Here is a 57,671-nt window from a genome sequence, read left to right as displayed (position 1 = left end):
TCGGCACCCCGCAGCGGCGCGGCGAGTACGCGGCAGACCTGACCTACGTGGAGGCGGCGACGGCGTCGCTGCTCGACGTGCTCGGTCCCGGTGAGCTGGTGGTCGGCAAGTCCACCGTCCCGGTCGGGACGGCGGCCAGGCTGGCCGAGCTGGTCGCCGAGCGGGTGCCGGAGGCGGCGCTGGCCTGGAACCCGGAGTTCCTGCGCGAGGGCTTCGCGGTGCAGGACACACTGCACCCGGACCGGCTGGTCTACGGCGTCGCCGACAGTGCCGCAGGAGGAGCTGCCGGAGCCGGTGCTCCGCCGGTCGACGCGGAGGCCCTGCTGGACCGGGTGTACGCGCCGATCGTCGCCGACCGGACCCCGAAGGTCGTCACCGACTACGCGACCGCCGAGATGGTGAAGACCGCCGCCAACTCCTTCCTGGCGACCAAGATCTCGTTCATCAACGCGATGGCCGAGCTGTGCGAGGCCACCGGCGCCGACGTCAAGCAGCTCGCCGACGCGATCGGGCACGACGACCGGATCGGCCGCAAGTTCCTCAACGCCGGGCTCGGGTTCGGCGGCGGCTGCCTGCCCAAGGACATCCGCGCCTTCATGGCCCGGGCCGGTGAGCTGGGCGCCGACCAGGCCCTCACCTTCCTGCGCGAGGTCGACAACATCAACATGCGGCGCCGGATCCGGATGGTGGAGCTGGCCCGCCAGGTGTGCGACGACTCGCTGCTCGGCAAGCGGATCGCCGTACTGGGGGCGGCGTTCAAGCCGGACTCCGACGACATCCGGGACTCCCCGGCACTCAACGTCGCCGCCCAGCTCCAGCTGCAGGGGGCGAACGTGCGGGTCACCGATCCGCAGGCGCTGCCGAACGTGCGCAGGCAGTGGGCGCAGCTCGACTGCGTCGACACCCCGGAGGAGGCCGCCGAGGGTGCCGACGCGGTGCTGCTGCTGACCGAGTGGCGGCAGTACAAGGAGCTGGACCCGGCCGCCTTCGGCTCGGTGGTGAAGACCCGGCGGGTGCTCGACGGCCGCAACGCGCTCGACCGGGAGGCGTGGGAGGCCGCCGGCTGGACCTACCGCGCGCTGGGCAGGCGCAACGTCTGACGCTGTGCCGCCGCCCAGTCGGCGAACCGGGTGGTGGGCAGGCCCAGGTCCCGAGCCGTGCGCGGCACGGCCGGTGCCGGGTGGCGGACCGTGAACTGCTGCGCCAGCACGAACATCTCGGGCAGTCCCGCGGTGCGTGCGATCTCCGGATCGTCGGTGACCGTGATCGCGAGGTCCCACGCCTCGGACAGCGCGGCCGCGGCGGCCCGGAAGCTCAGCAGGTCCCCGGCCAGCTCCAGCACGACGCCGTCGAACCGGTCCGGGTCGGCGAGCGCCGCGGCCCCCGCGGCGCCGATGTCGGCCAGCGCGATCCACGCCTGCTCGGCGTCGGCGTCGGCGGCCAGCACCATCCGCTCCGGATCACCCCCGGCGTTGTACATCGAGGGCTGCAGGAAGTTCTCCATGAACCCCGAGGGGCGCAGCACGGTGACCCGGCTCGCGCCGCTGCCGGTGAGGAGCCGCTCGGCGGCGAGCTTGGTCGACCAGTAGTGCGCCATCTGCTCGCCCCAGGTCCGCGGATCGACCGCGCCGGCGAGCCCGTGCACGCCGGCACCGCTCACCGAGGTGTGCACGACCTGCTCGACCCCGGCCGCACGCACCGCGTCGGCGATCGTGCGGGCGTGCCGCAGCTCGCGGTCGCCGAGCGGATCCGTCAGATCCGGCATCTGCACCGAGAACACCGCCCGCACCCCGCGGGCCGCTGCGGCCACCGACGACGGGTCGTCGAGGTCGCCGGTCACCAGGTCGATCCCGGCGTCGGCGAGCGCCCGGGCCTGCTCCGTGCCGGGATCGCGGACCAGAGCGCGCACCGGGAGCCCGGCCGCCTGCGCGGCCCGGGCCACCGCTCCGCCCTGCTTGCCGGTCGCGCCCGTCACGAGTACTGCCTGATCCATCGTCATCTCCTTGATCACTATCTCCTCGGTCACTGAAACGGAGAGCTTCTCCGGTTTGCAGACGCTACGATATGGAGAACCCCACCGTTTGTCGAGCAGCAGGAGCATCCGATGTCACCGGACACTGGTCGTGCCGACCGCAGGCGGAACCGGGAGCGGCTGGTCACGGCTGCGATCGAGGTGTTCGCACGGGACGGGGCGGCGGCGCCGCTGGAGGAGATCGCCCGGTCCGCCGGCGTCGGCTCGGCGACCCTGCACCGGCACTTCGGCTCCCGCCGGGAGCTGCTCGAAGCGGTGTGCACCGACGGGGTGGAGCAGCTTTGCCTGCGCGCGGACGAGCTGGTCGCGGGGGAGGGCGACCCGGGAGCCGCCCTGTGGGTCTGGCTCGACGAGCTCGTCCGCTACGCCGCGGCGACCCGCGGTGTGGTCGGCGTGCTGCTCACCGAGCCCGAGGTACCGGCCTGCCACAGCAACCGGCTGCGCGACGCGCTCGAACCGCTGCGGGCCGGGGCGATCGGGGCGGCGGCTGTGCACCCCGAGGCCGGCGTGGACGACCTGCTCGCGCTCGTCACCGGGATCTCCCGGGTCACCGACGACGACCCGGAAGCCGCGAGCCGGCTGCTGGAGCTCGTCCGGGCCGGTGTCGGATCACATTCGGTCGAAACGGCCACGAAAGGGTGACGCGCATGGGCGGAGCGTGATCGACTGATCGCGCAGCGGCACGAGGAGTGGGATCGACGGCCGCACCCGAACGAGAGGCCGACGCGTGAGCACCGAACTCCGTGCCGTGATCGACGATGCCCCGATGCGCCCGTTCCAGTGGCGGGCGATCGCGATCTGCGTACTCCTGAACGTGCTGGACGGCTTCGACGTGCTGGTCATGGCGTTCACCGGCCGGACGGTGGCCCAGGAGTGGGGTCTCGGTGGTGCCGAGCTGGGACTGCTGCTCTCCGCCGGTCTGGTCGGGATGGCGGCCGGCTCGCTCGCGCTCGCCCCGGTCGCCGACCGGATCGGCCGCCGTCCGGTGATCCTGATCGGGCTGCTGGTCGCCGGCAGCGGGATGCTGCTCTCCTCGCTCGCCCCGTCGGCGGTCGTGCTGGGTGGGCTGCGAGTGCTCACCGGGTTCGGCGTCGGCGGGGTGCTGGCCTGCAGCACCACGATCGCCACCGAGTACGCCGCGCGCCGCTGGCGTCCGCTCGCGGTGGGCCTGGTCGGGATCGGGTACGCGGGCGGGGCGACACTCGGGGGGCTGCTCGCCGTGTCCATGATCGACACGCTCGGCTGGCGCGCGGTCTTCCTCACCGGCGGTACCGCCACCCTGGTCGCGATACCGATCGTGCTGTTCGCGTTGCCCGAGTCGCTGCAGTTCCTGCTCACCCGCCGCCCGGCCGGGGCCCTGGAGCGGGTCAACGGGCTGCTGGGCAGGCTGCGAGTGCCCGCGCTGTCCGAGCTGCCCCCGCCGGTCGCCGGTGCGGCCGCCGCCCGCGGCTTCCGCGCACTGCTGGCGCCCGGCGTGCGACCCACCACGCTGCGCCTGTGGGCGCTGTTCTTCCTGGTCATGGCCGGCTTCTACGTCGTCACCAGCTGGACTCCGACGCTGCTGGTCGAGGCCGGGCTCTCCGAGTCGCAGGGGCTCACCGGCGGCACCCTGCTCAACCTCGGCGGGATCTTCGGCACCCTGCTGCTGGGCCTGCTGGCCGCCCGCTGGACGCTGCGCAGCGTCCTCATCGGCTACATGCTGGCGACCGGTGTGCTGCTCGCGGTGTTCCTGCCGGCCCTGGGCTGGCTGGCGGTGGCGTTCTCGATCGGGATCGTGATCGGGGTCGTGGTGAACGGCTGTGTCGGCGGCATGTACGCGCTGACCGCGACCGGCTATGACGACGGCATCCGGGCGACCGGGGTCGGTGCGGCGATCGGGATCGGCCGGATCGGGGCGGTCGTGGCGCCGACCGCGGCCGGTGCGCTGCTCGACGCCGGATGGACCCCGAACGCGCTCTACCTCGCCTGCGCGGTCCTGTTCGTACTCGGCGCCGCGGTGCTGCTCAGCTTCCGGCCGGCGGTGGCCACTGCGCCGACGGCCGGTGTGCAGTAGGAACGCAGGGTGACCTCACATCCCGTGCTGGCCGGCTCCGACCGGGAGTCCTACGGCTCCCTGCACCGACGGTCCACGCCGCGCGCGGAGCGCTACCGGCTCGGCCGGAGCCTGCGGAAGACCGCGCCGCGCTCCACGCTGGCGTCCTGGGCGTCCGCGCTGCGCCGGGTCGATCCGGTCGACCTGGTGGAGGCGACGAACACCGGCCGGGTGCCCGAGCTCGTCCCGCTGCGGATCCAGCGGATGAGCGCCTCCCCGCACGCCTTCCTGCGGGGATCCGCCGCGCTGCACGCCGCCGACTTCGCGGTGCTGCCCGCCACCGGGATCCACCCGGTCATCTGCGGTGACGCGCACCTGGGCAACTTCGGCTTCTACGCCTCCCCGGAGCGTGAGCTGGTCTTCGACCTCAACGACTTCGACGAGGCCCATCCCGGGGCCTGGGAGTGGGACCTGCGCCGGCTGGTCGCCTCCACCTGGACAGCGGGCCGCGACTCCGGGGCGTCCGAGAAGCAGTGCGAGGAGGCCGTCCAGCGCTGCGTGCGCGGCTACGCCGAGCACCTGCGGCTGCTGGCGGAACAGCCGTTGCTGAAGCGCTCGTTCGACATCATGGACGTCGACACGTTGCGCTCCGACACCGGGAACGCGAAGGCCCGGCGCGCCATCGACAAGGCCGCCGAACGCGCCCGCACCCGGACCAGCGACCGGGCGCTGCCCCGCTTCGTCACCGACGAGGGCGGCGAGCGGCGGATCGTCACCGAGCCGCCGCTGATCGCCCATCCCGACGAGGAGCACACCGAGCTGATCCTGGCCGCGCTCGACGACTACCTGGCGACCCTGCCCCCGCACTGGGCCCGGATCCTGGGCGGATATCACGCCGTCGACGTGGCCCACAAGGTCGTGGGCGTCGGCTCGGTCGGCCTGCGCGCCTATCTGGTGCTGTGCGAGGGATCCAGCCCGGACGACGTGCTGTTCCTGCAGCTCAAGCAGGCCCGGCGGTCGGTGGTCGCGCCGTACGTGCACGGCACCGAGGCGTGGCACGACCACCAGGGGCAGCGGGTCGTGGAGTACCAGCAGGCGCTGCAGACGGTGTCCGATCCGCTGCTCGGCTGGACGAGCATCAGCAGCCGGCGGCACGGCGTCCGGCAGTTCTACGTCCGCCAGTTCCGGGACATGAAGGGAGCCATCGTCCCGGACCGGCTGGACGGGCCGGCACTCGCCGACTATGCGGCCGTCTGCGGTCAGCTGCTGGCGAAGGGACACGCCCGCACCTCCGGCGCGTCCATGATCGCCGGCTACCTCGGCGGCGGCGGGCGGGTCGCCGACGCGTTGTGCGCCTTCGCCCGATCCTATGCCGACCAGACCGAAGCCGATCACGAGTCCTTGCTGCGCGCAATCCGCTCCGGTCGGCTGTCGGATCGGACACCTGGGCAGGTGCCGGGCGGCGCGATCGGCTAGGTTCTGGCCCCGTGACCGTCGTCGAGACACTCCTGGTCTACGTGGTCGTGCCGGTGGTTCTGTACTTCGCGGTCTGGGGATGGATCGCAGTACGCAGCCGGAGCGGCCGCTCCCGCAACACGTCGGGGGATGCGTGGCCCTACGAGCCCCTGTTCTGGATCGCCAACCCGGCCGGTGCCGCGCACGACGCTGCGCACGCACCGGCGGACGGCAGCGACGCGCGAGGAGGTACCGGTGGGAAGTGGTAGCGGCGTCGCCGTCTTCCAGGGCAATGAGGACGAGCTGCCCGAGGGCTCGGTCGTCACGAACTCCGGCCGCCTGTCGGTGGCTCGTGCGTTCCACGAGCCGGACCCGTCCGAGCAGCCGTTCACCCCGGTCCAGCTCTCCCGCCTGGACGACGCGCTGACCCTGACCAGCCGGGAGACCGGCCTGCGGTTCGCGCTCTACCTGGGCGATCTCGGCGACGACGCGCGCCGCACCGCGGTCGACCTGCACGGTCGCATCGACGGTTACGACGATGCGGTCCTGGTCGCGGTCAGCCCGAAGCAGCGGTTGCTGGAGATCGTCACCGGGGCCGAGGCCAAGGTGCGGCTGCCGGACCGCGGCGCCAAGCTCGCGCTGATGAGCATGGTGGCCTCCTTCAAGGAGGGCGACCTGTTCAACGGGCTTCTGTCCGGTCTGCGGATGCTGGCGGACCAGGCCGGTACCCGGCACTGACCGGGGGGTTTCTCCCCCGACCGGGCACGCGGCCGCCCGAACGGCGTAGGCACCAGCCGCGTGTCCGGTACGTGGACGACACCACGAAGGGCCGAACGGTTCTAAGGTGTCTTTATGCCGCGCCCTGAGGAGGCGGTCACGGGATGACCGCCGGGAGCCCGATCCTGATCGTCGACGACCACGAGCTGGTCGGTTCGGCGCTCGCGCTGAACCTGCGCGCCGAGGGTGAGGACGCCGCGTTCCATCCCGTGCGCTCGGCGGCTGCGGTGCTGGAGCGGGCCCGCGCCGGTGCACCCGGCCTGATCGTGCTCGATCTCGATCTCGGCCGGGACGCCGATGGCAACCGGATCGACGGCGTGCAGCTGGTGGCCCCGCTCGTCGAGGCGGGCTGGCGGGTGGTCGTGCTGTCCGGCAGTTCCGACGCCGGCCGGGTCGGAGCCGCGCTGGACGCGGGCGGTTTCGTGTTCGTCCCGAAGAACGCGCCCTTCCCGGCGCTGCTCAACGCGATCCGCGAGGCCCGGGTGGGACGCTCGGTGATGCCGCCGGGGCGTCGTGAGCAGTTCATCAAGCTGCACCGGGACCGGGAGACCGAGCGTCGCGAGCTGCACGGAAAGCTGGACAAGCTCACGCAGCGCGAGCGCGAGGTGCTGGCTCTGCTGGCCGGCGGGAAGCGGGCGCAGGCGGTCGCCGATCACTTCGTGGTCTCGCTCGCCACCGTCCGGACCCAGATCCGCGCGGTCCTCACGAAACTCGAGGTCGGTTCCCAGCTGGAGGCCGTCGCGCTGTATCGGAAGGCCGCAGGCTTCTGACCTGCAATTGAGCCGAATGGTCCTACGCCGTTAGGGCGTAAGCACCTATGGCGAACCGAACGTGATCGACCGTACGCTCCCGGTCCATGACGCCGTTCGTCCGCCAGGGTGACCCCCTCTCGCCATGTGTCACCGGCGTCATATCATTGACCTTTCATCAATCTGGGGGATACGGAGCGTAACGTGGCGGCCGGCAGCTTCAGCGGTGTCCTCGGGCGGCACCGCCGCGCGCGGTTCGTCGCAGGGCACCTCGCGGATCTCCTCGTCGTCGTCACGTTGTGCGTCGTCGTGGTGGCGGTCACCCGCCCCCAGGTGGTCGACGGCCGGATCGACGTCGGGATCGCGACCGCCGTCCTGACCCTGGTCGCGGCGGCGTTCGGGTCGGCCGCCGCGATCGTCGCACTGGTGACCGGCCGGCTCACCGGCGATCCGCGGCCGTCCTGGTTCGGGGCGGCGCTGCTGCTCTACGCCGTCGTGCTGCTGCCGATGTCGGCGCTGGTCGTACAGAACAACCCGGACGGTGTCGCCCGGCTCGCGGTGCTGTCGATGCTCGTGATCGGGCTCTGCATCCTGATCGCGGCGCTGCGCCCGCCCGCCCGGCTCGGTGCCTGGGGTGGCTGGGCACTGATCGCGGTCGCGCTCGCCGTCGGCGGCACGGTCGCGCTGCAGGAGGAGAGCCGGTTCACCACGCTGCTCGCCGGCAGCCCGCTGACCTCGCTCGTCGCGCAGGCCGGCTGGGCGACGGTCGCGGTGCTGTTCCTGCTCGACGGCTACCGGCGGCAGAGCCGTGTCCGGGCCCGGCTCGGCCTCGGGCTGCTGGTGATCGCGGTGTCCCAGCTCTACCGCACGGTCGTCCCGTCCGAGCCGGCCACCGGCCTCGCCTACCCGTCGCTGCGGATCCTCGGCATGGCCGTGGTGCTGTCCGCGCTGCTCGCGATGGCACTGCGTGCGGTGAGCCGGCTGCAGGACGACTACGACCGTCTCCAGGAGACCCTCGGCGACGCCACCCTGCTGCTGGAGCGGGCGGCCGGTCAGGCCGCGGAGCGCGACCACGAGCTGCGCAACGGCCTGGCCGGTCTCGCCGGCGCCGCCTACCTGCTCTCGCACGGCAGCGGCGACCCGCAGACCGGTCAGCTGCGCGACGCGGTGCTGTCCGAGCTCGGCCGGCTGCGCGAGATGCTGGAGAACCCGGTGACGGCGCACGTCGAGGACCGCCCGGATCCCGCCGCCGATCCGATGATCGACGAACGGGACGCCGCGCTGCTCGATCTCGGTCCCCGGTTCGGCCCGGCGGCCGCGGGGCCGGCCGAGCCCGCCGACTCGCACCGGGTCGACGTCGTCCTGCGTCAGCTGGTGAGCCTGCGCAGCGAGCTGCCGATCAGCCTGGCCGTCGAGGAGGGCCTCCCGGTCGTCGCGGCGCCGGACACGGTCACCCGCCAGGTCGTCACCAACCTGCTCGCCAACTGCGACCGGCACGCGCACGGCTCGCCGGTCGAGGTGCGGGGACGCAATGCCGACGAGCCGGGGTTCGTGACGGTCGAGGTCCGCGACGAGGGGCCAGGACTCCCGGACGGGCAGGACGAGCTGGTGATCACCCGCGGGGTGCACGACGAGAACGCCGGCGGATCCGGCCTCGGGCTGCACATCAGCGCCCAGCTGGCGCAGGAGTACGGCGGCGAGCTGGTACTCCGGACGGCGCACGACCCGCGGGGCTGCGTCGCCGTGCTCACCCTTCCGGCCGTCACCTGATCGGGGCGATCGGCCGATCACGCCCGCAGGTCAGCCCACCGAGCGCTACTTCGACGCGGACAGTCATTCCCCAGAAGCCCGTTGTGATCGCATACTGATCCTCGACGGTGCTCCCCGAGCGACGACGCACGGGCCGCCGTCCGTACGAAGGAGGTCACCATGGCGCACTCGAACGACGGCGCGGACAGCGCAGCCGGCACGCGGCCGAACGGACGCCGGTCGACGTCGCACTCCACGACCCCCTCGGCAGCGGTCCTCACACCGCCGACCGGTCTGCCCGCGGTCGAGCCGACGGCCCCGCCGCGGATCCCGGCCCAGCGGATCCCCGCCCCCGCCGGGCCCGGCACGCCGTCGCGGCCGGTGCAGGCGGGAGTGCGCCTGTGTGCCTGTGGGCACCCGGAGGAGATGCACGAGCACTACCGCTCCGGCACCGACTGCGGCGCCTGTGGTGCGCGTGCCTGCGGCTCGTTCCGGCTCGACGGCGACGACCGGCCGGTGAACCCGATCCGCCGGCTGCTGCGCCGCCGGCGCGGCTGACCGACCGGCGGCGGCCCCGGGGCCGCCGCTGGTGGCCGGCTACGGCTGCTCGACGGCGGTCGCCTGGTCCGGGGTGGACGGGGTCGGCTGGGCGTCGAACTCGCGCGCGGCGAGCGCGCGGACGATCCCGGCCCGCCCCTCCGAGACCAGGCGGCGCAGCGCGGCCGGCTTGGCCTCGTCGGCGAGCCAGCGGTCCGCCGCGTCGACGGTCGTCCGGTCCACCGCCCAGGACGGGAACAGGCCGATGACCACGTTCTGCGCCAGCTCCGAGGTGCGACGCGCCCAGACGCCGTCGATCTCGGCGAAGTAGCGCTCGACGTAGTCACCCAGCAGGCCCCGCTGGGCCGGGTGCGAGAAGCCGGCGATGATCGACTCGTTGACCGCGTTCGGCAGCGTGTCGTCGTGCACGGCGCGCTGCCAGGCCCGCTCCTTGGCCTCCGCCGTCGGCACCAGTGCACGGGCCCGCTCGGCGTGCCGGGCACCGGTCGAGGTCGGGTCGCGCTGCTCCTCCTCGGCGATCTCGGTCTCGCCGGCCTTCCCGTGTGCGACCAGCGCGTGCAGCAGGCGCCAGCGCAGGTCGGTGTCCACGGTCAGGCCGTCCGGAACCCGGACGTCGAGCAGCCAGCCCTTCAGCGCGTCCAGGGTGTTCTCCGGCAGCACCGACGCGGTGAGCGCGTTGACCACCGCGAGCTGGACGTCCGATCCCGCGGGAGCGGTGTCCAGCCGGAACCGCAGCGCGTCGGTCAGCAACGGCCAGCCCCGCTCGGCGGCCCACTCCGGGTCGCAGTACGACGCCGTCGCGGTCTGGGCCTGCAGCACCAGCCGCGCCGCGACGCCGATCTCGGCCTCGGTGTCGAAGCCACCGGCGACCAGGGTGACGAAGTCGCGGGCCTTCAGCTCGGCTTCGCGGGTCATCTCCCACGCCGAGGACCAGCACAGCGTGCGCGGCAGCGAGTCCGCGATGTCGCCGATCCGGTCCACCAGGGTCGCAAGCGAACCCGGGTCCAGGCGCAGCGCGCAGTAGGTCAGGTCGTCGTCGTTGACCAGCACCAGCTTGCCGCGGGGCAGCCCGACCAGCTCGGGCACCGCGGTGCGCTCGCCGGAGATGTCGAGCTCCACCCGCTGGGTCCGGACGAGCTTGCCGGTCGCCGGGTCGTCGTCGTACACGCCGACGGCGATCCGGTGCGTGCGCAGCTCACCGGCGCCGGGCCGGGCGCCGCCCTGCACCACGTCGAAGCTGGTGAACCTGCCGGCCTCGTCGACCCGGAACGAGGGCCGCAGCATGTTCAGGCCGGTGGTGCGCAGCCACTGCGTGCCCCAGTCGGACAGGTCCCGGCCGGACGCGGACTCCAGCGAGCCCAGCAGATCGTCGAACGTCGCGTTGCCCCAGGCGTGCGCGGCGAAGTAGTCGCGCAGCCCGGCCAGGAACGGCTCCAGCCCGACGTAGGCGACGAGCTGCTTGAGCACCGACGCGCCCTTGGCGTAGGTGATGCCGTCGAAGTTGACCTCGACGGCCTGCAGGTCCGGGATGTCCGCGGCCACCGGGTGCGTGGAGGGCAGCTGGTCCTGCCGGTAGGCCCAGGACTTCTCCAGGTTCGCGAACGTCGTCCAGGCGCCGGTGTACTCGGTTGCCTCGGCCTGGCAGAGCACGCTCGCCCAGGTCGCGAACGACTCGTTCAGCCAGAGGTCGTCCCACCAGCGCATGGTCACGAGGTCGCCGAACCACATGTGCGCCATCTCGTGCAGGATCGTCTCGGCGCGCCGCTCGTAGAGCGTGCGGGTGACCCGGGACCGGAAGACGTAGTCCTCCAGGAAGGTGACCGCGCCCGCGTTCTCCATCGCGCCCGCGTTGAACTCCGGCACGAAGAGCTGGTCGTACTTGCCGAACGGATAGGCCAGGCCGAAGCTGCGGTGGTAGAACTCGAAGCCCTGCTTGGTCTCGGTGAAGATCCGCTCGTGGTCCATGTGCGGGGCCAGCGATGCGCGGCAGAAGATGCCGAGCGGGACCTCACCGGACTCGTCGCGGTAGGTGTCGTGCCAGCTCCCGTACGGTCCGGCGATCAGCGCCACCAGGTAGGTGGAGAGGATCTCGGTCTGCTCGAAGGTGTGCACGGCACCGGTGCCGGTCGTCTCGACCGTGCCCGGCGCGTTCGAGATGACCTTCCAGTCCTGCGGCGCGGTGACGGTGAGCGTGTAGCGCGCCTTGAGATCGGGCTGGTCGAAACAGGGGAACATGCGCTTGCAGTCCGCCGTCTCGAACTGGGAGTAGAGGTAGACGGCCTGGTCGACCGGGTCGACGAAGCGGTGCAGGCCCTCGCCGGTGTTGGTGTAGAGACCGGTCGAGACGATCGTCAGTTCGTTGTCGGCGGCCAGGCCGGGCAGCGCGAGGCCGTCGGACTCGGTCCAGCCGGCGACGTCCAGGGCGGTGCCGTTCAGCTCGGCGGAGGTGATGCCCTCGCCCACCCACTCGATCCAGGTGCTCCCACCGGGCTCGGTGGCGGTGAAGCGGACGGTGGTGGTGACCGCGAACGTCCGCTCCGACGGTGCGCCCGCGCCGTCGGTGAGGTCGATCGTGATGTCGTAGGTCGACACCGCGATCTGCGCCGCGCGCTGCTCGGCCTCGGTGCGGGTCAGGTTGGGCGGGGTCATGGAGGTACTCGGGTCCTCTCCTGGATCGGTGTCGCTGGGCATCCAATCACGTGCCCCGATGGGCGGCCCGCGGAATCTCCGGTCGCCGGGCGTCGTTGCGTCGGACATGACGACTGCTGCTGCTGACGGACGTGCCCGGGTCGACGTCTGGTTCGATCCGCTGTGTCCGTGGGCCTGGCTGACCTCCCGCTGGGTGCTGGAGGTGGAGAAGGTCCGCGAGGTCGACGTGACCTGGCACGTGATGAGCCTCGCGGTGCTGAACGAGGGGCGCGAGCTCCCCGAGCAGTACGCGGACGCGATGCGCAAGGCCTGGGGCCCGGTGCGGGTCTGCATCGCCGCTGCCGAGCAGCACGGTGCGCAGGTGCTGGCCCCGCTGTACACCGCGCTCGGCGAGCGGATCCACAACCAGCAGAACAAGGACTTCGACGACGTGATCGCCGGGGCGCTCAAGGAGCTGGAGCTGCCGGCGTCGCTGGCCGAGGCCGCGCACAGCACCGACTGGGACGAGAAGCTCAAGATCAGCCACCACGAGGGCATGGACCCGGTCGGGCTGGACGTCGGTACCCCCACCATCCACGTCGACGGCGCCGCGTTCTTCGGTCCCGTCATCTCCCGGGTGCCGAAGGGGGAGGACGCAGGCCGGCTGTTCGACGGGGCCCGGCTGCTGGCCGAGAACCCGTACTTCTTCGAGCTGAAGCGGACCCGGACCGAGGACCCGTCGTTCGACTACTGAGCCGGCTGCCGAGCGGGCTCCGGCGTGTGACGATCAGGGCATGAGCACTCTGCAGCACTTCATCGGCGGCACCGGGACACCGGGCGGCGCCGAGCGGATCGACGTGACGGATCCGGCGACCGGTGCGGTCGTCGGATCCGTGCCGGCGGGCACCGCGCAGGACGTCGACCGCGCCGTCGCCGCCGCCCGTGCCGCGTTCCCCGGCTGGGCCTCGACTCCGGTGCCCGAGCGCGCGGCGGTGGTGCAGCGCATCTCCGACGGGATCCGGGAGCGGGCCGGCGAGATCGCGGCGTCGATCACCGCCGAGATGGGATCGCCGATCACCTTCTCGCAGAAGGTGCAGGTCGCGATGCCGGTCGGCTCCTCGGCGGCGTTCGCGGCGTTGGCCGCGGACTTCGCCTGGACCGAGGAGATCGGCAACTCGCTGGTGGTCCGGGAGCCGGTCGGGGTGGTCGGCGCGATCACGCCGTGGAACTACCCGCTGCACCAGATCGTCGCGAAGGTCGCCCCGGCGCTGCTCGCGGGCAACACGGTGGTGCTCAAGCCGACCGAGGTGGCGCCGCTGACCGCGCAGATCCTCGCGGAGATCACCGTGGCGGCCGGGCTGCCGGACGGGGCGTTCAACGTCGTGCACGGCACCGGCCCGGTCGTCGGCGAGGCGATCGCGGCGCACCCCGGCGTCGACATGGTGTCGTTCACCGGCTCCACCCGGGCCGGCAAGCGGGTGTCGGTGGTCGCGTCGGACACCGTCAAGCGGGTCGCACTGGAGCTCGGCGGGAAGTCGGCGAACGTGATCCTCGACGACGCAGACCTGGGGAAGGCGGTCAAGGTCGGCCTCGGAAACGCCTGGATCAACGGAGGTCAGACCTGCACCGCGTGGACCCGGATGCTGGTCCCGGCCGCGCGCCAGGAGGAGATCCTGGACCAGCTGGTCGCCGCGGCCGAGCGCTACACCGTCGGCGACCCGACCGATCCCTCGACCCGGATCGGGCCGATGTCCTCGACCGCGCAGCAGGAGCGGGTGCGCTCCTACGTCGAGCGCGGCGTCGCCGACGGGGCCCGGGTCGTGTTCGGCGGCCCCGGGTCGGTCGAGGGCCTGGACGGCGCCTACGTGCGGCCGACGATCTTCGCCGACGTCGAGCCGGATGCGGTCGTCGCGCAGGAGGAGATCTTCGGCCCGGTGCTGTCGGTGATCCCGTACGCCGACGAGGAGCAGGCCGTCGAGATCGCGAACAGCACGGTGTACGGACTGGCGGGTGCGGTCTTCGGGGAGCAGGAGCACGCGCTCGCCGTCGCCCGGAAGCTGCGGACCGGGCAGGTCGACGTCAACGGTGGGGCGTTCAACATCCTGGCGCCGTTCGGTGGGTACAAGCAGTCCGGGAACGGTCGCGAGCTGGGCCGGTTCGGGCTGGAGGAGTTCCTGGAGACCAAGTCCATCCAGCGCTGACGGGGCGGGCACGGCGGTGATCGTGCGGGTGCGATCGCGAACCGGATCCGTGGATCGGCCGTGCCGGGAAACGCGGATCGGCAGGGTGCCCCGCCGTGGACACCTGGTGGGAGCGGCATCGGTCGGCGTCGGTGCTCGGAACCGTGTTGCTGGTGGTCGGTGCGTTGACCGGCGCGCAGGTGGCGGTGGGGACGGTGACGGGTCCCGGCCCGGGGGAGGGCCGGGCCCGGGCGTCGCTCAGCCCGTACGGGGACGGGGCGCTCACCGTCCGGGCGGCGTCGGTGGATCGCCGGGTCGACGTCGCGACCGCCGAGGACGGCTCCTACCTGCTGGGGCACACCCCGGCGGGCAGCGACGTGGTGCTCGATCTGGACCTGCTCGAGGGTGATGCGGCCCGCCCGTGGTGGGTCGAGCCGGCGACCGGCCGGACCATGGAGCTCGAGACGCTCGAGAGCACCGGGATGGCCAGGTTCCCGATCCCCGACGGCGGCACGGCCTGGGTACTGGTGGTCGACGACGCGGCCGCGGGGTACCCGATGCCCGATGCGGGTGCGATCGCCGAGTTCGTGTCGGAGGCGGTGCGCGCCGGCGCGGCGAGCGGATCCGGCCAGGGGGCCGCCCGATCCGGCGACGGGGCGGTGGGAGACCGGATCCAGCAGGAGAGCCGGCCGGAACGGCGGGGCACGCAGGAACGCGCCGGGGACGCCCCTGCCTCGGGCAGCGAGCCGGACGGCCGGGAGTTCCGCGCCGGCGGGCCCCCCGGACGGTCGGACGACGAGCGGGCCGAGGCCGAGGATGAGGACGCCGACCAGCGCAGCCGGTCGGCACCCGGGCGCAGCACCCCGGACCAGGGGAAACCGGACAGCTCCGACTCGAAGAACCCAGGCCGCACCGACTCCGACCGCAAGGATTCCGACCGCAAGGATTCCGATCGCACCGACCCGGGAGACGCAGCCCCCGACCGCAACGTCTCGGACCCAGCCCCCGAACCGGGACCCGGCAACCCGGACGCCGCCGAGGACACCGAGCAGGAACCGCAGGCCCCGGCAGCACCCGCCCCCGAAGCGTCCTCCGAACCCGCCTGGGACCAGCTCGCCCGCTGCGAGTCCTCCGGCGACTGGTCGATCTCGACCGGCAACGGCTACTACGGAGGCCTCCAGTTCGACGAGCCTTATCTAGGGGTCAGCGAGGCGCTCAGGCATCTTCGGTTCTTATTGGATGGGGGCGCGTGACCGATGAGTATCCGGGAGCTCGCTGGCACGGTCGGGGTGGCTGGGTCCGAGACGTGGCTGTGCGATGGCATCGGTATGGGGGGCGGTCCGGGCCGGCTGTGTTTGATCAACCGGTCCGAACCTCGGTGGGCCGCGGTACCCGGGCACGGCGGGCCGACCTACACCGACCGTAACCGCTGCGGTGGCTCGCCGGCGCGGCGGGCGGAGCCGGTCGGCCGAGGACTGAGCAGGGGTTCGGCGCGGCGCGGCGTAGCCGCGGCCGTCCGAATCTCGCGACGTGATGCGCGGCTTGGGTCACCGAGTCCAGATGGCGGGGAGGTCGCCGGCTCCGGGGCCGCGGGTGGCGACCTCGGTGGACAGCCATTCGGCGATGTCGTGAAGCTTGACGTTGCCGTCCTGGGAGGAGCGCACGAGCAGGGCGAACGCGGTGGCATCGGTGAGGCCGAAGCGTTCCATGAGGATGCCTTTGGCGCGCCCAATCACGTCTCGGGAGGCGAGGGCGTTGGTCAGGTGCGCGGCCTGTTGGGCACCGTAGACCGCAACCGCGGCCTGGGCCGCGAACGCGTCCATGATCGTGCGCGACACCGGGTCGGCGAACGCGTCGATCTCGTCGGACCACACGCTGATCGCGCCGGTCGGCCGGTCGGCAGGTGCCATGGCATGGCACAGCACGCTGGCCATGCCGTACTCGGCGGCCACCCGCGGCCCGAACTGCGGCCAGCGCTCGTGTGCTCGGGCCAGGTCACCGACCACGATCTCCTCGGTGGTTCCGACGCTGATCGCGTCGATCCAGGGGCCGTGGCCGAGTGTGACCATCAGGTCGGCGATGGCCCGGAGCCGGTCGTCGGTCGGGGCGTGGCACTCGAGCCCGCCTGGGCCGGCGATGGTCAAGCAGGCCCACTTGGCGCCGGGGACCGTGGCCACCAGGCTGGCGGTGATCTGCGCGAAGCGTTCCTCGAGCTCGTCGGCCCCGACCTTCGTGGACGTGAGCTGGTCGGCGTTGGCCCGCAGCGCAGCAGTGATCTGTTCGACGTCGCCCGACTGCATAGGTCCCCTTGTGCTCGTTCGGCAGCGCGTGGTCAGTTCGGTCTGTTCGACGAGCTGTTGCCCTCGAGCGACCGGGCGCGTCACTGGACCGTAGCGCGCGGTGGGCTGAGCGGCATCGGCCTGCGAGGGCAGCGCGGGCATCACCCAGACGCGTCGTCGATCAGTATCCGGGGGTTCGGCGGCGCTGCTCCTAGCGTCGGTGAATGGAGAGTGCCTTTCGCGCTGAGCGCGCTATCGCGTCGTCGGGGACGTCGTCGTGGGTCGTGGTCGACGACGCTTATGAGCTGCATGTGGAGGCCACAGCCTTCCTGGCTGGGCTGCGGGCGCGGGGGTTGTCGGTGAACACCGAACGCCTCTATGCCGGGCGGGTGGCGCAGTATCTGTCCTACTGCGCCACCCGCGGGCTGCCCTGGTCGCAGCCGGGGTTTCTCGGACTGCGCGGATTTCAGGACTGGCTGGTGTCCGAGCCGGCCCCACCGCGACGGCGCGGCGGGCGAGCACGACTGCGCGCACCGGGCACGGCGAACGCGGTGCTGACCTCGGTGGCCGGGTTCCTGCGCTTCGGCGCCACCCAGGGCTGGGTGCCCGATCAGACGGTGTCGGTGCTGGTCGGGCCGACGAGCTGGCAGTCGGTGTCACCGCCGGGCTTCGACCCGGGTGAGGCGGGCCAGTGGCGCCCGGTCACCCGGGCGACGTTGCGGTTCCGCACCGTCGAGCCCGGTGTCGAGGTGCTCTCCGACGCCCAGATCCGCCAGCTCCAAACCTTGACCGGGCGGGCCCGGGACCGGTTCTTGATCGCGTTGCTGGCCTGCACCGGGGTTCGGATCGGCGAGGCGTTGGGGCTGCGGCGCGAAGACATGCACCTGCTGGCCACCTCGACCGGGCTGGGCTGTGAGATCAGCGGCCCCCACATCCACGTGCGCCGCCGCGCGGACAACGCCAACGGGGCGCTGGCCAAGTCCCGCTACCCGCGGGTGATCCCGGTGACCGCGGACCTGGTCGCGGCCTACACCGACTACCGCCGCGAACGCGACAGGGTCGCCGAGGCCGGCGAGACCGACATGGTGCTGGTGAACTTGTTCCGGGCGCCGCTGGGGCGGGCAATGCGCTATCCGGCGGTGCACGAAATGTTCGAACGTCTCTCCGCAGCGGCCGGGTTCCGGGTGCGTCCGCACCTGTTCCGCCACACCGCGGCCACTCGCTGGCTCGCCGCAGGAGTGGACCGCGACGTGGTTCAGCACCTGCTCGGGCACGTGTCGCCGTCGTCGATGCAGCCGTATCTGCACGTCGACGCCCGAGCCACCCGCGACGCGGTCGAGCGCGTCGCCGCGACCACGGCGGCCACCCGATGACCGCCCCCACAACCTCAACCACGACCGCGACCGCCGCGGCGAACCGCGCCGGGTTCACCGGCGCGGGGACAGGTGAGCCTGCTACCGCGCGGGCGGGGTTCGACCGCGAGGCGCCGGGCTGGCGGGCGTGGCTGGCCGAGCAGGTGGATCCGGACTGGCGGGCCGATGAGTGGGTGCCACGGTGGTGGCTGTTCACCGGGGACCCGGACAACCCGGCCACCGCTGCCCAGCGCTGTCGCACCACGGCCTGCACGATCCTGATCACACCGGCCCGCGGCCGGTTCTGCCGCGGCTGCACGGTCGCCCACACCGAGTCGGGCCTGGACCCGGACACCTTCGCGGCCACCTACCGACCGGTTCCGGCGCAGATCAACGTCGTCCGCGCCGACTGCCAGGTCCGGCGCGACGGGCTGCGATGCGTGGTCCCAGCGTTCTCGCGGGGGCTGTGCTCACGCCACAACAGCCAATGGAACAACTACCGGAACAAGCAGCATCCCGGGCCGCGGCTGGCCCTGGAGTCCTGGGTGGAACAGATCCCGGTCCCGTTCACCGACCCGCCTCCGGCCTGTCTGGTCGGGGGCTGCGCGGTGGCGGCGATGAACGCCCACGGCGTGTGTGACTACCACTGGCGGCTCTGGCGCCGTGACCTGGCCGCAGCGGCTGCCGCCCCTGTCTCCAGCGCCTCCACTGCCTGCTCCGCCGACCCGGACCCGGTGGGATGGGCGGCCGGTCAGACCCCGTTCCTGCGCGCGCATCAGTTCTCCCTGCTACCGCTGCCTGAGCTGCTGCGCTGGGAGATGCTGGTCGCCCTGGACCGCCGCGATCGGATCGGGCGGGTGCTGAACCCCTCGACGATGCGGGCGATCGTGCGCGCGCTCGGCGAGTCCGGGGCCTCGACCCTGCTCGCCGACGACATCGAGGACGCGATCCCGCCGGCGGCGAGTGGGCGGCGCGGCACCGCCGCACAGCGGCGCGGGCTGCTCGCGGAGCTGGCCGGGGCGGCCCGCGCCGGGTTCGACGAGTTCTGCGGGATCGACCGCGCCGCCCAGGGTCTGGTGGATCTACGGCTGATCGGTGTCCGCTCGGACTACACCGCCACCCGCCGGCGCAAGAACGGCGGGACCGCGGACCTGGCCAGCATCGAACAGATCTGGCTGCGCCAACTGCTGGCCGGCTGGACCAGCAACGATCACCCGAACAGCTCGGCGTTCACCCAGACCCTCAAGGCCGTCCGGTTCGCCTCCCAGGCCCTGGCCGCCCGGCCGGGCGGCGGACACGACCCGGCCGCGCTGCGCTTCCCCGACATGTCCGCCGCGGTCGCCCACATCTGGGCCCAGCGCAAGCCCGACGGCCGCGCCTACAGCCCCTCCACCCCGCGCAACTGGGTCTGGAAGCTGTTCGCCCTGCTCGACTACGGCGCCCGCGCCGGGTTCTGCGACGAACTGTCCGCCTCTTTCGTGCGCGACCGTAACGTTCACGCCCGTCCCCGCGAAGAATCCAATGAGGGCGAACTGGGCAAAGCCATCCCCGAACCGGTCATCGCCCAACTCGACGCCCATCTGCAGCGGATCGGCCGCCCCGCTCCCGGAGTTTCGGTCCCGGGCAGCTCCCAGCTGCACGGCGAGGACCTGGCGGCGCTTTACCGCACCTGTTATCTGCTGCTGCGTGACACCGGGCGGCGCCCGAACGAGATCGCCGGGCTGCCCCGCAACTGCCTGGAGCAGCGCGGTGACGAGGTCTCGCTGCTCTGGCACAACCGCAAGGCCCGGCGCCGTCGGCGCCGGCTGCCGATCACCGCCGCCACCGCGCAGATCATCCGGGACTGGCAGGTCCGCCGCGACCAGCTGACCGGCCTGCCTGCCGGCAGTGAAGGGTTCCTGTTCCCGGCGCTGAGTGCGGGCACCCGCGACGAGCATTTCCCCACCCACAGCCTCTGGCTCGGGGTCCGCCGCTGGGTCCACGCGCTACCCGAGCTGTTCGACGAGGGCCTCGACCCGCGCGGGAACCGGCGCCCGTTCGACCGGGCCCGGATCTATCCCTACGCGTTCCGCCACTCCTACGCCCAACGTCACGCCGACGCCGGCACCCCGGTCGACGTGCTGGCCGAGTTGATGGACCACAACTCCATCCAGACCACCCAGGGCTACTACACCGTGAGCCTGGCCCGGCGCCGCGCCGCGGTCAGCACCCTGGCCGCCCAGGTCATCGACCGCACCGGCACCCCGAGCCCATGTTCGGCCGGGGCCTACGAGCTGCGTTCGGTCGCGGTCCCCTACGGCGGCTGCACCGAACCGTCCAACGTCAAAGCCGGCGGGAAGGCCTGCCCGATCCGGTTCCAATGCGCCGGCTGCGGGTTCTACCGGCCCGACCCCTCCTACCTGACCGCGATCGAACAACATCTCAACGAGCTGCGCGCCGAACACGAGACCGCCCAGGCCCTCGGCGCCGCCGACTACGTCACCACCGCCATGGGCGAGGAGATCACCGCCTACGAAGCCGTCGCGGCCACCATGCGCACCCGCCTGGCCGACCTCGACGACGACGAACGCGCCGAGATCGAACACGCCAGCACCCTGCTGCGCCGCATTCGCGCCGGCACCGCACTCCCACTCACCGTCATCGACCCGACCAACGACAGCCCGGACGACGGCACCGACGGGACCGGCAACAGCGCCGGCGCTCTGCCCGAGCACGGCGGCAGTGCCCAGATGGGAACCCCGCGATGAACGCGCCCGAGCCAGGGCAGGTGCTGCGCGCAGCCCGCCGCCGCGACAGCGCCACCAAACGCGCCCGCGTCCGCGACGCGATCGCCGAACTCGAACAGGCCGGGGACCCGATCAGCTTCGCCGCCGTCGCCCGCGCCGCGCAGGTCTCGACCTGGCTCGTCTATGCCGACGGCGTCCGCGAACACATCACCGCCGCCCAACAACGCCACCAACTCCGGCCCGAGCAGGAGCGGCGCGCCGGGCTGCGCCCCAGCGAAGCCAGCCTGCGCACCGACCTTGCCTTGGCCCGTGACGAACTCGGCGAGCTGCGCGCCGACCGCGACCAGCTCCGCGAGCACCTACGCCGCCAGCTCGGCCGCGACCTGGACACCCTGGCCACCGCCGACCTGCACACCCGCGTCGAGGAACTCACCCACCACAACCAGCGGATCACCGACGACCTCGCCCGCGCCTACGCCGACAACCAGGCGCTCCGCGCCCGGGTCACCGCCCTGGAAACCGAACTCGGCGCTTCCCGCACCAGCCTGCGCCGCATGATCCGCGACCAGAACCTGGAGCAGCCATGACCACCAGCCCCCAGCCAGCGCCCGTCGCTCAGGGCACGACCTCGACCGCTGCGGTCAACAACATGACCTCGCTACCGGTCTCACCCCGGTGGATGACCACCTGCTCCATCAACTCGAACATCATCGGCAGCCCATGGCCGCGATATCCCGGATCGGCCGGAGGCTCGCGCCACCGACCCCGGTCACGCACCCGGATCCGCAGCTGCCGCGTCACCCCGGTGACCTCGACGTCCGCGCTGATCTCCACGATCTGCTCGGCCCCGCCGACGCTGTCCGGCACATCACCGGAGTGCTCCACCGCGTTCGTGACCGCTTCGTTGACCACCAACAACACGTCGTCGCTGCCGGCCTGCGGCCACCCCAAAAACTCCAGCCACTCCCGGAAATGCGTCCGCGCGAGCGGAACGGACCGCGGCGCGACCGGCACCGTCACCGCACACGTCATCAAGTTCTGGCACATCACGAATCCCGTCCGCGCCCGATCCCGCATACACAAACTGGGAAGCGACGGCATCGAGCGCTTGAACTCGGTTTCACCGACTGGAGTGCCCAAACCAGCTCTGCCGGACTCACACGCGCCAGCGCGCCCCCACCAGCTCGCTCCTGCCCTGGTCGAAGCGATCCACCAGCGACCGTCACGCCAACACGCTGCCCAATGCCTGAGATGCCTCGCATCGGCTCACAGCGCTGACCAGGCAAGATGGTCCCAAGATCCAGATAAGCCGGCGACCTGGCGGGAGTTCGGTGGCACCCGCTACGCCCCGACCGCCGACGGCGCCACCCGGGAGCAGCAGATCGAGATCGCGGCCAAGGTCCGGGACACCCGCGGCGGTTACGGATCGTGGCCGGCGTGCGCCCGGAAGCTCGATCTTCCGCGCTGACCGGCACACGGTGGCGTGACACTCGATCCGTGGAAGCGCGACCGGTCAACGCGTAGGGTCGGTGATCCTCCGACCGGATGCCCGGGGCGGGTGCCCTGGTGGTCGCCGTCCCGGTCCGATTCCCTACCCTTGGACCCCATGAGCTCGCCCACCCCCGAGACCCACCGGATCGGGAACCGCTACCGGCTCGACGAGCGGGTCGGTGCCGGTGCGATGGGTGCAGTGTGGCGTGGTACGGATGAGCTCCTGAACCGGACGGTGGCGGTCAAGGAGCTCCTCGCCGCCGCGCTGCCGTCGGCCGAGCAGCTCGAGGAGTCCCGCCAGCGGATCCTGCGCGAGGGCCGGATCGGTGCCCGGCTCCAGCACGCGCACGTGATCAGCATGTTCGACGTCGTGGTGCACGACGAGCGGCCGTGGCTGGTCATGGAGTACCTGCCGTCCCGCTCGCTGGCCGCGGTGCTGGCGGAGAAGGGGCCGATGAGCCCGCGCGAGGCGGCCGCGATCGGCCGCCAGGTCGCCGACGGGCTGGCCGCCGCGCACACCGCGGGCGTCGTGCACCGGGACATCAAGCCGGGCAACGTCCTGATCGCCGAGGACGGCCGCGCCAAGATCACCGACTTCGGCGTCTCCCGGGCCGTCGACGACGTGCAGCTGACCCGGACCGGGGTGATCGCGGGTACCCCCGCGTTCCTCGCCCCCGAGGTCGCCCGCGGCCAGGAGCCGACCGCCGCGTCGGACGTCTTCGCGCTCGGCGCCACGCTCTACGCCTCGGTCGAGGGTGAGCCGCCGTTCGGCCTGGACGACAACGCCTACGCGCTGCTGCACAAGGTCGCGACCGGCGCGATCTCCCCGCCCGGCCAGGCCGGGCCGCTGACCGCGCTGCTGATGCGGCTGCTGTCCAACGACCCGACCGAGCGCCCCAGTGCCCCGCAGGCCCGGGACGCGCTGGCCCGGATCGCGGCCGGGCAGTCGGTCGCCGGGCTGGCCACGCCCGCGAGCGCGGCCGCGATGATGGACTCCGGCGACGACGTCGCCGCCGAGCAGGCCGGTGGCACCGTGATCGACGCCCCCGCGGTCCCGGCACCGCAGGTGATCCCCGGTGCCGGTGCCCGCCGCGGTGCCGCTGCGGGTGAGCGGCGCAAGCGGCTGCCGATCGTCCTGGGTGTGCTGGCCGCGCTGCTCGTCGTCGGTGGCGGGGTGGCGTTCGGTGTACTCACCACCCAGCAGCCGGACCAGCCGCCGCCGGTCGCCGCGCCGACCTCGCAGGCTCCGCCGCCGAGCAGTGCGCCGCCGACCTCGTCGCCGCCGCCCACCACGAGTGAGTCACCGACACCGACCCCCGGCGCCCAGGTGGGCGACCCGGTGGCGTTCGTGCAGAACTACTACCGGATGCTGCCCGGCGACATCGACGGCGCGTTCGCCCGGCTCAGCCCGGAGGCGCAGTCCCAGTCGCAGGGGATCGAGAGCTACCGGGAGTTCTACAGCGGCATGCGCACCGTCTACGCGGAGAACCTGCGCAACGCCGGGCCGAACACGGTCACCGCGACCGTGGTGTTCCTCCGCACGAACGGCACCGAGTCCCGGGAGAACTACCGGTTCGTGGTCGGCACCGACGCGCAGGGCAACGAGGTCCTGCAGTCGTTCAGCCAGGCCTGACGCCGGCCACCTCGGCCACCCACCGGACGATCCGGCCGTTGGTCGCGGCGCGGGTGTTCCGGTCGAGCACCTCGTGCCCCTCGTCGGCCATCCGCAGCAGCTCCACCGGTGCGCCGCGGGCCTGCAGCGCGGCATGGATCGCGAGAGCCTGCCCGAGCGGCACGTTCGTGTCGTGGTCGCCGTGCACCACGAGCAGCGGCGCGCCGATCCGGTCCGCGCGGCGCAGCGGGGACAGCTCGTCGAGCAGGGCGCGGTCGGTGCGCGGGTCGCCGTACTCGGTGCGGGCCGGCCCGGCGATCCACGGTTCGGTCTCGGCGTAGAACGCGGTCAGGTCGGTGATGCCGCAGACGTCGATCCCGCCGGTGTAGAGCTCCGGGAAGCGGGCCATCGCGGCGAGTGCCAGGAACCCGCCGTAGGACCGCCCGGCGACGACGACGCGCGCGGGATCGACGTCCGGTATCCCGGAGAGCAGCCGGGTCGCGGCCCGGACGTCGGTGATCGACGACGGCCGCAGCATGCCGTCGTCGAGGCGGGCGAAGGTGCGGCCCCGGCCCGAGGAGCCGCGCACGTTCGGGGTCAGGACGGTGACGCCGGTGGCGACCAGCTCGTGCAGCAGCGGCGCCCAGCCCGGCCGTTCCTCGGCCTCCGGGCCGCCGTGCAGCCACAGCAGGCCGATCCCGTTCGGCGACGACGGCCGGTGCAGCCAGCCGCCGAGGCGCAGCCCGTCCTCGGCCGGGAACATGATCCGCTCGGGCTGCGGGGTGACCGGCGCGACCGGTGTCCCCCCGAGCAGCGGGGTGGCCGCGCCGCCCCGGATCGGGACCCGGACGACGTGCGGCGGGATCCCCGGGGCGTGCCCGGCGACCAGCAGCGACGTGTCGTCGCGGGCGAAGCTCACGTTCGTGACCACGTCGCAGGGCACCAGCACCCGCTGCGGACGGCCGCCGCGCAGGTCGGCGATCTCGATCTCGCTGCGCCCGCCGGAGTTCCACACCAGCGCGGCCCGGGCACCGCCCGGATCGAGCGCGACCACGTCGAGATCGGCGCCGGGCCGCACGGCGACCGGCCGGGCCGGGGCGATCAGCTCGTCGCCCGCCTGGCCGAGCGCGACGGCGAGCAGCGCCGAGTGCTCCCGGTCGGCGTCGGTGTGCACCCACAGCGTGCCGGGCGCCGCGCCGAACCGCGCGGTCGCGTTCAGCGCGCCGCCCGGGCCGCCGATCAGCTGGTCCCGGGCGCCGGTGCGCAGGTCCACCAGCTCCAGCCCGCGCTCGCCGCGCCGGCCGGTGCGCAGGACCACCCGCCTGCCGTCCGCGGAGATCGCCTGGACGACGGTGGCCTGCCCGGTCCCGAGCACCACCGACGAACCGTCCCCCACGTCGACCAGGCAGGCGGTGCCGGAGCCGTAACCCTCGGAGTCCGGGTCACCTGCGTCGGAGAGGACGGTGACGCCGAGCCGGCGCCCCGTCGGGGCCCAGGCGCCGAGCACGACCGCGACCGCCGCCGGGGCGATCTCGACCGGGGGCCCGCCGTCCGGATCGATCAGCGCGACCCGGGTGCGGTCACCGCCCGACGGCGCGATCTGGACGGCGATCCGGCCGCCGTCCGGGGACCAGGCCAGCGCGGTGACGTCCGGATGCGGGCCGCCGATGCCGGTGGCCTCGAGCACGGTCGCCGTGTCCGGGTCGATCGGGCCGTGCGCCGGCATCGGTGCGACGTGCAGCCGCGGCCGCCCGGTGTGGTCGGAGATCCAGGCCAGCCGGGTCCCGTCGGGGGACACCACGGGGGAGTGGTGCCCCGGGGCGGCGGAGGCCGTGGGAACGGCGGATTCCGCGGGCGCTGCTGCGGTTCGTGTGCCCTCCATCGATCCCGACCTCCGTTCCTGGCTGCTGATCCGGCCCTGCTGATCCGGCTCTGTTGATCCGCTGCTGTCCTCCTGCGGCGGCTCGCCGGGCGCGTCGGTGCGCCTGCGGCACGATCCGCACGGAGATCATCGCGCCCCGGGCCCCGGTCCGGGAAGCCGCCGGGACCGGATGACCGGCAACGGAACGTACCTCCCGGCCGGGTCGCTCCCGGAAGCCGGGACGCACAGCACGAACGCCGCCGGCGCAGCTGCGCCGACGGCGTTCGTGGTGGAGGGGACATCGGTCAACCTCACGTCCGTCCGGCGACGGCCGCAAGACCCCGGACGTTTCCGGGGTGTGAACGTCGCCGGGCTACCGGAGCCGCACCTCGACGTCGACCTGCCGCCGGTCGGCGAGCCCGATCTCGTGCACCGGCCCGGTGAGCTCCACCGCGGACCGCAGCACCGGATCGGCGCAGGAGGTGCCGATGAACAGCTCGATCGTGCCGGGCTCGACGACCCGGCGCATCGCCCGGTCGTGCAGCGACACCCGGTGGGTGGGCACGTCGAAGCGCACCTCGGCGGTCGCGCCCGGCTCCAGCTCGACCCGCGCGTAGCCGAGCAGGACGACGACCGGGCGGGTCACCGAGGCGACGACGTCGCTGCCGTAGAGCTGCACGACGTCGGCGCCCGCGCGGTCGCCGTCGTTGCGGACCAGGCAGCTGACGGTGAAGGAGCCGCCGGTGGGCACCCGGTCGTCGAGCACCCGCAGATCGGAGTGGGTGAACTCGGTGTAGCTCAGGCCGAAGCCGAACGGGCGGACCGGCGCGGTGTCGACCGCGGTCACCGAGCTCGCCGCGCCGAGCCGGGGGTGCAGATAGCTGTAGGGCTGGGCGCCCGCCGAACGCGGCAGGCCGATCGGCAGCCGGCCGGACGGGTTGACCCGGCCGGACAGCACCCCGGCGACCGCCCCGGCGCCCTCCTGACCGGGGAAGAACGCCTGCACCACCGCGGCGCAGCGCTCCAGCTCGCGGTCCAGCACGTAGGGCCGTCCGACGAGCAGCACCAGCACCACCGGCGTCCCGGTGCCGAGCACCTCCTCCACGAACCGGCGCTGCACGCCGGGCAGCTCCAGGGTGTCGGTGTCGCAGCCCTCGCCGGAGGTGCCGCGGCCGAACAGCCCGGCCCGGTCACCGACCACGACGACGGCGACGTCGGCGTCCCGCGCGGCGGCGACCGCGCCGGCGAACCCGGAGGTGTCGTCGGTGTCGACGTCGCAGCCGCGGGCGTGGGTGATCCGCGCGCCGGGCAGCTCACCGCGCAGCGCGTCCAGCACGGTCGGCACGTCCAGCCCCAGCTCGACGCCCGGATGGTGCGGCAGCACGTGGTTGGCGAAGCTGTAACAGCCCATCAGGGCGGCCGGATCGTCGGCGTTCGGGCCGAGCACGGCGATCCGCCCGGCGCCGTCGCCGAACGGGAGCACGCCGTCGTTGCCGAGCAGGATCACCGACTCCTCGGCGAGCCGGGCGGCCAGCGCCCGGTGCCCCGGCGGATCGAGATCGACCTCGCCGGTGGGCAGCGTGTCGGCGAAGCCCGGATCGAGCAGGCCGAGCCGCTGCTTCTGCTCCAGCACCCGGCGCACCGCGCGGTCCACGACCTCCTCGGGCACCTCCCCGGAGCGGACCCGCTCGGCGAGCGGCTCCAGATAGCCGGTGCCGGTGGGCAGCTCGACGTCGATGCCCGCGGTCAGCGCCTGCGCGGCCGCCGATCCGATGCCGTCCGCGACGCCGTGCAGGGTGTGCAGGAACGCCACCGAGAAGTAGTCGGCGACCACCGTGCCGGTGAATCCCCAGCGTTCCCGCAGCAGCTCGGTGAGCAGGCCCGCGTCGGCGGCGACCGGCACACCGTCGATCTCGGCGTAGGAGTTCATCACCGACCCGGCGCCGGCGTCGAGCAGCGCGGTCTCGAACGGCGGCAGCAGCACCTCGGCCATTTCCCGCGGTCCGGCGTGCACCGGTGCGAGGTTGCGGCCGGCGCGCGAGTTCGAGTAGCCGGCGAAGTGCTTGAGAGTGGCGACGACCCCCGCGGACTGCAGGCCGCGCACGTAGGCGCCGCCGACGGTGCCGACCAGGTACGGGTCCTCGCCGATGCACTCCTCCACCCGGCCCCAGCGGACGTCGCGGACGACGTCGAGCACCGGGGCGAGGCCCTGGTGGACACCGAGCCGGGCCATCGTGTCGCCGATCGCGGCCGCGGTCTCGGCGACCAGCTCCGGATCGAACGACGCCCCCCACGACGGTGGCGCCGGGAACGTCGTCGCCCGCCACGCCGCCAGCCCGGTCAGGCACTCCTCGTGCACCAGCGCCGGGATGCCGAGCCGGGTCGACGAGGTGAGCCAGCGCTGCCGCTCCGCAAGGTGCGCGAGGCCGTCGGCGGACTTCACCGGCGCCGTCCCGAACACCCGGGTGAGCTGGCCGAGGCCGTGCCGGGCGTACTGCTCGAACGCGGCGTGCTCGCCCTGCATGCTGTCCTGCATCGGTGCGACGGCGGTGTCGCCGTCGCTCTCGCCGGGTGAGTGGTCGCGTCCCTCCCACAGCCCGACGAGCTGGGCCAGCTTCTCCTCGAGCGTCATCCGCGCGATCAGGTCGGTCACCTCGGTGCCCATGGAGTCCTTTCGGGTTGCGGCCGGCCGGCCGGTCAGCGGCCGGCGCCGGCGGTCAGGCCGGCCAGCAGGTAGCGGCGGCCGAGCAGGTACACGACCAGCAGCGGGAGCAGCGACAGCAGCACCGCCGCGGTGATCAGCGGGACGTTCGTGCCGTACTGGCCCTGGTAGTCCCACAGGCCCAGGGTGAGCACCCGGACCGACGCGTCCTGGGTCAGGACGAGCGGGAACAGGAACCCGTTCCAGGCCTGCAGCGCGGTGAAGATGCCGATCGTGGCGAGTCCGGGCCGGGCCAGCGGCAGCACCAGCGAGACCAGGGTGCGGGCCGGTCCGGCGCCGTCCAGGACGGCCGCCTCGAACAGCTCGTTCGGGATGTCGCGCAGGCTGGAGGTCAGCACCACCACCGCCAGCGGCAGCGCGAACGCCGCGGTCGGCAGGATGATCGCCAGCAGGGTGTCGTAGAGCCGCAGCTGGGTGACCATCAGGTAGAGCGGGACGATCACGGCCTGCGCCGGGACGGCCAGGCCGAGCAGCATCACCGAGAACGCCCGGGCGACCGAGCGGTTGCGGCTGCGCACGATCGCGTACGCCGCGGGCAGCGCCAGCAGCAGCACGATCGCGACGCAGGCCGCCGCGACGATCACGTTGTTCAGGAAGTAGCGCGGGAAGTTCGAGGTCAGGACGTCGACGTAGTTCTCGAACGTCAGTCCGGAGGGCACCGCGAGCGGGCCGTCGGTCAGGTACTCCGACGACGACCGGAGGCTGGTGACGAACAGGAAGTACAGCGGCACGGCGACCAGCACGAACCAGACGCCCGCGCCGAGCCCGCCCAGCCAGTTGAACCCGCGCCGCAGCCGTCCGCGGCGGGGCGGCGGATCGGGGGTGCCGGTGGTGCGGTCCGGCCCGGCCGGGGCGGTCGGGGTGGTGGCGGTGGACACGGAGGTCACATCCCCTCCCGCTGGCTCGCCATCTTGCGGTAACCGGTGACCCGCGCGATGAACAGCGACAGCGCCGTCCCGATCACCAGGAGCACCACCGCCAGCGCGCTCGCGTAGCCCATGTCGAAGCTCCGGAACCCCTCGAGGTACATGTGCAGCGGCAGGATCCGGGTCGACGTGCCGGGCCCGCCGCCGGTGAGGATCAGGACCACCTCGAAGGTGGTCATCGAACCGACGACGATCAGCACCCCGGAGGTGATGATCGTGTCCCGCAGCTGCGGGACGGTGATCGACCGGAAGGTGCGCCAGCGGCCGGCCCCGTCGATCCGGGCCGCCTCGTAGAGCTGCACCGGGATCGCCCGGGCCGCGGCCTGGTAGAGCAGCGTGTGGAACGGCATGTACTGCCAGCCGATCACCAGGATCACCGCGGCGAAGGCGTACCGGCTGTCCCCGATGATGTTGCCGTCGTCGATCCCGACCAGCGGGCCGAGCACCGAGGCGAGCCCGAAGTTCGGGTCGAGCAGGGTGCCCCACAGCACGGCGATGGCGGCGCTGGACATCAGCAGCGGGATGAAGAAGATCGCGGCGAGCAGCGCGCGGGACCGGCCGCGCCGGGCCAGCCAGACCCCGAGCGGCAGCGCCACCGCGGTCTGCAGCACCCAGGACGCGGCCGTCAGCAGGAACGACAGCCGCAGCGTCTCGATGAACAGCGGATCGGCCCCGAGCCGGGTCCAGTTCTCCAGGCCCACCCACTGTGGTGGGTTCAGGCCGTCGTAGGCGGTGAAGCTGAGGTACACCACCACGACCATGGGCAGCAGCGCGAACAGCCCGAAGAAGGTCAGGGCGGGGGCGACCCAGACGAATCCGGGCCGCCCCGCCCGTACCGCGGTGGCACTGCTCACCGGCTCGCCGTGTCCATCGCGTCGGCGAACTGCTCCGGGGTGAACTCCTTGGTGAAGACCTTCGACAGGTTGGTGAGCATGGTCTGCGCCTCGGCGGCGGGCAGCGCCTGGTCCCAGGACTGCACGAAGGTCGGCGCGGCCTTGGTCTGCTCGTAGGTGTAGGTGTTGAAGTCGGCGAACGGCCCGGTCGAGGCCACCTGGTCCTCGATCCCGGTGAGGGCCGGGACCTGGCCCTTCTCCAACATGCCCTGCACGTACTCGGGGCTGGTCATCCCGTTCATCAGGAACTCGGTGGCGGCCTCGACGTTCGCGGAGCCCGCGCTGACCGAGTAGTAGTTCGACGGGTTCCCGATCACGTTGGCCGGGTCGCCCGCGCCGCCCTCGATCGCCGGGAACGGCGCCCAGCCCAGCTTGTCCTGCTCCAGGAAGTCGGGGAAGTTGTCGTTCAGGCTGGTGACCTGCCAGGAGCCCATCAGCTCCATACCGGCCCGGCCGCTGGTCAGCAGTGCCTGGGAGGCCTGGTTGTCGTAGTCGACGGCGGTGAAGTTCGTGCCGAACGCCTCCCGGTCGACCAGGTCCTGGACCATCCGCATCGACTCGATGACGGCCGGGTCGCGCCAGGCGCCGGGCTCGCCGTCGGCGATGGCCTGGAACTTCTCCGGGCCACCGATCCGGTCGAGGAAGTACTCGGGGTACATCATCGAGGTCCAGGTCTGCGCGCCGGCCAGCGCGATCGGCTGGATGCCCGCGGCCTTGAGCTGGTCCACGGCCTCCAGGAAGCCGGTCCAGGTGGTCGGGAACTCGGTGACGCCGGCCTCGGCGAAGGCGTCCTTGTTGTAGAAGAACGACAGCGGCTGGACGCCCTGCATCGGGATGCCGGTGACCTTGCCGTCGATCGTGCCGGTCTCCAGGACCTGCGGGATGAAGGTCTCCTTGACCTCCGGGTCCGCATCGAGCGCGGCGGTCAGGTCGGCGACCTGGCCGGCGTCGACGTAGCCCTTCAGGTTCCCGCCGCCCCAGTTGTAGAAGATGTCCGGCCCGTTCGGCGAACCGATCGCGGTCTGCAGCGCGGACTTGTACGGGTCGTTCAGGTAGGTGGTCAGCTCGATCTGCGGGCCACCTTCGGCGTTGAAGCCGTCGACGGCCGCCTGCTGGACGGTGTTGATGCCCTCGTTCTGCAGGGTCCAGAGCCGGAGCTCATCACCTCCTCCGGCTTCCTGGGGGCCGGCGGTGCCACAGGCCGCGGTGACCGCGAGTCCGGTGGCGAGTGCGGCAGCGACGAGGGTCCTGCGTACGCGTGACGAGGTCGACATGAGCTCTCCTTCGAGCGGGGCCGATCGAAAGTTTCCGAGACTTGCGAAGGCGCTGGACGCAAGTTAGGCCTCAAGGAACCTGTCGTCAAGGAGGGGAAGTGCCGCGTTTCACCCGGGACTTCGACTGAAAGTTTCGATACCGTCGCGCTGTGAATCGCAGCCGTGTGACGATCGCCGAGGTCGCGGAGCAGGCAGGCGTGTCGGTCCCGACCGTCTCCAAGGTCCTCAACGGGCGGGCCGACGTCGCCGTCGCGACCCGGGAACGGGTGCAGCAGGTGATGGCCGAGAGCGGCTACCGCAGGCGCGGCGCCTCGGCGCCCCGGCGCCGGACCGGGCTGGTCGACGTGGTGCTGGACCGGCTCGACTCGTTCTGGGCGATGGAGGTGCTGCGCGGTGCCGAGGTCGAGGCCCGGCGCACCGACCGCCAGGTCGTGCTCAACACCTCGCAGAACGACGAGCCGGGCTCGCGGGCCTGGCTGGACCGGATCGCCGGTCGGGGCACCGACGGCGTCGTCGTGGTGGTCGGCGACCAGGACCCGGACACCGCGGCCACCCTGGTCGCGCTGGACGTCCCGGTGGTGCTGCTCGACCCGGTCGGCGGCGACGACCCGTCGTTCGCGACGGTCGGTGCGACCAACTGGGCGGGTGGGCTGAGTGCCGTCGAGCACCTGCTCTCGCTGGGCCACCGGCGGATCGGGATCGTCTCCGGCCCGCCCCGGCTCTCCAGCAGCCAGCAGCGGGTCGACGGCTACCGTGCGGCGTTGCGCCGGGCCGACATCGCGGTCGACGAGGACCTGATCCGCTACGGCGACTTCCTGGTCGGCGGTGGGCACCGCGGCGCGGTCGATCTGCTCGATCTCGCCGACCCGCCGACCGCGATCTTCGCCGGATCCGACATGCAGGCGGTCGGCGTCTACCAGGAAGCGGCGCGGCGCGGCCTGCGGATTCCCGACGACCTGAGCGTCGCCGGGTTCGACGACATCGCGCTCTGCGAGTACCTGAGCCCGGCGTTGACCACGGTCCGCCAGCCACTGGCCCGGATGGCCGCGGAGGCGGTGCGGCTGGCCGTGCAGGAACCGCGGACCGAGGCCGACGGGACCGCTCCGCGCCTGGAGCTGGCCACCGACCTGGTGGTCCGGACGAGCACGGCGGCGCCGAAGGCCTGACCGGCCGGGGTGCGGCCGGTCGCTCAGTCGGCGAGCCACCGGCCCGGGTCCGCGACCAGCGCGGCGACCGCGGTGGCGCCGGCGCCGCGCATCACCGCGTCCGGGCCGAGTGCGGAGCGGCACAACCGGTCCGGACCGATCCCGTGCCGGGCGAGCTCGCCCGCCACCGCCGCGACGAACGCGTCGTCGGCGGTGCTGAACCGCCCGCCCAGCACGACCTGTGCCGGATCCAGCGGCGCGGCGAACCCGGCCAGCGCCCGGCCCAGTGCCCGCCCGGCCCGGCGCAGCTCCTGATCGCCGCCGAGGCCGGCACGGGTCGGGCGGGCCTCGGCGGTCACGCACCCCTGCCGGCCGCAGTGGCACCGGCTCCGGCCGCCCCGCACCGGGAGATGACCGAACCGGGTGGCGGCGTCGCCGTCGCCGGCCCGCCCGTCGTGCAGCAGCACCACTCCGGTCTCCGAGCGCCCGCCGACGAAGACCGACACCCCGGCCCCGACCGGCTCGGCCCCGGCGGCCAGCGGCACCCCGCACCGGACCGACAGTCCGATCCCGCCGGCACCCACGGCGTCCGCCTCGGCGGCGAGCAGCGCGCCGATCTCCGCGCCGGGTGCGCCGGGCGGTCCTGGCAGGCCGACGACGATCCCGGCGGCGGGCCGGTCCCCGGCCGCCGCGGCGAGCAGCAGCTCGCCCAGCACCGGGCCCAGCGCGGCCGCGACGGCGGCCGGACCGGCCCCGTCGAGATCCGCCCGCCGCCACCGGCGGGCCCCGGCGTGTCCGGCCAGATCGACCAGGCAGCCGCCGACGCCGTCGGTCTCGACCTGCAGGCCGATCCCGACCGGCCCGGCCGGGTCGGGCACCAGGCGCTGCCCGGGGCGCCCGGTGCCGGTCTCCGGACCGGTCCCGATGTCGCGCACCAGGCCGCCCTCGATCAGGTCGGCGGTCAGCCCGGACACCGTCGAGCGGGTCAGCCCGGTCTGCGCCGCGACCGCGGCGCGGGTGATCGGTGCGTTCCGGACGACCGTGCCCAGCACCAGTCCCAGATGGTGTCTGCGCAGGTCACCCGCGGCGATCCGGCCGTTCGCGACGATGACGGCCTCCCCGGTGAGTTCGTACGGGCAATGAACAAATGCTAGTGGCGGAGGCCACGGCGCGGCTAGACATCTCCCGCCGGCACCGCCGCCGGCCCGCGACGAGAGGACCGACGAACATGGCCGAGGTCGCCTACCGGGCCGCGTCCCGCATCTATCCCGGCCCACCGCCGGTACGTGCCGTCGACAAGCTGGAGCTGGAGATCGCCGACGGTGAGTTCCTGGTGCTCGTCGGGCCGTCCGGGTCCGGCAAGTCCACCGCCCTGCGGATGCTCGCCGGCCTGGAGGAGGTCGACGAGGGCGGCATCGAGATCGGCGGCCGCGAGGTCAGCGCGCTCGAACCCAAGGACCGCGACATCGCGATGGTCTTCCAGAACTACGCGCTCTACCCGCACATGACCGTCGCCGACAACATGGGCTTCGCGCTGAAGCTGCAGCGGGTCGGCCGTGACGAGATCACCCGTCGGGTGCGCGAGGCCGCCGCGCTGCTCGATCTCGTGCCCTACCTGGACCGCAAGCCCAAGGCGCTGTCCGGCGGACAGCGCCAGCGGGTCGCCATGGGGCGCGCCATCGTCCGCGAGCCGGCCGTGTTCCTGATGGACGAGCCACTGTCCAACCTGGACGCCAAGCTGCGGGTGGAGACCCGCGCCGGGGTCGCCGCGCTGCAGCAGCGCCTCGGCGCGACCACCGTCTACGTCACCCACGACCAGGTCGAGGCGATGACGATGGGGCACCGGGTGGCCGTCCTGCGGGACGGGTTGCTGGAGCAGTGCGCGACCCCGCGTGAGCTCTACGACCGCCCGGCCACCGCGTTCGTCGCCGGTTTCATCGGATCGCCCGCGATGAACCTGCGCACCGCGCCGCTGGTGCCCGACGGCGCCGACCTGGCCGGGCTGACGGTGCCGCTGTCGCGCGAGGTGCTGGACCGGGCGCACCGGGCCGGGCTCTCCGAGGTCACCGTCGGGGTGCGCCCCGAGGGGATGCGGGTCGCCGACGACGAGGAGAAGGCCGTGGATCTGACCGTCGAACTGGCCGAGGAGCTGGGCTCGGACACCTACCTGCACGGCCGGGTCGGGACCGACGCCGAGGCCCGCCGGTTCGTGGTGCGCACCGTCGGCGGCGACGCCCCGCCGGTGGGCCGGGAGATCCGGGTGACCCTGCGTGATCCGGTGGCGGTACACGCCTTCGACCCGTCGACCGGAATGCGGCTCGGATGAGCGCGGCCCGCAGCTTCCCGCCCGGCTTCGACTGGGGCGCGGCCACCGCCGCGTACCAGATCGAGGGCGCGGTCGACGAGGACGGCCGCACGCCGTCGATCTGGGACACCTACGCGCACACCCCCGGCCGGACCGTGGGCGGGGACACCGGCGACGTCGCCGCCGACCACTATCACCGGGTCGATGCCGACGTCGCGCTGATGCGCGAGCTCGGCCTGCACTCCTACCGGTTCTCGATCAGCTGGAGCCGGATCACCCCGCAGGTCGACGCCGAGCGGCTGGGCCCGGTGAACCCGGCCGGGCTCGCGTTCTACGCGCGGCTGGTCGACACACTGCTCGCCGCGGGCATCACGCCGGTGGTGACGCTCTACCACTGGGACCTGCCCCAGGCCCTCGAGGACGCCGGGGGGTGGACCTCACGGGCCACCTCTTACCGGTTCGCCGAGTACGCCGCGGTCGTCGCGGCGGAGCTGGGCGACCGGGTCGGGCTGTTCACCACCCTGAACGAGCCGTGGTGCAGCGCGTTCCTCGGCTACGCGGCCGGGGTGCACGCCCCGGGCCGGACCGATCCGGCCGCCGCGCTGGCCGCGGTGCACCACCTCAACCTGGCGCACGGGCTGGCCGCGAGGGCGATCCGGGAACGGGTGCCGTCGGCCCGGATCGCGGTCAGCCTGAACCTGGCCTGGGTGGTGCCGGAGACCGGTTCCGCGGCGGATCGGGACGCCGCCCGCCGGGTGGACGGTCTGCAGAACCGGCTGTTCCTGCAGCCGATGCTGACCGGTGGCTACCCGGCCGACGTGGTCGCCGACACCGCGGACATCACCGACTGGTCGTTCGTCCGCTCCGGTGACGAGGAGCTCGCCCTGGTCCCGCCGGACGTGCTCGGCGTGAACTACTACACCCCCACCCACGTGCGGCACTGGACCCGCGAGCGGCCCCGGGAGACCGCCGACGGGCACGGCGACGGCACCGGATCGCCCTGGATCGCCTGCGACGACGTCGAGTTCCCGCGTCCGGTCGGCCCGCTGACCGACATGGGCTGGGGGATCGACGCCCGCGGGCTGGCGGAGGTGGTCCGGCGGATCGACCGCGAGCACCCCGGGCTGGAGATGGTGGTGACCGAGAACGGTGCCGCCTTCCCCGACGAACCCGGTTCGGACGGGACCGTCGCCGATCCCGAGCGGGTCGCCTACCTGCGCGGGCACCTCGCCGCGCTGGCTGACGTGATCGCCGAGGGCGCACCGGTGCGCGGCTACTACGTCTGGTCGCTGCTCGACAACTTCGAATGGGCCTGGGGGTACGCGAAGCGGTTCGGCGTGGTGCACGTCGACTACGCCACCCAGGTCCGCACGCCCAAGGACAGCGCCCGGTTCTACGCCGGCGTCGTCCGTACCAACAGCCTCACCCTCGACACAGGAGATGCCGCATGAGCGTGCCCGCCCCCACCCCGGCCGATCGCTTCTCGTTCGGGCTGTGGACCGTCGGCTGGCGCGCGGCCGACCCGTTCGGCGACCCGACCCGCCCGGCGCTCGACGTCGTCGAGGCCGTCGAGCGGCTGGCCGGCCTCGGCGCATGGGGCCTGACCTTCCACGACGACGACCTGTTCGGCTTCGGTGCCGACGCCGGCACCCGGGACAAGCAGATCGCCCGGCTCCGGGAGGCCTGCGACGCGACCGGGATGACCGTCCCGATGATCACCACGAACCTGTTCTCGCACCCGGTGTTCAAGGACGGCGGGTTCACCTCCAACGACCGCTCGGTGCGCCGGTTCGCGCTGCGCAAGGTGCTGCACAACGTGGAGCTCGCCGCCGAGCTGGGCGCGCGGACCTTCGTGCTGTGGGGCGGCCGGGAGGGCTCGGAGTACGACTCGGCGAAGGACGTGCGGGCGGCGCTGGACCGCTACCGGGAGGCGATGGACCTGCTCTGCTCGTACGTCCTGGAGCGCGGCCACGACATCCGGTTCGCGATCGAGCCGAAGCCCAACGAGCCGCGCGGCGACATCCTGCTCCCGACCGTCGGGCACGCGCTGGCCTTCGTCGAGAAGCTCGCCCATCCCGAGCTGGTCGGGGTGAACCCGGAGGTCGGGCACGAGCAGATGGCCGGGCTGAACATGGCGCACGGGGTGGCCCAGGCGCTGTGGGCGGGCAAGCTGTTCCACATCGACCTGAACGGCCAGCGCGGGATCAAGTACGACCAGGACCTGGTGTTCGGCCACGGCGACCTGCTCAACGCGTTCGCGCTGGTCGACCTGCTGGAGACCGCGGGCTACGACGGCCCGCGGCACTTCGACTACAAGCCGTCGCGCACCGAGGACCTCGACGGCGTGTGGGCGTCGGCCGAGGCGAACATGCGGACCTACCTGCTGCTGCGGGAGCGGGCCGCGGCGTTCCGGGCCGATCCGGAGGTGGTCGCGGCGCTGGCCGAGGCGCGCGTCGCGGAGCTGTCCGAGCCGACCCTGGCACCCGGCGAGACCGCCGCCGAGCTGCTCGCCGACCGGTCCGCGTGGACCGATTTCGATCCCGAGCCCGCCGGAGCGCGCGGGTACGGCTTCGTCCGCCTGCACCAGCTCGCACTGGAACACCTGACCGGGGCACGATGATCGGGTGCCTCCCCCCTCCGCGTCAGCACCGGTACGCAGCGCGGAGCTGCGCAGGCACAACCTGGGCCTGCTGCTGGGGAGGCTGCGCGGGGAGCCGTCGTCACGGGCCGCGCTGGCCGGCACCACCGGTCTGACCAGGGGGACCGTGGCGAGCCTGCTGGATCCGCTGGTCTCCGCCGGTGTGCTGGCGGAGGGGCCGCCGAGCCGTGGTGGGGTCGGCAGGCCGGGGCGGCCGCTGCGGTTCGCCCCGGCCGGTCCGGTCGCCGTCGGGGTGTCGGTCGAGGTCGACGCGCTGGTGGCCTGTGTGGTCGGGCTGGACGGCGGCGTCGTCCGCCGGATGCACCGCCGCCGCGAGCACCGGACGATGGACGCCGCCGAGGTGTTCGGCCGCGCCGCCCGGGACGTGCGGGCGCTGTGCGAGCGGGCCGGGCGGCCGGTCGTCGGTGCCGGGGTGGCCGTGCCCGCACCGGTCCGCGGCACCGGCCCGGACGCGGAGATGCTGCGGGCGCCCAACCTGCCGCTGCTGGCCGGGGCCCGGCCGGGGGAGCTGTTCGGCCGGGTCGCCGGGCGCCCGGTGGTGGTCGGGAACGAGGCCACCCTGGGCGCGCTCGCGCACCTGGGGGTCGCGTCCGACTTCGTCTACGTCTCGGCCGGGATCGGGATCGGCGGCGGCATCGTGGTCGGCGGGCGGGTGCTGCCGGGGGCCGCCGGGCTGGCCGGCGAGATCGGGCACGTCGTCGTCGAGCGGGACGGCCGCCCGTGCGGCTGCGGCGGCACCGGCTGCGTCGAGCAGTACGCCGGATTGCCCGCACTGTTGGCCGACGCCGGCGCCGACGGACTGCCCGCGTTGCGCTCGGCGGTCCGGGCGGGGGAGCCGGTGGCGCTGGCCGCGCTGGAGCGGGCCGGCACCGCGCTCGGGGCCGCGCTCGCGTCGGTGCTCAACGTCGTCGATCTGCCCGCAGTCGTCCTCGGCGGCAGCTTCACCCCGCTCGGTGACCGATTGGCCCCGGTCGTCCGCGCCGAGATCCTCCGGCGCCGCCCGTCGGCGGGGGTCGAGGTGCTGGTCTCCGGGCACGGCCGCCCGGCCGCGGCGCTGGGCACCGCACGGGCCGTCACCGACCGGGTGCTCGACGATCCGGACCTGCTGCTCAGGCCATGATCCAGGTGTCCTTCGCGCCGCCGCCGCGGGAGGAGTTGACGATCATCCCGCCCGGCGGTGCGACCCGGGACAGCGCCGCGGGCAGCACCTCGACCTCGGGCATCGGGCCGTGCCCGGCCGACTGGACCGCGAACACCCGCAGGTCCACCGCCTGCGGCTGGAGCGTCCCGTCGGTGAACGTCGGATGGGTGGAGATCCGCACCATGTCCTGCGCGACCCAGCCCGCGGGGCGCTCCCGGATCGCGGCAGCGGCCCGCTCCAGCTCGCCGCTGCCGGCGTGCGGGCCGATCACGATGCCGGCGCCGCCGTAGCTGTCGACCGGCTTGAGGACGAGCTCGCCGAGCCGGTCCAGAACCTGGTCGCGGGCAGCCGGATCGACGCAGGCCCAGGTCGGGACCGAGGCCAGCACCGGTTCCTCGTTCAGGTAGTAGCGGATCATCTCCGGGACGTAGGCGTAGACGAGCTTGTCGTCGGCCACCCCGTTGCCCGGCGCGTTGCGCAGCGCGACCCGGCCGCGGGCCATCGCGGCCAGCAGTGCCCGCCCGATCGGCCGGTGATCGGCGCCCCTGGCCAGCGCCAGGTCTTTCTCGTCGATCCGACGGTAGAGCGTGCTGAGCCGGCGTCGTCGCCCGTTGCCGACCAGGAACACCGCACCGTCGGCGATCTGCAGCCGGCCCGGGGTGACCAGCGGGATCTCCATCGCCTCGGCCAGCAGCCGGTGCTCGAAGAACGCCGCGTCGCTCTCGCCGGCGGTGAGCAGTGCGGCCTCGCCGTCCGGGCCGGCGGGATCGCCGTCGGCGAGCACGGCGCGCAGCCGGGCCGGGACGTCGTCGAGCCCCAGCACCTCCGACGGCGACTCCAGATCGGGCAGCACGCTGCGGATCAGCCGGCGGCCCATCAGTGAGAACCCGATCCCGGACGGCACCCGCAGGTTGTCCTCCAGCACGACCCAGCCGGTGTCGGCGTCGCGGACCAGGTCGATCCCGCCGACCGCGATCCGGACTGCGTCCGCCGTGACGAGGGTCCCGGCCCGGGAGCGGCCCGGTGCGTTGTCGACGACGGCGGCCGGGACGATCCGGTCGCGGACGATCTCGCGGCGGCCGTAGACGTCGCGCAGGAACCCCTCCAGGGCCCGGATCCGCTGGGCGATCCCGGTCGACAGGTGCTCCCAGGAGTCCGGGCCGATGATCCGTGGCACCAGGTCCAGCGGGAACAGCCGCTCGCCGTCATCCCCGGGCTCGACGCCCGGCACCGGGAAGGTCACGCCGCGGGCCCGCTGCTCGGTGCGCAGCGCCGCCTCGGCCGCGGTCAGGCCGCGCGGGCCGAGCCGTTCCAGCGTCCGGAACAGCCAGCCGTAGGCGGGGCGGAGCTTGCCGTCGTCGTCGACCGCCTCGTCGTAGCGTGGCGGCCGGTAGCCGGCCAGCAGCTCCGGTGCGACCGGGACGGTCAGCGGCGGGGTGCTGGGGGGCTCCTCGCCCTGGGTGCGTGCCACCAGGTCGTCGACCACGTCGGTCAGCGCGCCGCGCCGCCCGAACGCGCGCCGCTGGGCGGCAGCCCCGGAGCCGCGGGCGAGCACGGCCTCGGCGAGCTCGGTGACCTGCTCGGCGTCGCCGGTCTCGGCCAGCCACGGCTCCAGCTCGGCGACCAGCGTGCGCAGCTGCACCGCGGGGGAGGCGAGCACCGGCCCGGCGACGTCGACCAGGTCGCCCTCCAACCCGGAGCGAGCAGCCCGCCAGGCGGCGGCGCGAAGCAGCTCGTGCCGCACCCCGGGCAGCGGTTTGCCGGCCTCGGTGTCGGAGCGGGCCCGCCCGACCAGCGCCCGGAACAACCCGGCGACCAGCACCACGTCGTCGACCTCGGGGCAGGCGTCGCAGAGCCGCAGCTCGACGGTCGGCAGGTGCGCGCTGGGCCGGACGTCGAAGTAGAGCATCCCGGCGTCGCTGATCGTTCCCGACGCGACCAGCTCGGCGATCATGGCGTCGTACTCGGCGGCGGTCGTGACGTCGCCGGGCGGGCCCGCGGTGGGCCAGCGCTGCCAGATCATGCTGCGGTAGCTGGCGTAGCCGGTGTCGTGGCCGCGCCAGTACGGCGAACTGGCGGTGATCGCGAGCAGGGTCGGCAGCGCCGGGGCGACCCGGCGGGAGACCTGCACGGCGGTGTCCCGGTCCGGGACGTCGACGTGCACCTGGACCCCGCAGATGTGCTGCTCGCGCACCAGCATCTGGTACTCGTGCTGCATCCGCTCGTAGCGGGCGCCCGCGGAGATGTCGTCGCCGGAAAGCTCGACCAGCGGCACCGTCCCGGCCGCGACGACGCCCAGCCCGAGCGGTTCGGCGGCGTCCCGCAGCCGGGCGCGCAACCGGCGCACGTGGCCGCGCAGCTCGTCCAGCGACGGTGTCGCCGGCGAGTTCGTCTCGACCAGCGAGCGCTGCAGCTCCGGGAAGAACTCCTTGCCGTCCAGGTGTTCCAGCAACCGGTCCACCTCGGGAGCCGCCCGCCGGTCGGTCAGACCGACGACGTGGAACTCCTCCTCGACACCTACCAGCGGCACGTCCCCCATCGGCGTGACGCTAGGGCGCCGCTGTTACCGCCATGTGTCGCCGGGACTTCCGCGCCGTGGCGTCACTGTGCGGCTGCGGGGCACGCCCGGCGTGTTTGCGAGAGTCTGGTGTTCGAACATGTGTTCGTCTATGATGGACATATGACCACGGTCACCGGTGTTCCCCTCGATGAGCAGTCGTGCGTTCCCGGGTTCCCGGATGTGGATGCGGTGCGGGCGCGGTTCGAGCGGCTCGCGATGGTGGTCGACGAGGTGTCGCCGTCGCCGGTGCTGGTGGATCGGATGGCTGCGTTGGTCGCGTTGCGCAACAGTGTGGATGCTGCGCTGGCGGCGACCGAGTTGGCGTTCGCCCGCCGGCATGCCGCGGAGGCCGGTCGCGATCCGGCTCTGCTCGATCCGGCTCTGCTCGATCCGGCTCTGCTCGATCCGGCTCTGCTCGATCCGGCTCTGCTCGATCCGGCTCTGCTCGATCCGGCTCTGCTCGATCCGGAGCGTCTCGAGCGCAGTATCGGCGCGCAGATCGGGCTGGCGAATCGGGCTTCGCCGACGGTGGGTCGTCATCGGATGTGTGCGGCCCGGGATCTGCACGACGGTCTGGGTCGTGTGCGTGGGTTGTTCGCGGCGGGGGAGGTCGACGGGTATCGGGTGTCGATCGTGGTCGCGGCGACGGCGCATCTCGACGCGGGGGAGCGGGCGGAGGTCGATCGGCGGTTGGGTGAGCACGACATCGCCCGGCTCGGGGTGGCCCGGTTGCGGAATCTGGTGCGTGCGTTGGTCGCGGAGGTGGCGCCGGGGAAGTTCGGGCAGCGTTGCCGGGTGGCGCGGGCGGGGCGGCGGGTGACGCTGCGGCAGGCGCCCGACGGGATGGTTGATCTGCGGGCGCATCTGCCCGTCGAGCAGGGGGTGGCCTGTTTCGCGGCGTTGCGCAAGGCGTTCGACGGGGTCCAGATCGCGCCGGAGCCGTTGACCCGTACTCGTGGGCAGGTCATGGCCGACACGCTGGTGGAGCGGGTGACCGGGCGGGTGAGTGCCGAGCATGTCGATGTCGAGGTGCAGGTGGTGGTTCCGGTGGAGGCGTTGCTCGACGAGGACAGTCCGCTTCCTGCGGAGATCGGGGGGTTCGGGCCGGTCCCGGTGGGGTTCCTGGCCGGGGTGCGTGGGCGGAGGTTGTTGCGGCGGTTGCTGACGAGGAAGGGGATGGTGGTGGGTGGGGATTCGCGGTCGCGGTGTTTCCCGGCGGGGCTGGCGGATCTGATCCGGGCTCGTGATCGGCATCGGTGTTCTGCGCCTTACTGTGATGCCCCGGCCCGGCAGATCGATCATGTGGTGCGGGCTGTTGATGGTGGCCCGACCAGTTATGACAATGGTCGTGCGGTGTGCGAGTTGCACAACTATCTGCGGGAGCAGCCGGGGTGGTGGGTCGAGCCCACCGCGGAGGGCACGTGCACTACCACCCCGACCGGGCACACCTACCACCACCGGACGCAGCCCCTCGGCTCCCCGCAACCGACCGGCCCGGAACCGCTCGGCCCCCCGGGTCCGGTCACGGTGCGGCCCGCGGGGGCCGGGCCAGGCTCGCCTGCTGGCGGGCCGCCTCGCCGGGCGTCATCGGGTCGCCGTGCCCGGGGACGTACCGCAGCGCGTCCCGGGTGAGAACCTCCGCCAGTGCGTCGGCCCAGCGGCCCGGATAGGCGTCCGGGCCGACCGAGGGCGGGGCGCCGTTCTCCAAGAGGTCACCGGCGAACAGCACGGCGGCGTCCGGGACATGCACGGCCAGGTCGTGCCCGGTGTGTGCGGGGCCGGGATGCAGCAGTTCGACGACGCGTCCGCCGAGATCGAGATGGTGCGACGAGCCCGGGCGTGGGCAGACCGGGTGGTCCGGGAGCACCGGTGTCGTCCCAGCCAGCGCGTCGGCGGTGTCCCGGTCCCCGGTGTCGCGGTAGTGCCGGACCCACTGCGCCTTCTGGGCGGCCACGGTCACCGCGACGGCTGCCGCGCAGCCGGCCTGGGCGTACACCGGCGAACCGGGGAACGCCGAGGTCCCGAAGCAGTGGTCGAAGTGCGCGTGGGTGATCACGACCAGCACCGGCAGGGCGGTCAGCTCCCGCACGGCACCGGCCAGCTCGGCGCCCTGCCGGTCGTCGCCGCGGGTGTCGATCACCAGCGCCCGGTCGCCCCCCAGCACCAGGCCGGTGGTCAGGTCCAGCTCGGCGTGCCTGCGGGCCAGGACGCCGTCGGCGAGTTCGGTCCAGCTGCCGTCCACGCGCCCATCCTGCCCCGGTGATCACCGCCTCGTGTACGACCGGTGCCACCGGCGGCACCGATCCACCACCGGGTCGCGATCACCCGGGGATCAGATCGCGATCGCGCCGCGGCCCGGGCCACCCAGGAACTCCGCGGTGCCCCGGGCGACCCGCTCGGCGGTCCAGGCGCAGGCCAGCGCGTCGAGCACGTCGTCGAGCCGGGCGGCCCCCGGCAGGTCACCGAGCAACCGCGCCGGGTCGATCCATCCGGCCAGCGCGGCGATCCGCTGCCCGGCTCCGCGGGCGGTCTTCTTGGAGGCGAACCCCACCGCCGGGGCCATCGTGCGGAACGACAGCTCCGGATGCGCCTCCACCACCGATCCCGGCAGCTCCACCCGCTGGAACTCGCGGATCTTCGGCACGATGTTCCAGGTCTGCACGCTGATCTTGCGCCCGGTGACCCGCTGCGCGGCGGCGCAGGCGTCCGGGTAGCTGTCCGCGGCCAGCACCTGCTCGGGCGGGGTGGGGAACAGCGACGAGCGGGCCGTCCCCAGCCGGGCGGCCGCCTCGACCTCGGCCGGTCGGCGCACCCCACCGGCCGGAAGGACCAGCGGGATGTCCACCCCGACGGCGTCGCACCCGGTGCCGAGCTCCAGCACCGCGGCCGCGTCCGGCACCACCGACCAGCTCACCCGCCGTGTCCGGCCGCTGCCGGAGAGCACACACACCACCCAGCCCCCAGGGACCCCGTCCACCCCGCCGACGCGCATGGGGAAGGATCCTGCCCCGTGCGCGTCTACCTGGGCAGTGACCACGCCGGCTTCGAGGTCAAGGGCAAGCTCGTCGAGTACCTGACCGAGCAGGGCCACGAGGTGATCGACGTCGGGGCTCCGACGTACGACGCCCTCGACGACTACCCCGCCTGGTGCATCGAGACGGCCCGCCGGGTCGTCGGGGACCCGGGGGCACTCGGGATCGTGCTGGGCGGCTCCGGAAACGGCGAGCAGATCGCCGCGAACAAGGTGCAGGGCATCCGGGCCGCGCTGGCCTGGAACGAGGACACCGCGCGGCTCGCCAGGCAGCACAACGATGCCCAGATCATCGGCGTCGGCGCCCGCCAGCACCCGTTCACCGAGGTCGCCGCGATCGTCGAGGCCTTCCTGGCGACCCCGTTCTCCGGCGACGAGCGCCACCAGCGGCGGATCGACCAGATGCTCGGTTACGAGCGGAGCGGCGAGATCGAGCTGCCGAGCTAGTGCCGGAGGGGCACACGCTGCACCGCCTCGCGCGGTTGCACCGCAGGCTGTTCGTCAAGCGGCCGGTCGCGGTGTCCAGCCCGCAGGGCCGGTTCGCCGCATCCGCCGAGCTGCTCGACGGCCAGGTGATGACCGGCGCCGAGGCGCACGGCAAACACCTGTTCCACCGGTACGGCGCCGGGCGGGTCGTGCACGTCCATCTCGGGCTGTACGGGACGTTCGCCGAGCACGAGCTGCCGGTGCCGGAGCCGGTCGGGCAGCTGCGGATGCGGCTGATCGGCGAGACGCACTACGCCGACCTGCGCGGCCCGACCGCCTGTGAGCTGATCACCGCGGCCGAGGCGCGGGCGCTGCGGGCCCGGCTCGGGCCCGATCCGCTGCGTCGCGACGCCGATCCGGAACGGGTGCGGGAGCGGATCTCGCGCTCCCGCAGCCCGCTCGCCACGCTGCTGATGGACCAGTCCGTGATCGCCGGCGTCGGGAACGTGTACCGGGCCGAGCTGCTGTTCCGGCACGGCCTCGATCCGCTGCTGCCCGGCCGGTCGCTGGACCGGGAGACCTGGGACGCGATGTGGCCGGACCTGGTCGCGCTGATGCGCGACGGCGTCCGTACCGGCCGGATCGACACCGTCGCCCCCGAGCACGACCCGCGCCGCCGGGGCGAGCCCGGCCGGCGCGACCGGCACGGCGGTGAGGTCTACGTCTACCGCCGGGCCGGTCTGCCCTGCCTGATCTGCGGGACACCGGTGCGGCACGCCGAGCACGCCGCGCGGAACCTGTTCTGGTGTCCGACGTGCCAGCCGGAACACCGTTAGGGTCCGGACCGTGGTGGAACAGAAGCCGATCGAGTGCTGGATGACCGACATGGACGGCGTCCTCGTCCGCGAGGGCAGCATCGTCCCGGGCGCGGACACGTTGCTGTCGCGGCTGCGGGAGAAGGGCGTCCCGTTCCTCGTCCTGACCAACAACAGCATCCACACCCCGCGTGACCTGCGGTACCGGCTGCAGGCGACCGGCCTGGACGTGCCCGAGGAGTCGATCTGGACCTCGGCGCTGGCGACCGCGGCGTTCCTGTCCGAGCAGCGCCCGCAGGGCAGCGCCTACGTGATCGGCGAGGCCGGGCTGACCACCGCGCTGCACGACGTCGGCTACGTCATCACCGACCGGAACCCGGACTACGTGGTGCTGGGGGAGACCCGCACCTACAGCTTCTCCTCGATTGCGACCGCGATGCGGCTGGTCGAGCAGGGCTCCCGGTTCGTCGCCACCAATCCCGACGCCACCGGGCCCTCGCCGGAGGGCATCCTCCCGGCGACCGGATCGGTCGCGGCGATGATCTCCAAGGCGACCGGCGTCGACCCGTACTTCGTGGGCAAGCCGAACCCGCTGATGATGCGGGCTGCGCTGAACCGGCTGGGCGCGCACTCCGAGTCCACGGTGATGATCGGGGACCGGATGGACACCGACATCCTGGCCGGGCTGGAGGCCGGGATGCGCACGGTGCTGGTGCTCACCGGGATCACCCGGGAGTCCGAGATCGACCGCTTCCCGTTCCGGCCGTCCCGGGTGGTCCCGTCGGTCGCCGACCTGATCGACGACGTCTGACCCCGGCGCCTGCGCTTGCGAATTACACGTATGTGGTTCACCCTCGAACGCATGTACGGAAACGAGGTGTCCTGGTGCCGGTGCCCGGGTTGCGGCACCGAGGCCGAGCTGCCCGCGGTGGAGACCGTCGGGATCGCGGTGCCGTGCCCGGACTGCACGGACCCGATGGTGCCGGAGTGGACCTGGGAGTCCGCGGCCTGACCGGCCGCCGGTCTCCTCTGCCCGCTCAGACCCGGAAGCCCAGCGCGCTCTGTTCGCCGCGGGCCAGTGCAGCCACGTGGTCGTCGACGGTGGTCAGCGAGTGCAGATCGTGCCCGTTGCGCATCGCCGACACCAGCGCGCGCTCCGCGGCCTCGATGCCCTCGGCGGCGTCGATGACCGCGGCGAACCGGTCCGGGGCGGCGATCAGCAGCCCGTCGTCGTCGCCGCAGACCAGGTCGCCGGGGCCGACCACGAGCCCGCCGAACGACACCGGCTCGTCGATCGTCCCGGGATCCCGGGTGCTCCCGGAAGCCGGGCAGGTGCCGCGGGCGAACACCGGCAACCCGGTCGACCGCAGTCCGCGCAGGTCGCGGACCAGGCCGTCGACGACGATCCCGGCCAATCCGCGTCGCTTCGCCTCGCCGGCGAACAGCTCGCCCGCGACCGCCCTGGTGCCGCCGGACCCGGCCACCACCAGCACCGCCCCGGGGGTGGCGGCCCGCAGCGCCGCGAACATCGGCAGATGGTCGTCCACACAGCTCACGGTGACGGCGGGGCCGACCATCGTGACGTCCGGGACGAGCGCCCGGATGGCCGGATCCACCACCGGGAACGACTTGTCGGCATCGCACAGCGACGACACCTGCATGTCGCGCAGCCGGCCCAGGAGATCGGTCATCGCACGATCCTCTCTCCTGCGGCGCTACGGGGCGAACGCGGAGCGGCGGACCTTGCCCGCGTCGTCCCGCAGCGGCTGGTCGACGAACTCGTAGCTGCGCGGGAGCTTCTGCGGCCCGAGCAGGGCGGCCATGTGCTCCCGCAGCCGGTCGGCGAGACCGGACGCCGGGTCGGCCTGGACGACGGCGTGCACGATCCGGCCGTAGTCCTCGTCGGGCAGCCCGACGACGACGGCGTCGTGCACCTCCGGATGTGCCAGCAGCGCGGCCTCGACCTCCGCCGGATACACGTTCGCCCCACCGACCAGGATCATGTCCGCTCGCCGGTCGGCGAGCAGCAGGTAGCCGTCGGCGTCGAAGGAACCCATGTCGCCTAGCGACTCCCAGCCGTCCCGCTGCCGGGCGGTGGCCCCCAGGTAGTGGTAGGTCGGCGGGCCGTCGGGACGCATCCAGATCTCGCCGGTGCGGCCGGGCGGGAGCTCGCGGAAGTCGTCGTCGCGCACCGTGATCCGGCCGCGGGTGACCCGGCCGACCGAGCCCGGATGCGCGAGCCACTCCCGGCCGTCGATCGCGGTACCCGCCTGCGACTCGGTGCCCGCGTAGATCTCCAGCACGGTCTCCGGCCCGACCCGCTCCAGCCAGCCGCGCTTGACCTGCGGCGGGCAGGGCGCGCCGACGTGCAGGACGGTGCGCAGCGAACCGAGGTCCGCCGACGCCCAGTCCGCCGCGGGCAGCCGCAGCATCCGGCCCATCATCGTCGGGACGACGTAGAGCCAGGTGACACCGTGCTCCCCGATCAGGGACAGCGTGCGGGCCGCGTCGAACCGCTGCATCAGCACGACGTGATGGCCCTGCAGCAACGCCATCAGCGAGAACATGTAAGGCGCGTTGTGGTGCAGCGGCGCGGTGCAGAGCAGGACGCCGTCGCGGTCGATGCGCAGCCCGTCGACCCGGGCCAGCACCTGCTCCACGCAGGCGGCCTGCCCGGCCACGATCAGCTTGGGCCGCCCGGTGCTGCCACCGGAGGTCGGCGCCTTCCAGGACGGCCCGACGACGTCGGGCAGCGGGCCGTCGTCGTATCCGGCCGGGTCCGGCGGATCGGTGTCGACGACGATCGCCGGCCGGGCGATTTCCAGCACGGCGTCCCGTTCCGGCGCCGGCAGCCGCGCCGAGAGCGGCTGGGGGACCGCGCCGAGCTTCCACGCCGCGACCGAACACTCCAGGTGCCGCACCGTGTTCGGCAGTGCGATCGAGACCAGGTCGCCGTGCGCCACCCCGCGATCGGCGAACGCGCGGGCCAGCTGGTTGGTGCGGGCGTCGAACCCGGCCCTGGTGTGCACGGTGTCGCCGTCGGAGGCCAGCGGCGCGTCCGGGGCCTGCGCGACGAGCTCGCGCAGGCGGACCGCGAGCGGGGTCGCGCCGGGGGTCGGCGGGGGCGGCGGGAAGCGGGTTGTCACAAGCCCTCCGGTAATCGGCTGTGTCGACACGATATGGCGGATGTCGGCCTCCGGGACGAGCGGTAACACCGGGGGGACGGTCCTCGAAGGTCTCAGCAGGTCCGTTTGCCGCACCACGATGCCTGCCGATCAGGCTGATCGTGCGCGCTCTGCGGAGTATCTGACACCCTTTTGTATTCGGGCTCGGGCCCGGGCGGTCTTCGGCGAGGACGGGAGCAGCGGCGCTGTGACGACGGGGAACGTGGATTCGGTCCCGGCTGGAGCGGACTGGTGCCCGCCGGGCCGAGCCGTCACCGTCGCCGGGATCGCCATCCGTTGCGGAGCGTTCTGGTTCGGTCCGGGTGACGAGCCGTCGACCGTGGATCCGTACCTGCAGGTCGACGGGCGATCTCCGGACTGGGGCGCGACCACCGTCACCGATCTCCGTTATGACCGGCTCAGCCCCTCGGCCCGCGCGGCGTACCTGGTGTGGCTCGCATCGGGGCGGCGGGCGCCCGAGGCGCCCACCGTGTGGCCGGAGCTGTACCTGTGGGGACTCGAGCGTCGCATGATCGTCGACGGTGACGACGACCCGACCCTGCTGGCCGAAGTACGAGCGATCGGTGCCGTCTACGGCCGGTCGCCGGCTGTCGCTGCGCTCGTCGCCAGGCTTTCGGCGCTGGACCGGTCGGCCGGAGCACCTGCACTCGACCCGATGGCGGCCGGCCCACCGGCGGAGCTGGCGGTCGAGATCGGTCGCCGGGCACTGGCCCGGGAGCCAGTCACCGCGGAGTGGGCTCTTGCGTGGGCGTGGTACCACCCCGAACTACCGCGGCAGGACGCCGCGAGTCGGGTTCCCGAGCTGTTCGCCTCGTTGTGGCGGCACCGCTTCGGCGAGCGATATCCACAGGGACTGCCGGTACCGACCCGCCGTCGCCGGCTGGTGCTCGATTACGTGCCGGACAACCCCTCGTTGCCACGGCCGGTCGACCGGACGATCGCAGATGCGTCCGACGTCGTGACCCATCCTCAGCCGTCCGCGACGCTGGCTGAGATCACCGACGCCGTCGAGCGGGAGCTGCAACCGTTCGCCAGGTGGGCGACCCGGCACCCGGACCGGGTGTCCGGTATCGCTGCCGCTGCACTGCTGCCCGAGCTGCTGCTCGCCGAAAGCCCGGCCGGAGCCGCTGCGGCACCGCTCATCGAGTGGGCGGTGCAGAACTCGTCCGAGACCGCCCCGGTGGTGGTCTCGGGGCGGGAGCTGACCGCGCTGTGGACGGCCGGTGTCGCGGACGGCCGGCTGGACCAGGCCGACTCGGTCGCGCTCGCACAGATCCTCGAGAGGCGCGGCATCGGTATCGAACCGGACGTCCGGTTCGGTGGGCGCCCGATCCCACCGGACGGTCCAGTGGTGCTCTTCCGGACCGGAGCGGCGGCTGCGGCGGCTCCGTCGTCGTCCTACGTGCTCGCCGCGGTCACGTCCGAGCTGTGCCTTGCCGTCGCTGCCGCGGACGGCAGCGTCGACGATGCGGAGGCCGGGCTGCTCGCCGACCGGCTCGACCGGATCGAGGATCTGACCGTCGCCGAGCGAGCGCGGCTCGCCGCGCATCGCCGGCTCGTCGGGGCGAAGGCCATCGACCTCGATGAGGTCGCGGTCCGGACCCGAGACCTGAACGAGGAGGCACGGAGAGAACTCGCCGTCGCCGTCACCGACGTCGCGATGGTGGACGGCCGGGTCGACGAGGCGGAACGCCGCACCGTCGTCGCGGTCTACCGCCTGCTGGGCGTCGACGTCGCCGAGGCCGAGGCGCGGCTGTCCGGTCCGAGCACGACCGATGTGCCGGAGGTCGAGGTGAGCCCGACCGGGCAGGTGGATCCCGGTGCCTCGCCTGATCGACCGCAGGAACCGGGTGCCTCCAGGGCTGCGGGGATGCCCCGGCTCGTGGCCCTGGACCAAGAACGACTCGCTCGCACTCAATCCTCGAACGCCGACGTGCGGGCTCTTCTCGGCGCGATCTTCGCCGAGGACGAAGACGAGGAAGAGGACGAGGCGGAGGAGGCCCCGGCGCCGGAACCGAGCCCCTCCTCGGAGGAGACCGTCGGCGGGCTGGATCGCCGCCATTCCGCTCTGTTGTTCGAGCTGGCCGAGGCCGGTGTGTGGACCAGGCCCGAGCTCGAGCGGGCGTGCTCGCTGCTCGCGGTCCTGCCGGACGGTGCGTTGGACGTCGTGAACGAGGCCGCGTTCGACATCGTCGGGGACCCCGTGATCGAGCTGAAGGACGGCGGCGCCGTTGCCGTCGACCGTGAAGTTCTGGAGGAGATGCGCGTATGAACCGACCCGTACGGATCAAGGCCCGAGAGCGTGACGCGCTCATCCAGTCCTTGCGGGCCGGTGTCGTGCCCCGCACGGGGCAGCATCTGATCCAGGTCGGTCGCCACCAGGAGCTGAGCGCGCTGTTGGCCGACATCGCACGGATCTCCGACGGCGGTTCGGCCGTCCGGTTCGTGATCGGCGACTACGGGTCGGGAAAGACGTTCTTCCTGAACCTCGTCCGTGCTGTCGCGGCCCAGAAGAAGCTGGTCACCCTGCACGCGGACCTGAACCCGGGGCGCCGTCTGGCGTCCTCCGGGGGGCAGGCGCGCGGGCTCTACACCGAGCTGATGCGCAACACCGGCACCCAGGCCCGTCCGGACGGCGCTCTGGCGGCGGTCGTCGAACGGTTCGTCACCCAGGCGATGGATACGGCCCGCGACCAGGGCACCAGCCCCAGCAAGGTCATCCGCTCCCGGCTGGAGGAACTCACCGAGCTCGTCGGCGGGTACGACTTCGCGCACGTCATCGACGCTTACTGGCGCGGTCACGACACCGACGACGACGCGCTGCAGGCGCACGCGGTCCGCTGGCTCCGCGGCGAGTACTCCACGAAGACCGAAGCCAGGTCCGATCTGGGCGTCCGGACGATCGTCGACGACAGTTCGTTCTACGACCAGTTGAAGCTGCTCGCCCGCTTCGTCCGGCTCGCCGGGTACCAGGGCCTGCTGGTGTGCCTGGACGAGATGGTCAACCTGTACAAGATCGCGCACAAGGGTGCCCGCGAGGCCAACTACGAGCAGATCCTGCGGATCGTCAACGATGTCCTGCAGGGCAATGCCGAAGGGCTCGGCTTCGTATTCGGCGGGACCCCGGACTTCCTGGCCGACTCGCGTCGCGGCCTCCACTCGTACGGTGCGCTCGCCTCCCGGCTCGGGGAGAACCGCTTCGCCACGGACGATCTGGTCGACTACTCGGGTCCGGTGCTGAGACTGGAACAGCTCTCGCAGGAGGACTTCCACGTGCTGCTGGAGAACGTGCGGCACGTGCACGCCTCCGGGGATCCGGACAAGTACCTCGTTCCGGACGAGGCGATCGACGCATTCATGGCCCATTGCCGCCGCCAGATCGGCGAGGCGTACTTCCGTACCCCGCGGAACACGATCAAGGCCTTCTGCGACCTTCTCGCCCTGCTGGAGCAGAATCCGGGGCGCGGCTGGCAGGAGGTACTGGGCCAGACGAGCGTCGCCGTGGAGACCAACCCGGACCTGGAGCCGTTGGACGAGGACGCCGACGATGACCTCGTCAGCTTCTGACACCGCCTACGCCCGGCTCGCGGAACCCGTTCGGCGCTGGATCCACGGGCAGGGCTGGACCGGACTGCACGACGTGCAGGCGCGGGCCGTCGAGCCGGTGCTGGCGGCGGACCGGGACATACTCATCACAGCCGCGACAGCGGCCGGGAAGACCGAGGCGGCCTTCCTCCCGGCGCTGTCGCATCTGGTCGAGCGCAGGGCCTCCGGCCGGGCACCCGATGGGGTGGAGGTGCTCTACCTCTCCCCGCTGAAGGCGTTGATCAACGACCAGACGCGGCGGTTGGAACCGATCGGCGAGGAGCTGGGCATCCCGGTCCACCCGTGGCACGGGGACGTGACGGCTGCCCGGCGCACCAGGGTCTGGCGCGACCGATCGGGCGTGCTGCTGATCACTCCGGAGTCGGTCGAGGGGATCTTCTGTCATCGGGGCGACCGGGCGAAGGCCCTGTTCGGAGATCTCCGATTCGTTATCGTGGACGAGCTGCACGCGTTCCCGGGGAGTCCCCGCGGTGCGCAGCTCGCGTCACTGATGCACCGGATCGACCTGCTCGCGCGCCGCCGGGTTCCACGGATCGGGTTGTCTGCGACCGTCGGAAAGCTCGACGACGCGGCCGAGGCGCTGCGCCCCGGGGGAGGGCCCCGGGTGCACATCATCGAATCTGCGGTGGACGGGAGGTCCCGGCGTACCCGGGTGTACGCACACTCCGTGACAGCCGGGACGGGGGGCTCGTCGGCGATTGCGCGGCGCCTGTACAGCAGCCTGCGTGGCTCGACGAACCTCGTCTTCGCCAACGCCCGTACCGATGTCGAGTACTACGCCGACCGGCTCAGGCAGGAGTGCGAGCGCAGGCGCACACCGAACGAGTTCTTCGCGCATCACGGGAGCCTGTCCAAAGCTGAGCGGGAGGACGTCGAGGACCGGCTGCGCGGCGCCGATCTACCCGGAACGGCGGTGTGCACGTCGACCCTCGAGATGGGGATCGACATCGGCCAGGTGCGTGAGGTCGCGCAGGTCGGGCCGCCGCCCTCGGTAGCGGCCCTGCGGCAACGCTGGGGCCGCTCCGGTCGCCGGCCCGGTGAGCCGTCGATCCTCCGCATCTACGTCGCGGAACCCGACCTCGGTGTTGATCCCGAGCCGGTCGACGAGCTGCGTCCCCAGCTCGTCCAGGCGCTCGCGATGCTCCGGCTGGTCCGCGTGCACGATTGGTGCGAACCACCCGAGCACGGTGGACTTCATCTGTCGACGCTCGTCCAGCAGGTGCTGTCGCTCACCGCACAGTTCGGCGGGGTCGGTCCGGATCAGGCCGAGTCGGCCCTCTGCTCCCGCGGGCCGTTCCGCCGGGTCGGGGGCGACACGTTCCACCGGTTGCTCGGCGCGATGCACGGTGCGGAGCTCCTGACGACCGCAGGCGACGGGACGCTGCTGCCGGGGCTACGCGGCGAACGCGAGATCGAGCACTACGGATTCCTCGCCGCGTTCGCCACACCCGCCGCCTACCGGGTGGTCGCAGCCGGCCAGGAGATCGGCTCGGTGAGTGCGGCCTCGCCGCTGGTGCCGGACCGCGGACTCGTTCTCGCGGGGCGCCGATGGCGGGTGATCGCGGTGCACCAGTCCGACTGCCTGGTGGAGGTCGTCCCGGACAGCCAGGGCACCGTGGTCGCCTTCCCGGGCGGCGGGGCCGCCCGGGTGCATGATCGTGTCCGCGCCGAGATGCTCGCGATCTACCGGGGTGAGGATGATGGCATCGCGGACCTGTTGGACGACGGTGCTCGCGATCTGCTCGCCGCGGCTCGCTCCGCGTTCGAGCGGCTCCGGCTGCACGATCGCGACACGATCCCGAACGGACGATCCACCCTGGTGCTGCCGTGGCGGGGCGACCGCATGCTCGACACACTGCTCGTAGCCCTGCACCAGCGTGGACTGCGGGGCGACCGTGAAGGACCCGCGCTGCGGGTCACGGCGCCGGTGGCGGTCGTCGAGGAGGCACTGGGTGCACTCGCCCGCGCTGTCCCGCCGGATCCCACCCACCTGGCGGCGTCGGTTGCGGCCAAGGCCGAGGAGAAGTGGGACGACGTGCTGTCCCCCGGCCTGCTCGACGAGGCGTACGCGGCGCGCGCACTCGATGTGGACGCTGTGTGGGACTGGGCCCGGCACCGAACCCCGGCACCCGTACCCACCGACCATGCCGCCCCGGCTCCGGCAGCACCCGAGGTGGGGCTGTCCCGCGGTATCCCGAGCGGCACCGGATTCGCCGTCGTCGATGTCGAGACGACCGGTCTGGCGCCGGGAGCCGGGCACCGGATCGTCGAGATCGCCGTCGTCCGGTGCCGGTCGGACGGCTCGGTCGAGGACAGCTGGCACACCCTGCTGGATCCGGGGCGTGATCCCGGCCCGGTCGACGTGCACGGCCTGCGACCGGAGGATCTCGCCGGGGCGCCATCGTTCTCCGATGTGGCGGGGGACCTGGCAGATCTGCTGGCCGGGCGGGTCGTGGTTGCGCACAACGTGCGGTTCGACCTCTCCTTCCTGCGGGCCGAGTTCGAGCGGATCGGGGCGCTCCCGCCGGCGTGGCCCCTGCTGTGCACGATGGAACTGATCGACCGGCTGCCGGGGTCGGCCGATCGAGCCGGCCGCGGCCTGGCGGACGCCTGCGCCGCATTCGGCGTGGAACTCCGTTCGGCGCACACCGCTCTCGGTGATGCACGTGCCACAGCAGCACTGCTGGCCGCGCAGATCGCGAGCGCGGGTACGGCGAACGTCCTGGATCTCGGCGTCACCCCGGCGGCGATCCCCGGGCCGTGGAGCCCCGCACGGCCCTCCGGGCGGGTCCTGCATCGCGGCGGCGGGGTGGCTCCAGCACGGCGGATTCCGGCCGTCCGAGGTGCCGATGCCGCCGAGACGGCTTACGCCGACGCGGTCGTCCTGGCGCTGGACAGCGGCGGGATCTCCAGTGCGGAGACGGACCACCTCCTGGAGGTCGCCCGCTCCAGGAACGTCGATGACGCCGTCGTCTCACGGATCCACGAGCGAGAATCTGCGCGCGGCGACGTCTCGGACGAGAGCCGCCGGCACCTGGACATCGTGCAGGCACTGATGCGCTCGTGACGAGGTTCGAGTAGGGCTGCCCACCGCCTGGACTCCAGCTCAGCCCACCTTCCCCGTACGTCCGATGTAGTCGATCATCGCCTGGTCCGGCCCGCCGGCGGCGCTCACCTCGGCGGCGTTCTCCGTGCGCATCCGGTTTAGCCGCTCACCCAGCTCGGGGTCCCCGCGATGGAACGCCGCCAGCAGCTCCGCCCACCGGGCCGCGAGTGCCTGCACCCGCGGCTCGGACGGGTCGGTCCCGGCGTCCATCTCGGCCCGGACGGCCTCGATCAGGCCGGGCCACTCGGCCGCGGTCGCCTCGCCATCGGTCCGCCGCTCCTGCAGCTCGGCGACCTGCTCCGGCGTGAAGTACTGCGCGAAGGTCTCGTTCACCCTGCTCACCTCGTCCATCAACCTCAGTACGTCCGACGGGGCCGGGTCGGGTGTGTGCCGCAACCGCTCGACGACACCGGCGAGGGTGCGACGCAGCGACTGCAGCGCAGCCAGCCTGGTGTCGACCTGCTCCAGGTGTGCCGCCAGCACGGCGCCGAACGCGCCGGAGACCAGCAGCTCACCGATGGCGTCCAGCGGGAGGCCCAGCTCGCGCAGGGCGACCACCTGGTAGACGCGGCGGACATCACCGTCGTCGTAGACCCGGTGGCCCGAGTGCGTCCGTGCCGACGGCACGACCAGCCCTCGCTCCTCCCAGTGGTGCAGCGTGCGCACCGTCAGTCCGGTCGCCGCTGCGAGCTCTCCCACCTTCACCCGTACCCCTCCTGTCGGGCCGTCACCTCGTGACGGCAGGATCGACGATGCGGCCTCACGTCGCGTGAGGATCAAGTGCCGACACGCCGGAACTCCCGACACGCCGTCACGACTTCACTCCGCCGGGTGGTGTGCATCGGGGGTGACGTCCCCTCGGGTGGTGTAAGTCGTTCGCGAGGGTCTCTGCAGGTCAGATCATGCCGTGATGAGTTCGGGCTCGGCTACCTCCTCCGCCGGGGTGGGGGCGAGCAGCGCCATGGTGGCCTCGCTGAGGTAGCGGCGGTCTCCTGCCTGCCATTCGTCGTGGGCTTCGACCAGCACGGCACCGGCCAGCCGGAGTAGGGCTTCGGGGTTGGGGAACACGCCGACGACGTCGGTGCGACGTTTGACCTCCTTGTTCAACCGCTCCAGGGGGTTGGTCGACCAGATCTTCTTCCAGTGCGCGGCCGGGAAGTCGGCGAAGGCCAGCAGGTCCGGGGCGGCGTCGCGCAGCATCGTCTCGACCTTCGCTGATTGGCGGCCGAGCATGGCCGCGATCACGTTGAGCTGGTCACGGACCATGTCGGCCTTGGGTTGGGCGAAGATCGTGCGGATCGCGGCGGCGACCATCTCGGCGTTGCCCTTGGGGACCTGGGCCAGGACGTTGCGCAGGAAATGCACCCGGCAGCGTTGCCACGCCGCGCCGAGCAGGACCGCGGAGATGGCCTGGGTGAGACCGGTGTGGGCGTCGGAGATCACCAGTTGCACTCCGCCGAGGCCGCGGGCTTTGAGGCTGCGCAGGAACGCGGTCCAGAACGCGCCGTCCTCGCTGTCGCCGACGGCGAACCCGAGGACCTCCCGCCACCCGTCGGCCCGGACGCCGGTGGCGATCACCACCGCCTGCGAGACGACGCGGTGGTCGACGCGGGCCTTGCAGTAGGTGGCGTCGAGGAACACGTAGGGAAACGCCTGGTCTGCCAGGGAGCGGTCGCGGAACGCTCCGACCTCGGTGTCGAGGTCGGCGCAGATCCGGGAGACCTCGGACTTGGAGATCCCCGAATCAGCGCCCAACGCTTTGACCAGGTCGTCGACCTTCCTCGTGGACACCCCGTGGAGGTAGGCCTCCATCACGACCGCGAACAGGGCCTGGTCGACCCGGCGGCGGCGTTCGAGCAGGGACGGGAAGAACGACCCGGTACGCAGTTTCGGGATCCGCAGTTCCAGGTCCCCGGCGGTGGTCGACAGGGTGCGGGTGCGGTGCCCGTTGCGTTGGGCGGTGCGGGACTCGGTGCGTTCGTGGCGGCCGGCGCCGATCGACTCGGTGAGCTCGGCCTCGATCAACGCCTGATAGATCGTCTCCGCGGCGACGCGGACACGGTCACCGACATCGGCGGTCTTGAGTGCGTCGAGGACTTCGAGCAGGGCAGACTGGTCCAGGGCCATCGCGTGATGTCCTTCCTTCTGCATGTTCCTTGGCGGGTTCATACAGAGACTCACGCGATGGCCCGTCCTACGTGCTCAGCCACGCCGGACAGGGGCCGCTACTTCCACCACCGGCGGGGACGCCACCTGCATCGGGTCCGTCGCCGCGGTGGCCCGTCACCCGGTGCAACGCTCGCCCGGCGTGCCGGAACGGTCCGTGTCCGTCGTCGTGGGAGAACCCCGTCCGGGTCGTTTCACGCCACCGGTTCGGCACGGGTGGTGAACGGATC

47 protein-coding genes (1 of these 47 running past the window's edge) are annotated in these 57,671 nt (G+C 72.7%); 29 read left to right on the top strand and 18 right to left on the bottom strand.

Features of this window, described 5'->3' with window-relative positions:
* Positions 1 to 1,100: the 3' portion of a UDP-glucose dehydrogenase family protein gene (locus tag Pdca_RS26090; RefSeq protein WP_197719827.1), read on the top strand. The gene continues 286 nt to the left of window position 1, outside the view; 1,100 of the gene's 1,386 nt are visible here — the last part of the coding sequence; its start codon lies off the left edge, out of view; it ends in the stop codon at positions 1,098 to 1,100.
* On the opposite strand, the gene Pdca_RS26085 is transcribed toward Pdca_RS26090, so the two are convergent.
* Positions 1,070 to 1,993: an NmrA family NAD(P)-binding protein gene (locus Pdca_RS26085; RefSeq protein ID WP_232021207.1), complete on the bottom strand. Its 924-nt coding sequence runs from the start codon at positions 1,991 to 1,993 to the stop codon at positions 1,070 to 1,072. The two genes, Pdca_RS26090 and Pdca_RS26085, sit on opposite strands and share 31 nt — an antisense overlap.
* A gap of 111 nt (positions 1,994 to 2,104) precedes the next feature.
* Between Pdca_RS26085 and Pdca_RS26080 the strand changes: the two genes are divergently transcribed.
* The 8 genes from Pdca_RS26080 to Pdca_RS26050 all read left to right on the top strand — a co-directional run bounded on the left by Pdca_RS26080 (position 2,105) and on the right by Pdca_RS26050 (position 9,352).
* A complete protein-coding gene (locus Pdca_RS26080; RefSeq protein ID WP_085910933.1) occupies positions 2,105 to 2,674 on the top strand; it encodes a TetR/AcrR family transcriptional regulator in 570 nt (189 codons plus the stop codon).
* Positions 2,675 to 2,759: 85 nt separating this feature from the next.
* Positions 2,760 to 4,085 carry an MFS transporter gene (locus Pdca_RS26075; RefSeq protein ID WP_085910934.1) on the top strand — a complete coding sequence of 442 codons (1,326 nt, stop codon included), beginning with the start codon at positions 2,760 to 2,762 and terminating at the stop codon, positions 4,083 to 4,085.
* Between the two features lie 9 nt (positions 4,086 to 4,094).
* Positions 4,095 to 5,540, top strand: a complete 1,446-nt coding sequence (locus Pdca_RS26070) for a DUF2252 domain-containing protein (protein ID WP_085910935.1) — start codon at positions 4,095 to 4,097, stop codon at positions 5,538 to 5,540.
* Positions 5,541 to 5,551: 11 nt separating this feature from the next.
* Positions 5,552 to 5,788: an aa3-type cytochrome oxidase subunit CtaJ gene (gene ctaJ / locus Pdca_RS37155; protein WP_232021206.1), complete on the top strand. Its 237-nt coding sequence runs from the start codon at positions 5,552 to 5,554 to the stop codon at positions 5,786 to 5,788.
* The gene (locus Pdca_RS26065; RefSeq protein WP_232021205.1) at positions 5,775 to 6,257 is read left to right on the top strand and encodes a DUF5130 family protein; all 483 of its coding nucleotides are present in this window, start codon (positions 5,775 to 5,777) and stop codon (positions 6,255 to 6,257) included. The genes ctaJ and Pdca_RS26065 overlap by 14 nt, the downstream gene beginning before the upstream one ends.
* A 143-nt stretch (positions 6,258 to 6,400) precedes the next feature.
* Positions 6,401 to 7,066: a response regulator transcription factor gene (locus tag Pdca_RS26060; protein WP_085910937.1), complete on the top strand. Its 666-nt coding sequence runs from the start codon at positions 6,401 to 6,403 to the stop codon at positions 7,064 to 7,066.
* 183 nt (positions 7,067 to 7,249) lie between these two features.
* Positions 7,250 to 8,815: a sensor histidine kinase gene (locus Pdca_RS26055; protein WP_085910938.1), complete on the top strand. Its 1,566-nt coding sequence runs from the start codon at positions 7,250 to 7,252 to the stop codon at positions 8,813 to 8,815.
* A gap of 159 nt (positions 8,816 to 8,974) precedes the next feature.
* A complete protein-coding gene (locus tag Pdca_RS26050) occupies positions 8,975 to 9,352 on the top strand; it encodes a hypothetical protein (RefSeq protein ID WP_085910939.1) in 378 nt (125 codons plus the stop codon).
* A gap of 39 nt (positions 9,353 to 9,391) precedes the next feature.
* On the opposite strand, the gene pepN is transcribed toward Pdca_RS26050, so the two are convergent.
* Positions 9,392 to 12,001, bottom strand: coding sequence for an aminopeptidase N (pepN, locus tag Pdca_RS26045; protein ID WP_085910940.1), 2,610 nt, complete (start codon positions 11,999 to 12,001; stop codon positions 9,392 to 9,394).
* Positions 12,002 to 12,107: 106 nt separating this feature from the next.
* Between pepN and Pdca_RS26040 the strand changes: the two genes are divergently transcribed.
* The 3 genes from Pdca_RS26040 to Pdca_RS37635 all read left to right on the top strand — a co-directional run bounded on the left by Pdca_RS26040 (position 12,108) and on the right by Pdca_RS37635 (position 15,413).
* On the top strand, positions 12,108 to 12,734 hold the full coding sequence (locus tag Pdca_RS26040) for a mycothiol-dependent nitroreductase Rv2466c family protein (RefSeq protein WP_085911005.1): 627 nt from the start codon (positions 12,108 to 12,110) through the stop codon (positions 12,732 to 12,734).
* Between the two features lie 40 nt (positions 12,735 to 12,774).
* Entirely contained in the window at positions 12,775 to 14,181 is a 1,407-nt protein-coding gene (locus tag Pdca_RS26035; RefSeq protein WP_085910941.1) for an aldehyde dehydrogenase family protein, read from the top strand.
* Positions 14,182 to 14,276: 95 nt separating this feature from the next.
* The gene (locus tag Pdca_RS37635) at positions 14,277 to 15,413 is read left to right on the top strand and encodes a transglycosylase family protein (RefSeq protein ID WP_085910942.1); all 1,137 of its coding nucleotides are present in this window, start codon (positions 14,277 to 14,279) and stop codon (positions 15,411 to 15,413) included.
* A 294-nt stretch (positions 15,414 to 15,707) separates the two neighbouring features.
* Here Pdca_RS37635 and Pdca_RS26025 read toward each other — a convergent pair whose 3' ends face one another.
* Positions 15,708 to 16,460, bottom strand: coding sequence for an ANTAR domain-containing protein (locus tag Pdca_RS26025; protein ID WP_166665858.1), 753 nt, complete (start codon positions 16,458 to 16,460; stop codon positions 15,708 to 15,710).
* Between the two features lie 203 nt (positions 16,461 to 16,663).
* Between Pdca_RS26025 and Pdca_RS26020 the strand changes: the two genes are divergently transcribed.
* Genes Pdca_RS26020 through Pdca_RS26010 form a run of 3 tightly spaced genes read left to right on the top strand, consistent with a single transcriptional unit; the run spans position 16,664 to position 21,104 of the window.
* Positions 16,664 to 17,812, top strand: coding sequence for a tyrosine-type recombinase/integrase (locus Pdca_RS26020; RefSeq protein WP_085910944.1), 1,149 nt, complete (start codon positions 16,664 to 16,666; stop codon positions 17,810 to 17,812).
* Positions 17,809 to 20,538, top strand: a complete 2,730-nt coding sequence (locus tag Pdca_RS37630) for a tyrosine-type recombinase/integrase (RefSeq protein WP_197719826.1) — start codon at positions 17,809 to 17,811, stop codon at positions 20,536 to 20,538. The genes Pdca_RS26020 and Pdca_RS37630 overlap by 4 nt, the downstream gene beginning before the upstream one ends.
* Complete coding sequence (locus tag Pdca_RS26010) at positions 20,535 to 21,104, top strand: hypothetical protein (protein ID WP_174824335.1); 570 nt, start codon at positions 20,535 to 20,537, stop codon at positions 21,102 to 21,104. Before Pdca_RS37630 ends, Pdca_RS26010 begins: the two co-directional genes overlap by 4 nt.
* Positions 21,105 to 21,132: 28 nt before the next feature.
* Here the strand turns inward: Pdca_RS26010 and Pdca_RS26005 are convergent, their stop codons facing one another.
* Entirely contained in the window at positions 21,133 to 21,537 is a 405-nt protein-coding gene (locus Pdca_RS26005) for an ATP-binding protein (protein ID WP_158092047.1), read from the bottom strand.
* A gap of 112 nt (positions 21,538 to 21,649) precedes the next feature.
* Between Pdca_RS26005 and Pdca_RS37835 the strand changes: the two genes are divergently transcribed.
* Together Pdca_RS37835 and Pdca_RS25995 are read left to right on the top strand one after the other, a co-directional pair.
* Entirely contained in the window at positions 21,650 to 21,985 is a 336-nt protein-coding gene (locus Pdca_RS37835) for a transglycosylase family protein (RefSeq protein WP_307724060.1), read from the top strand.
* Positions 21,986 to 22,123: 138 nt separating this feature from the next.
* Positions 22,124 to 23,641, top strand: a complete 1,518-nt coding sequence (locus Pdca_RS25995; protein ID WP_085910946.1) for a serine/threonine-protein kinase — start codon at positions 22,124 to 22,126, stop codon at positions 23,639 to 23,641.
* Here Pdca_RS25995 and Pdca_RS36490 read toward each other — a convergent pair.
* The 5 genes from Pdca_RS36490 to Pdca_RS25970 all read right to left on the bottom strand — a co-directional run bounded on the left by Pdca_RS36490 (position 23,628) and on the right by Pdca_RS25970 (position 31,296).
* A complete protein-coding gene (locus Pdca_RS36490; protein WP_158092048.1) occupies positions 23,628 to 25,421 on the bottom strand; it encodes a S9 family peptidase in 1,794 nt (597 codons plus the stop codon). The two genes, Pdca_RS25995 and Pdca_RS36490, sit on opposite strands and share 14 nt — an antisense overlap.
* Before the next feature lie 433 nt (positions 25,422 to 25,854).
* A complete protein-coding gene (locus Pdca_RS25985) occupies positions 25,855 to 28,146 on the bottom strand; it encodes a beta-xylosidase/alpha-l-arabinosidase (protein WP_085910948.1) in 2,292 nt (763 codons plus the stop codon).
* A gap of 32 nt (positions 28,147 to 28,178) precedes the next feature.
* A complete protein-coding gene (locus Pdca_RS25980) occupies positions 28,179 to 29,090 on the bottom strand; it encodes a carbohydrate ABC transporter permease (RefSeq protein ID WP_232021204.1) in 912 nt (303 codons plus the stop codon).
* A complete protein-coding gene (locus tag Pdca_RS25975) occupies positions 29,087 to 29,983 on the bottom strand; it encodes a carbohydrate ABC transporter permease (protein ID WP_085910949.1) in 897 nt (298 codons plus the stop codon). The genes Pdca_RS25980 and Pdca_RS25975 overlap by 4 nt, the downstream gene beginning before the upstream one ends.
* Positions 29,980 to 31,296, bottom strand: a complete 1,317-nt coding sequence (locus Pdca_RS25970; RefSeq protein ID WP_085910950.1) for an ABC transporter substrate-binding protein — start codon at positions 31,294 to 31,296, stop codon at positions 29,980 to 29,982. The genes Pdca_RS25975 and Pdca_RS25970 overlap by 4 nt, the downstream gene beginning before the upstream one ends.
* Positions 31,297 to 31,445: 149 nt before the next feature.
* Here Pdca_RS25970 and Pdca_RS25965 point away from each other — a divergent pair, with 149 nt between their 5' ends.
* A complete protein-coding gene (locus tag Pdca_RS25965; RefSeq protein ID WP_085910951.1) occupies positions 31,446 to 32,462 on the top strand; it encodes a LacI family DNA-binding transcriptional regulator in 1,017 nt (338 codons plus the stop codon).
* A gap of 23 nt (positions 32,463 to 32,485) precedes the next feature.
* Here Pdca_RS25965 and Pdca_RS25960 read toward each other — a convergent pair whose 3' ends face one another.
* Positions 32,486 to 33,493, bottom strand: a complete 1,008-nt coding sequence (locus Pdca_RS25960; RefSeq protein WP_085910952.1) for an ROK family transcriptional regulator — start codon at positions 33,491 to 33,493, stop codon at positions 32,486 to 32,488.
* Between the two features lie 176 nt (positions 33,494 to 33,669).
* Here Pdca_RS25960 and Pdca_RS25955 point away from each other — a divergent pair, with 176 nt between their 5' ends.
* From Pdca_RS25955 to Pdca_RS25940, 4 genes are read left to right on the top strand one after another with little or no spacing between them, the layout of a single operon-like run.
* Positions 33,670 to 34,767 carry an ABC transporter ATP-binding protein gene (locus tag Pdca_RS25955; RefSeq protein WP_085910953.1) on the top strand — a complete coding sequence of 366 codons (1,098 nt, stop codon included), beginning with the start codon at positions 33,670 to 33,672 and terminating at the stop codon, positions 34,765 to 34,767.
* Complete coding sequence (locus Pdca_RS25950) at positions 34,764 to 36,197, top strand: GH1 family beta-glucosidase (protein ID WP_085910954.1); 1,434 nt, start codon at positions 34,764 to 34,766, stop codon at positions 36,195 to 36,197. The genes Pdca_RS25955 and Pdca_RS25950 overlap by 4 nt, the downstream gene beginning before the upstream one ends.
* Positions 36,194 to 37,366 (top strand): xylose isomerase, encoded by a 1,173-nt coding sequence (xylA, locus tag Pdca_RS25945; RefSeq protein ID WP_085910955.1) that lies wholly within the window; start codon positions 36,194 to 36,196, stop codon positions 37,364 to 37,366. Before Pdca_RS25950 ends, xylA begins: the two co-directional genes overlap by 4 nt.
* Positions 37,367 to 37,370: 4 nt before the next feature.
* Entirely contained in the window at positions 37,371 to 38,525 is a 1,155-nt protein-coding gene (locus tag Pdca_RS25940; RefSeq protein ID WP_085910956.1) for an ROK family protein, read from the top strand.
* On the opposite strand, the gene Pdca_RS25935 is transcribed toward Pdca_RS25940, so the two are convergent.
* The 4 genes from Pdca_RS25935 to Pdca_RS25920 form a co-directional block, all read right to left on the bottom strand.
* Positions 38,515 to 41,085, bottom strand: coding sequence for a carboxylate--amine ligase/circularly permuted type 2 ATP-grasp protein (locus Pdca_RS25935; RefSeq protein ID WP_085910957.1), 2,571 nt, complete (start codon positions 41,083 to 41,085; stop codon positions 38,515 to 38,517). The genes Pdca_RS25940 and Pdca_RS25935 overlap by 11 nt on opposite strands.
* Before the next feature lie 24 nt (positions 41,086 to 41,109).
* Positions 41,110 to 42,360, bottom strand: coding sequence for a hypothetical protein (locus Pdca_RS35790; RefSeq protein WP_158092049.1), 1,251 nt, complete (start codon positions 42,358 to 42,360; stop codon positions 41,110 to 41,112).
* Positions 42,361 to 42,628: 268 nt separating this feature from the next.
* Positions 42,629 to 43,348 (bottom strand): MBL fold metallo-hydrolase, encoded by a 720-nt coding sequence (locus tag Pdca_RS25925; protein WP_085910959.1) that lies wholly within the window; start codon positions 43,346 to 43,348, stop codon positions 42,629 to 42,631.
* A 90-nt stretch (positions 43,349 to 43,438) separates the two neighbouring features.
* Entirely contained in the window at positions 43,439 to 44,098 is a 660-nt protein-coding gene (locus Pdca_RS25920) for a DUF429 domain-containing protein (protein ID WP_085910960.1), read from the bottom strand.
* Between the two features lie 18 nt (positions 44,099 to 44,116).
* Between Pdca_RS25920 and Pdca_RS25915 the strand changes: the two genes are divergently transcribed.
* The 4 genes from Pdca_RS25915 to Pdca_RS35785 are packed head-to-tail and all read left to right on the top strand — an operon-like array spanning position 44,117 to position 46,390.
* Entirely contained in the window at positions 44,117 to 44,584 is a 468-nt protein-coding gene (locus Pdca_RS25915; RefSeq protein ID WP_085910961.1) for a ribose-5-phosphate isomerase, read from the top strand.
* Entirely contained in the window at positions 44,584 to 45,399 is an 816-nt protein-coding gene (locus tag Pdca_RS25910; RefSeq protein WP_085910962.1) for an Fpg/Nei family DNA glycosylase, read from the top strand. The genes Pdca_RS25915 and Pdca_RS25910 overlap by 1 nt, the downstream gene beginning before the upstream one ends.
* 49 nt (positions 45,400 to 45,448) lie before the next feature.
* Positions 45,449 to 46,189, top strand: coding sequence for an HAD-IIA family hydrolase (locus tag Pdca_RS25905; protein ID WP_197720121.1), 741 nt, complete (start codon positions 45,449 to 45,451; stop codon positions 46,187 to 46,189).
* A 51-nt stretch (positions 46,190 to 46,240) separates the two neighbouring features.
* Entirely contained in the window at positions 46,241 to 46,390 is a 150-nt protein-coding gene (locus tag Pdca_RS35785) for a hypothetical protein (RefSeq protein ID WP_158092050.1), read from the top strand.
* Between the two features lie 25 nt (positions 46,391 to 46,415).
* Here the strand turns inward: Pdca_RS35785 and Pdca_RS25900 are convergent, their stop codons facing one another.
* Together Pdca_RS25900 and Pdca_RS25895 are read right to left on the bottom strand one after the other, a co-directional pair.
* Entirely contained in the window at positions 46,416 to 47,069 is a 654-nt protein-coding gene (locus Pdca_RS25900; RefSeq protein ID WP_085910964.1) for an RraA family protein, read from the bottom strand.
* Between the two features lie 24 nt (positions 47,070 to 47,093).
* Positions 47,094 to 48,524, bottom strand: coding sequence for an AMP-binding protein (locus tag Pdca_RS25895; protein WP_085910965.1), 1,431 nt, complete (start codon positions 48,522 to 48,524; stop codon positions 47,094 to 47,096).
* A gap of 40 nt (positions 48,525 to 48,564) precedes the next feature.
* Here Pdca_RS25895 and Pdca_RS25890 point away from each other — a divergent pair, with 40 nt between their 5' ends.
* Genes Pdca_RS25890 through Pdca_RS25880 form a run of 3 tightly spaced genes read left to right on the top strand, consistent with a single transcriptional unit; the run spans position 48,565 to position 55,236 of the window.
* Positions 48,565 to 50,835 (top strand): TerB N-terminal domain-containing protein, encoded by a 2,271-nt coding sequence (locus Pdca_RS25890; RefSeq protein WP_085910966.1) that lies wholly within the window; start codon positions 48,565 to 48,567, stop codon positions 50,833 to 50,835.
* Positions 50,832 to 52,130 carry an ATP-binding protein gene (locus tag Pdca_RS25885; protein ID WP_085910967.1) on the top strand — a complete coding sequence of 433 codons (1,299 nt, stop codon included), beginning with the start codon at positions 50,832 to 50,834 and terminating at the stop codon, positions 52,128 to 52,130. The genes Pdca_RS25890 and Pdca_RS25885 overlap by 4 nt, the downstream gene beginning before the upstream one ends.
* On the top strand, positions 52,111 to 55,236 hold the full coding sequence (locus Pdca_RS25880; RefSeq protein WP_085910968.1) for a DEAD/DEAH box helicase: 3,126 nt from the start codon (positions 52,111 to 52,113) through the stop codon (positions 55,234 to 55,236). Before Pdca_RS25885 ends, Pdca_RS25880 begins: the two co-directional genes overlap by 20 nt.
* A gap of 39 nt (positions 55,237 to 55,275) precedes the next feature.
* Here the strand turns inward: Pdca_RS25880 and Pdca_RS25875 are convergent, their stop codons facing one another.
* Positions 55,276 to 55,980: a MerR family transcriptional regulator gene (locus Pdca_RS25875; RefSeq protein ID WP_085910969.1), complete on the bottom strand. Its 705-nt coding sequence runs from the start codon at positions 55,978 to 55,980 to the stop codon at positions 55,276 to 55,278.
* A gap of 195 nt (positions 55,981 to 56,175) precedes the next feature.
* On the bottom strand, positions 56,176 to 57,402 hold the full coding sequence (locus tag Pdca_RS25870) for an IS256 family transposase (RefSeq protein ID WP_125911224.1): 1,227 nt from the start codon (positions 57,400 to 57,402) through the stop codon (positions 56,176 to 56,178).
* Positions 57,403 to 57,671 lie beyond the last annotated feature (269 nt).

The sequence above is a fragment of the Pseudonocardia autotrophica genome, assembly GCF_003945385.1.
GTDB lineage: Bacteria > Actinomycetota > Actinomycetes > Mycobacteriales > Pseudonocardiaceae > Pseudonocardia > Pseudonocardia autotrophica.
Note: the sequence above shows the minus strand (reverse complement) of the source record. Positions and strands in the feature narration are given on the sequence as shown.

Bases quoted from the DNA above. Each gene is read 5' to 3' on its own strand.
- Pdca_RS25950 (WP_085910954.1), top strand. From the start codon at position 34,764: ATGAGCGCGGCCCGCAGCTTCCCGCCCGGCTTCGACTGGGGCGCGGCC.
- Pdca_RS25970 (WP_085910950.1), bottom strand. From the start codon at position 31,296: ATGTCGACCTCGTCACGCGTACGCAGGACCCTCGTCGCTGCCGCACTC.
- Pdca_RS25890 (WP_085910966.1), top strand. From the start codon at position 48,565: ATGTCGGCCTCCGGGACGAGCGGTAACACCGGGGGGACGGTCCTCGAA.
- Pdca_RS25900 (WP_085910964.1), bottom strand. From the start codon at position 47,069: ATGACCGATCTCCTGGGCCGGCTGCGCGACATGCAGGTGTCGTCGCTG.
- Pdca_RS26040 (WP_085911005.1), top strand. From the start codon at position 12,108: ATGACGACTGCTGCTGCTGACGGACGTGCCCGGGTCGACGTCTGGTTC.
- Pdca_RS26025 (WP_166665858.1), bottom strand. From the start codon at position 16,460: ATGCAGTCGGGCGACGTCGAACAGATCACTGCTGCGCTGCGGGCCAAC.
- Pdca_RS26035 (WP_085910941.1), top strand. From the start codon at position 12,775: ATGAGCACTCTGCAGCACTTCATCGGCGGCACCGGGACACCGGGCGGC.
- Pdca_RS26020 (WP_085910944.1), top strand. From the start codon at position 16,664: ATGGAGAGTGCCTTTCGCGCTGAGCGCGCTATCGCGTCGTCGGGGACG.
- Pdca_RS26010 (WP_174824335.1), top strand. From the start codon at position 20,535: ATGAACGCGCCCGAGCCAGGGCAGGTGCTGCGCGCAGCCCGCCGCCGC.
- Pdca_RS26060 (WP_085910937.1), top strand. From the start codon at position 6,401: ATGACCGCCGGGAGCCCGATCCTGATCGTCGACGACCACGAGCTGGTC.
- Pdca_RS37630 (WP_197719826.1), top strand. From the start codon at position 17,809: ATGACCGCCCCCACAACCTCAACCACGACCGCGACCGCCGCGGCGAAC.
- Pdca_RS25880 (WP_085910968.1), top strand. From the start codon at position 52,111: ATGACCTCGTCAGCTTCTGACACCGCCTACGCCCGGCTCGCGGAACCC.
- Pdca_RS25905 (WP_197720121.1), top strand. From the start codon at position 45,449: ATGGACGGCGTCCTCGTCCGCGAGGGCAGCATCGTCCCGGGCGCGGAC.
- pepN (WP_085910940.1), bottom strand. From the start codon at position 12,001: ATGACCCCGCCCAACCTGACCCGCACCGAGGCCGAGCAGCGCGCGGCG.
- Pdca_RS25995 (WP_085910946.1), top strand. From the start codon at position 22,124: ATGAGCTCGCCCACCCCCGAGACCCACCGGATCGGGAACCGCTACCGG.
- Pdca_RS26085 (WP_232021207.1), bottom strand. From the start codon at position 1,993: ATGGATCAGGCAGTACTCGTGACGGGCGCGACCGGCAAGCAGGGCGGA.
- Pdca_RS35790 (WP_158092049.1), bottom strand. From the start codon at position 42,360: ATGCCGATCACGAGCCCGGATCAGATCCGCCAGCCCCGCCGGGAAACA.
- Pdca_RS25985 (WP_085910948.1), bottom strand. From the start codon at position 28,146: ATGGGCACCGAGGTGACCGACCTGATCGCGCGGATGACGCTCGAGGAG.
- xylA (WP_085910955.1), top strand. From the start codon at position 36,194: ATGAGCGTGCCCGCCCCCACCCCGGCCGATCGCTTCTCGTTCGGGCTG.
- Pdca_RS25885 (WP_085910967.1), top strand. From the start codon at position 50,832: ATGAACCGACCCGTACGGATCAAGGCCCGAGAGCGTGACGCGCTCATC.
- Pdca_RS25870 (WP_125911224.1), bottom strand. From the start codon at position 57,402: ATGGCCCTGGACCAGTCTGCCCTGCTCGAAGTCCTCGACGCACTCAAG.
- Pdca_RS35785 (WP_158092050.1), top strand. From the start codon at position 46,241: ATGTACGGAAACGAGGTGTCCTGGTGCCGGTGCCCGGGTTGCGGCACC.
- Pdca_RS26080 (WP_085910933.1), top strand. From the start codon at position 2,105: ATGTCACCGGACACTGGTCGTGCCGACCGCAGGCGGAACCGGGAGCGG.
- Pdca_RS25920 (WP_085910960.1), bottom strand. From the start codon at position 44,098: ATGCGCGTCGGCGGGGTGGACGGGGTCCCTGGGGGCTGGGTGGTGTGT.
- Pdca_RS25935 (WP_085910957.1), bottom strand. From the start codon at position 41,085: ATGGGGGACGTGCCGCTGGTAGGTGTCGAGGAGGAGTTCCACGTCGTC.
- Pdca_RS26050 (WP_085910939.1), top strand. From the start codon at position 8,975: ATGGCGCACTCGAACGACGGCGCGGACAGCGCAGCCGGCACGCGGCCG.
- Pdca_RS25955 (WP_085910953.1), top strand. From the start codon at position 33,670: ATGGCCGAGGTCGCCTACCGGGCCGCGTCCCGCATCTATCCCGGCCCA.